Here is a 57671-nt window from a genome sequence, read left to right on the forward strand (position 1 = left end):
CATCCGACATTCCCTGCGCAATGGCTTTACGGCTTATGACGCGCTCTCCCCGGTGAGACGGCCTCTATTGCCACCGTCACCCCTCGGAAGCGTTAGCTTCCTCAGAGCTTGACGCCGTTACGGGCGCCAGGACCACACGCTTTCACCGTACGCTTCAGCCGCGACCGTCAATCGCAACATCAGCGTCCACCGCGACCCGCCCCTCGTCGTGACGATGGCCAACGCCCCTCTGAGTGGGACGGGATGGCTATTGATGTGCAGGTGATTTGGGGTCGAAGGAAAGGAAAATATTTTTGGTTTTCGGAAATTTTGGACTTGACACGATTTCTGTAAATCGGAACTGATTTGCCCGTCGGGCAAATTTTGTTGATTGCGCTCGCCTTTTTTGCGTCATTCCCGATCGGCAATTGCGTATCGTACAAGGCACCTCAATCAGCGTCGGTAATTTTTCCTTTGCCGGTACAGGCCACGCACTTGGCCGGATAGATTCTGCGGGTTGCCAGCACAGGCTGCTTCACCACGGGGAAGCCCGTTCCTTTGCAGGCGGAGCACGTATGCTCCCTGATTTTTTGTGTCATGATTTTCATTCGCTGCCTCCTGGGTGGTGATCCCGCCAATTTGCACGCTGGCCGCCCCAAGACGCTGATCAATATTGCTCATCCTGTGCGAATTTGTACAAGCTGCGGCGGGTCGGGAAAAAGCGCAGCCTGGGTCGATTTGGCGATACAGCTATCATTTCCTTGAAATGAGAGACGCCAATTTCATGTCATTGTGCAAAATGGACTGTTCAGCCCGATTATCCCATTTAAGGGATACGCCCGACCAGTTCCTCTCCGTGACGGTTGCCTGATCGCCTTCATCTGCACCCCAGCGAATGCGACTACCGACCTTGAGATTCCTTGATTCATCGCCGGTCATGGTCGGCTCATGTCCCCGGTGGCCGCGGCCCCTGGAATTGGATGCCGCACTTCTTGATGTTTGCGGCTTGTTCAATGGCAACCATCTGCCCCTTCATTTGGGCAAGCTCGGCTGCGGTCTGCTTGTCGCCGCCGACGAAAAACGCGGCTGGCCAAAAGATGACAACGGCCGCAGCGGTTGCCAGGCCGTCGTTGGTTCGCTTTTGATCCTGAACGCCCGATAGCGAAGCGGCCCGGGTTGAAACGGCCTGTGCTTCCTGAGCCAGTTGCTGACACGTATAACTCTGATACGCGACCGGCGAGACGTAAGCCGGCATGATATCAGATGAACTCGACGCGCAGCCAGCCAGCGCGGTGCAAAGCACCACGATCCCGAGATTTCGCATTTTTGACTTCCCCCTGCCCAGGAGGTGTTGCGCCTACTGTGGCGGGAACACAAGGCACTCGCAGGCAGTTTGGCGCTTCCCGGTATTAGTACTGCCTTCCCGCCAAATGATGCGCGGGATTTCCATGGCCAACAAAAGGTTGCTGCTTAGCGAATCCACGACGCATCGCGCATCCTGTGAATTACCCCCCACCCACCAACGCCAGAAACACCCGCCGCACCTCGGCCTCGGTCTCACGCACCCTCGCCTGCAGCGTCGAGAAATCCGGGGTGTCGCCGGCTCGCGCCATCACGCGCTGCAGGTTTTCGCCCGCGGTTTCCGGGTTGAACTTGCCGTTCACGCAGAGCCGCAAAATCTGCGTCAGGTCGTGATAGAGCCGCGTCGCCGAGCGCAGCACTTCGGCTTCGGCTTGCGGCAGCACGCCTGACCGGGCGGCGTTGTCGAGCACCTGCAGCGTCGAGACGCTGAGGATTTCGGGCTTCTCAGCGGCGTAAGCGAGCTGCAGATATTGCGCGATGAAGTCGATGTCGACGAGGCCGCCGGCGGCGAGTTTCAAATCCCAGATATCGTCCTCGCCCTTTTCCAGCGCGATGGCGCGGCGCATGTCGGCGACATCGGTCGCCGTGCTGGCGGGATCGCGTGGCCGGACCAAGACGCCGCGGATAATGTCCTCGATCTTCTTGCGGAACGCAGGAGATGCCGAGATCACCCTCGCGCGTGTCAGCGCCATGTGCTCCCAGGTCCAGGCTTCGCGTTCCTGATAGTCGGCGAATGAATCGATCCGCGACGCCACCGGGCCGGCGCGGCCCGAGGGGCGCAGCCGCATGTCGACGTCATAGAGCACGCCGTAATTGGTCCGCGTCGTGAAGGCCGAGATCAGGCGTTGGGTCAGACGTGCAAAATACTGCGCGCCGTGCAGCGACCGCTCGCCGTCGGAATCCGGATGCTCCTCGTCAAAATCATAGAGCAGGATCAGATCGAGATCGGAAGACGCCGTCATTTCGCGGCTGCCGAGCCGGCCCATCGCGAGGATCGCGGTCTCCTGCCCTTTGATCCTGCCGTATTGGGTCGCGAACTGGTCGGTGACGAGGCCATGCACGGTGTTCACGATGCCTTCGGCAACATCGGCAAAGGCGACGCTGGCCTGCTGCGCCGATACGGTGCCTGAAAGAATGCGCGTGCCGATCAGGAACAGGCTTTCCTGGCCGAACAACCTGAGACGGTCGAGGAAGTCCTCGTAGGAATCCGCGTCCTTCAATGTCGTCGCGAGGCGCGCGGACAATTCCTTCTGGTCCGGCATCGCGCCGAAGAAACGAGGGTCGATCAAGCCGTCCATGATCTGCGGCTGGCGCGCCAGCATGTCGCCGAGCCGGGGCGCGGCGCCGAGGATCAGCGCCACCAGCGCGACGAGATCGCGGTTCTGGCTCAAGAGCGAGATCAGCCGCCCGCCGCGCTGCAGCGCGCCGAGGAAACGGTCGAACGCCGTCACGGCATCGTCGGGGTCCTCGGCATGCGCGAGGCCGTCGATCAGGCCGGGGATGAATTCGATGAACGCGCTCTTGGTGGCCTCGTTACGCAGCCCGCGATAATCGCCCGCCATCCATTGCTGCAGCGTGCCTGCGACCATGACCGGCTTCTTGAACCCGAGCGCGCCGAGATGGTCGAGCAGCCGCTTGTCTTCCGGACCCGCGCCGTAATCGACGTCGGGCAGTTTCACGGTGCCGGTCGGGTCGCCCTCGAACAGCTTGCTGTAGTGCCCCTGCACTGTCTTGAGGTGCCCGAGCAGGTCTTTCGCGAAGGCGGCGCGGCTTTCATAGCCGAAGAGGTTTGCAAACCGCTCCACGGCATCAGGATCGTCCGGCAGCGCGTGGGTCTGCTCGTCGGATATCATCTGCAGCCGGTGCTCGACGCGGCGCAAATATTCGTAGGCGATGGTGAGTTCTTCCAGCGCCTGAAACGTGATCCAGTTGCTGGTCGCCAGCACCTGCAACGCCTGCAGCGTCGGCCGCACCCTCAGATGCGGATGCCGGCCACCCGCGATCAATTGCTGGGTCTGGGCGAAAAATTCGATCTCGCGGATGCCGCCGCGGCCGACCTTGACGTTGTGGCCCTCGACCGAGATCTCGCTCTGGCCTCGATAGGTCTGCATCTGCCGCTTCATGTCGTGGACGTCGGCGAGCGCGGCGAAATCGAGATGCTTGCGCCAGACGAACGGGGCCAGTTCGGCGATCAGCGCCTCGCCCGCCCTGGGATCGCCGGCGCAGGGCCGCGCCTTGATCATCGCGGCGCGTTCCCAGGTGCGCCCTTCCCGCTCGTAATAATGCAGCGCCGCGTCGGTCGACATCGCGACCTGCGTCGAGGCGGGATCGGGCCGCAGCCGCAGATCGACGCGGAACACATAGCCGTCACCGCTGCGCTGCTGCAGAATCCGTGCGAGCGCCTGCGTGACGCGCACGAAGAACGGCGCCGGCTCGATGTCGGCGACGAGCGAGGTCGCGGCGGGATCGAAAAACACGATCAGGTCGATGTCGCTGGAATAGTTCAGTTCGCCCGCGCCCATCTTGCCCATCGCGAGCACGATCAGGCCGCAGCCTTCCTCGGGCCGGTCGGGGTTGGCTGCATTCATCCGGCCGCGCACGACCTCCTGTCGAAGCAGGAACCGCAGCGCCGCCTGCACTGAAGCGACCGCGAGATCGGTCAGCGCCGCCGTCACCCGCATGACAGGCCAGACCCCGCCGATGTCGCACAGCGCGGTCATCAGCGCGGCTTCCGCCTTCATGCGGCGAAGCAGATGCATCACGTCGGCTTCGCTGGCCGCATTGAATACGTCGTCGGTGGTTTTCTCGATCAGCGAGGAAAGGTGCGACTCCGGGTCGCACGCCAAGAGGCGGATCAGCCGCGCGGCGTCGGCGCGGATCAGATCGAACAGATAGGGCGAGAATTCCGCGATGCCCAGCAGGATGCGCCTGGCGAACGGCTGCGCCAGCACGGCCTCGAGCGCAGCCGACTGCGCCGGCTCCAGTTCGGAGAGCCAGGCTGAAAATATCTGTTCGGCATTGCTGGAAGCGGAGACATGCGGCCCGTCCACGAAGCGCGCGGCGAGGCCCTGTCCTTCCGCGTTGCCCGGCGCGGATGAGTTCATGCCACCTTCTGTGGCACATCCTGCGTTTGAGCCGCAAGCCTGTCACCGGAGGCCGCGCGCGCCGGAATGGCCAATGTTGCGACCAATCCCGGATGCGCATCGCCGAGCCGCAGTTCGCCGCCATGCAGGGTTGCCACCGCCGAGGCCAGGCTGAGGCCGAGGCCGGAACCGGGCAGCGTCCGGCTGGCTTCCAGCCGCACGAACCGTTCCACCGCGTGCTTGCGATCGCCTTCGGGAATGCCGGGGCCGTGATCGGTGACGCTGAGCAGCACGGAATCGCCCTCGCGCCGCGACTCGATCAGAATTTCCTTCGATCGCGCCGCCACGGCGGCGTCCAGCGGCTGCACCGCCGGATCCGGCTTGCCGTATTTGATCGCGTTCTCGACCAGATTGGCCAGCGCCTGGCTGATCAGTTCGCGGTTGCCGTGCAGCGGCGCGGCTGCGGCCCTGACGCGCAATGTCAGCCCGTCGTCTTCGGCCAGCGGCTCATAGAGTTCGTGGATGCCTTTTGCGACGTCGGCGGCGTCGAAATCGTCCATGTTGCCGCGCGCCTGCCCGGACTCGGCGCGCGCGATCATCAGCAGCGCGTTGAAGGTGCGGATCAGGCCGTCGGATTCCTCGATGGTGCGTTCGAGCGCGGCGCGGTATTCGCTCTCGCTGCCGGAACTCGCCAATGCCTCCTCGGCGCGGTTGCGCAGCCGCGTCAGCGGCGTCTTCAGGTCATGGGCGATATTGTCGGAGACTTCCTTGAGCCCCGTCATCAGGGCCTCGATCCGCTCCAGCATGGCGTTGAGGTTTTCCGCGAGCCGGTCGAGTTCGTCGCCGCTGCGCCCGACCGGCAGCCGGCCGGAAAGATCGCCGGCCATGATGCGCCGGGTGGTGCCGGTCATGGCGTCGATCCGGTGCAGCACCCGCCGCGCCACGAAGATGCCACCGCCGAGACCGAGCACGATGACGACCAGCAGCGACCATTGCGCGGCGTTGGCGACGATGCCGAACATACGCCTTCGTTCCTCGAGGTCGCGTCCGACCAGCAGCCGAAAACCGTTGTCGAGTTGGGTGACGCGCACCAGCGCGCGATGGTGGGCGGTGTCCTGCTCGTCGAGCCGGCGGTACGCCGTCTCCGACCAGCCCGAAGAGGCCATTACGCCCGGAGAGAGCGATTCGACATTGCCGCCGAACGCCGTTCCTGCCGGCGTGGTGACGAGATAGAGGTTGGCGCCGGGCCGCAGCGTGCGGCGGCCGAGCGTGAGGGCAAGGCCTTGCAGCCCGCGGCGTGCGTAGATGATCTCGATCTCGGCGATCTCGGCGTTGACGGTCGCGGTGATCTGCTCGTTGATCAGCCGGCGCGTATTCCAGGCGAAATAGCCCAGCAGCGAGGCGGCAAACAGCGCAAACAGAAACAGATAGACCAGCGTCAGGCGAAACGCCGTGGTGCGGATCAGTTTACCGAATGCCGTCACGGATCATGTATCCGGCGCCACGGATCGTGTGCAGCAAGGGCCGCTCAAAACCCTTGTCGATCTTGGAGCGCAACCGCGAGATGTGCACGTCGATGACGTTGGTCTGCGGATCGAAGTGATAATCCCAGACGTTTTCCAGGAGCATGGTGCGCGTCACCACCTGCCCTGCATGCTTCATCAAATATTCGAGCAGGCGAAACTCGCGCGGCTGCAGCGTCAGCTCGTCCTTGCCGCGGGCGACTCGGTGCGACAGCCGGTCGAGTTCGAGATCGCCGACCTTGTAGGTTGTTTCCTCGGCCGGACCGCCATGGCGGCGCGACAGCACTTCGACACGCGCGAGCAGCTCGGCGAATGAATAGGGTTTTGGCAGGTAATCGTCACCGCCGGCGCGCAGGCCCTTGATGCGGTCATCGACCTGGCCGAGCGCGGAGAGGATCAGGACCGGCGTGCGGTTGCCCTTTTCGCGCAAGCTGCCGATCAGCGACAGGCCGTCGCGCTTCGGCAGCATACGGTCGACCACCAGCACGTCGTAATCGCCGCTGTCGGCGAGCGACAGCCCTTCCTCGCCATCGCTGGCGAGATCGGCGACATAACCGACTTCGCGGAACGCCTTCACCAGATAGTCGGCGGACTCGCGGTCGTCTTCGATGATCAACAGGCGCATTTGGGAGGCGGTTGCGGTCTGAGAAGCGGTTGTGCTCACGTTGTGGGCCTTTTCTCACCATGGCGCGTGGCGCATGCCGATGCAAGGCAACGGGGAACCCGCGCAATTATTTGTGTTCCCAGAGATTCGGTTTCCGAAGCTCTGGATTCTTGTTTTGACGCGTTTTCTTCACGCAAACCGGTGCCCACTTTGCTCGAAAACGCTTTCGAGCAGAAAAAGCGGGCGGCGAGGCTGGGGGACCCCGCCGCCCTTTTCCCTTCCGACAGAGGGGGGCGTATTCCATCGAAAGGTAGCTGGAGGGAGCGAGTTTTGCACCCGCTCCCCGGAAGGAGCCGTCGGCGGGGGCGACTGTTGCCGGCGAAACCCTCCATCTCTTATTTAACCCTTCGCTACCGGCACTGCCACGAACCGCGACGAACCGCCGCTCTTCACGCGCATGAGAACGCTGCTCTTGTTGTCGGTGCGCGCCGCGTTGATCGCATCACGCACTTCGCCAGCGGTAGCGACGCTCTTGCCGGCCACTTCCAGGATCACATCGCCTTCCTTGAAGCCGCGCTCGGCCGCCGCACTCTTCGGGTCGACCTCGGTGACCACGACGCCTTCCTTGCCGGCGCCGGCCACGCTGTTGGCGGGAGCAACCGTCATGCCGAGCTTCGGCACGTCGGTTCCCTTGTTCGGCTTGGCCTTGTCGCCGTCGTCGATGCTGGCCTTGGCCTCAACAGTGTTCGGCAACTGGCCGAGCGTGAGGTTGACGACCTTGTCCGTACCCTTGTGCAGCACGTTGAGCTTAACCGCGGCTCCCGGCGCCAATCCGCCGATGGTGCGGGCGAGTTCGCGCGCATCCTTGACCGTCTCGCCATTGACAGCGGTGATGACGTCGCCGGATTCGATGCCGGCCTTGGCCGCCGGACCATTGGCCTGCGGTTCCGCCACCAGCGCGCCTTCCGCCTTTTTCAGGCCGAGGCTGTCGGCGATATCCGAAGTCACCGGCTGGATCTGGACGCCGATCCAGCCGCGGGCGACCGAACCCTTGTCCTTGAGCTGGGCGACCACGCTTTTTACCGTCGAGGCGGGAATCGAGAACGCGATGCCGACGCTGCCGCCGGACGGCGAATAGATCGCGGTGTTGACGCCCATTACCTCGCCGGCGGTATCGAATGCCGGTCCACCCGAGTTGCCCTTGTTCACGGGCGCGTCGATCTGGATGAAATCGTCATACGGACCGTTGCCGATGTCGCGGCCGGAAGCCGAGACGATGCCGGCGGTCACGGTGCCGCCGAGGCCGAACGGATTACCGACCGCGAGCACCCAGTCGCCGATCCGCGGCTTGGAGTCGGACAGTTTTGCGAACGGGAAGTCGGTGCGGCCGGCGACCTTGATCAGCGCGAGGTCGGTGCGCGGATCGGTGCCGATCACCTTGGCGGAGTAGCTCTTGCCGTCGTCCATCGTGACTTCGACCTTGTCGGCGCCGTCGACGACGTGATTGTTGGTCACGGCATAACCGTCAGGCGAGATGAAGAAGCCGGAGCCCTGGCCGGTCACCGGGCCACGGCCGCCACGCGGGTTACCGCGCAGGCCGGGCGGCAAACCATCCGGTCCACCGAAGCGGCGGAAGAAGCGCTCCATCGGCGAGCCCGGCTGGAACGGCGTATCGTCGTCCCGGTTGGCGCTGTCGTCCTTGTCCTTGCTGGCAACCTTCTCGGCGATGTTGATCTTGACCGAAATCACCGACGGCTTCACGCGTTCGACGATGTCGGCAAAGCCGATCGGCCGCTCAACCTTGCGGACTTCGTTGTTGACCTGCGCGTGCGCCGCGCTGGTGAAGACATCGACCGGGCCGGACGAAGGGCTGAAACCATAAACCGCGGCGCCGAGGCCGGCGACGACGGACGCCATCAGCGCGAATTTACGCGCCGAGAACAACTGACGGCGCGGGGCGCCATAGGACGGAAGCGAGGACAGATCGACGGGACGTTCAGTCATTTTGGGAAATCTCCAGATCCAGAATTCGACGGTGCGGGGGGCTGGGCACCTGACAGGACGGAAGATGGGGTCTGGCGCCTTACCGCGCGCTGGCGAGGGAATTAAACTTTTGTAATGGAGGCGGTTATGGCTGCGGCAGTTTAGCGCAGGCAATCCAAGGGCTTAGCGCCGGCCGAAAGTGGCGTTTTGAGGGGCGTTGCGGCCTCCCTCATTTGCTGCGAATGGCGCTGCTAACCGCCGCCCTTGGATTTAATGGATTTACTGGACTTTCTGGACTTGTTCCCGGATTTGCTGCTCGCGCCATTGGCCAGAATATCCGCCATCTTCTCGATTTCGCTGGCGTCATCCCATTTGCGGTCGGGGGCGAACACGCACCGCGTCAGGAAATACCCGACATGCATGCAGTGCACGGCGCGGGCCAGCACCTCGACATCGACATCGCTGCGAAGCCTGCCGTCGTCACGCAGGTTGTCCAGGCTTTCGAGCATCGGTTCCCAGATATGCCGCTGCCACAGCCCGGCCATCGCGCCCCTGATGTCGTCGTTCTGTATCATCTCCGCGGTGACTGTGCGGGCGATTCCCGGGTTCTTGACCACCATCGCCATCTCCTCGCTGGCGGCCGCGATGAACCAGTCCTTCAGGCTCGGGGCCCTCGCCTTGATCTGCTTTTCCCGCGTCTCCCACTGCCGCGTCAGGCCCCGCTGCAGCATGATCGGAAACAGCACGCGCCGGACCAGATCGTTCTTTGAGGGGAAGTAGCGAAACATCGTCTTCTCGGTGACCCCTGCGCGCCGCGCGATCTCGGCTGTGGTCGCGCCATCGACACCGCGCTCGCCGATCAGGGCGACCGCGGCATCGATGATCGCCTTCTCCTTGGCCGTGGCCGGTGTGAGGAATTTTTCGGTCTCGCGTTCGAGATCGGCCAGCGACAGGCGGGATTTTCGGGAAGGCTTTTGATCCATGACCTTGCAAATTCTCGCTTTTCCCGGGGAGTATAGTGATCACTTTCTTTTTGTATAGTACCTACTTTACTCGAAGTATAGTGCGTACTATACTCCTCGCCGTCGTTACGCAAGTGCGCCGAGGCGCCGCCGCCCGCGATACTTGCCCGGAAACGGAGATCACAATGACAGCTTCACGGCAAACGCTGCTTCGCACCAACGCCATCTTCCTGCTTGCCGCTTCGGCCGGCGGATTTTGCAGCGACGTGCTCGGCATCTTTTTCGCAAGCGGGCCCGTCGCCAAAATCGTCGCGGCCGCGCCCTATTCCGGTCTCGGCTTCATCGAGGCGCACGGGCTGGCGTTCCTGATCGGCATCCAGATGTGGCGCGCCGAAGCGTCGCGCGCCTGGCATCTCACCGCCGTGGCGATCCATGTCCTGCTCGGCACCGCCAATCTGGTGTTCTGGCAATTCTTCATCGCCGCGGACATGCTGGTCGTCGGCTATGTGACGACGGCGCTGCACGGGCTGTTCGCGGTGCTGCAACTGATTGCCGCGAGCACGGCCACGCGACCGATCGCCGGTCATGCCCGGGCCTGACCTCTCATTTCCATTGCTGTTTGACAAACTGAAAGGAGCTAGCTGTGACACGCGAACAGAAGACCGTTGCGATCGGAGCCGCGAGCGGTGTTTTGACGATGGTGCTGGCGGTTGCCGGCATCTACCGGCTTTGGCCGGATACCGCAGCCCTCACAGATGTTGCCAGCCGGCTCGCCTTCACCCTGAAGGCCAATGCGTTTGCGGCGATCCCGCTGCTGGTCGGCATCATCACCGTCGGCAACAACCGGTTTCTCAGCGAAGCCATCGATCCGACGCTGCACAAGGAAGACGCCGCGACCGAGATCAACGGCCGGGTGCTCGACAACACGCTTCAGCAATACGTGCTGTTTCTGGCGGGCACGCTCGCCCTCAGCGTCACCCTGACGGCAGCGCAGACCAAGGTCATTGCCGCCGCCGCCATTGTGTTCTTCGTCATGCGGTTTGCGTTCTGGGTGGGGTACCGCATCCATCCGCTCTATCGCGCCTTCGGCATGTCGTCGACGATCTACCTCAACGTCGGCATTCTCGGCACGGCGGTTTGGAAGACCCTGTGGGGATAGACCAGCCCTCAGGTCTTCAACTTCAAGCGTCCCATAAAATCCCGTTTGCCGAGCGGAACGCCGTTGGTGCGCAGGATGTCGTAGGCGGTGGTGGCGTGGAAATAGAAATTCGGCAGCGAGAACGACATCAGGAAGCCTTCGGCCGTGAACGGCAATTTGCGGTCGCCGAGCGCGAAGATGACGTCCTTGCCGCCGAGCGCATTGACCGCCTCCGGCGTCAGCGCCGACAAGGCCTCGCGGGCCTGCGTGACATGTGCTTGCAATCCGGCGAAGTTGAACGGGGTCTTGAGGGACGGCGGATTGAAGAGGCCCTGCTGCACGCCCTCGATGGCGCCGCGGGAATGCTGAACGACGGAAATGATCTGGAAGCGGAACGGCAGCATGTCCGCAGCCAGCCGCTTCTCGACGATCGCTTCCGGATCGATGCTGTTCTCTTCAAAATGGCCCAGCGCGCGGTCGAGGAAGCCGCTGACCGCGCCGAGGGTCTGCAGATAGTTCGCCACGCTGGCGTCGTAGAGCGAAAGAGCCATTGCGAATTCCCCCTTTGGCGATGTTGTTTTTGACGGCCGCAATGTAGCGGCGGAACCGGCCGGCTTGCAATCGGTACAGGCTTCAGGCCGGCTTTTCCGGCGACGTTTCCTTGGCGATCAACTGCTCCATGCGGGCCTCTTCCTCGGCCGTCAGCTTGAGCAAGCCCTGATCTTCCGTGCCCGGGAATTTCGAACGGCGCCGGCTGTAGATCCACAGCGCCAGTCCGCCACCCAGCAGCGCCAGCGGCGGCAACAGCCACAGCACCAGCGTATGCGGGTTGAAGCGCGGCCGCAGCAGCACGAACTCACCGTAGCGCGCCACCAGGAAATCGATCACCTGCGAATTGCTGTCGCCGGCCGCAATCCGCTCGCGCACCAGCAGCCGCAAGTCGCGCGCCAGCGGCGCCTCGGAATCGTCGATCGACTGGTTCTGACACACCATGCAGCGCAGCTCGCGCGATAGATCGCGCGCGCGGGCTTCCTTGCCCGGGTCCGCCATGATCTCGTCGGGCTGCACGGCATAGGCCGCCGGGCATCCGATCAAGAGAAACGCGGCAAATGCCCAGGCCAGGATCGCTTTCAATGGATCACTCCGCGGCCTGCAACGCCCGCGAAGCCTTCGCAGGCTTCGGCGCGCCGACGCGCAGGCGCCGGTCCGACAGCGACAGCATGCCGCCAAACGCCATCAGCACGGGGCCCCACCAGATCAAGAGCACCAGCGGCTTGTGATAGATGCGCACCGCGACCGCGCCTTCGTTCGTGCTCTCGCCGAGCGAGATATAGAGCTGGCTGGCGCCGCGCGTGAGCAGCGCGGCCTCGGTGGTCGACGATCCCCGCGTCGTGAAATTGCGCTTCGACGGCGTCATCACGCTGAGCTTCTCGCCGTCGAGACGAACCGTGAACTGCGCGATCATCTCGCGGTAATTCGGTCCCTGCCGCTGCGTGACGCCGTCGAGCTTCAATTCGTAACCGGCAACCCTGGCAACCTCGTTCGGCTTCAAGGTGCCGATATATTCGCTGTTCCAGGTGGTCTCGCAGACGATCCCGATCAGGGCCACGCCGACGCCGGCATGCGCGAACGCGGTGCCCCAGGTCGCCCGTGGCAAGCCGCGCGCGCGTTGCATCGCGGTCGCAAAGGGGGCGCGGAACAAGGCCGTGCGCTCGGCGAGATCGCACATCGCACCGGCGATGACGAAGATCGCAAGCCCGATCGCAAGCGGTGCAAAGGTGCCGCCGCCATAGGTCCAGGCATACGCCACGGCAATCGCGACCAGCGCCGCGATGCCCGCTGCCGTCAGCCGCTGCGCCGCGCCGAGCAGGTCGCCGCGCTTCCACGCCAGCAGCGGCCCGAACGACATCGCCATCATCAGCGGCACGAACAGCGGCCCGAAGGTCAGATTGAAGAACGGCGCGCCGACCGAAATCTTGTCGCCGGTCAGAACTTCCAGCGCCAGCGGATACAGCGTACCGACGAACACCGTCGCGCAGGCCGTGGTCAGGAACAGGTTGTTGAGCACCAGCGCGCCTTCGCGCGAGATCGGTGCGAACAACCCGCCCTGCTTCAGCGTCGATGCGCGCCAGGCATACAGCGTCAGGCTGCCGCCGATGAAAAAACAAAGGATCAGCAGGATGAAAACGCCGCGCGTCGGATCGGTCGCGAACGCATGCACCGAGGTCAGCACGCCCGAGCGCACCAGGAAGGTGCCGAGCAGCGACAGCGAGAAGGTCAGGATCGAAAGAAGTATGGTCCAGACTTTCAGCGCGTTGCGCTTCTCCATCACAACGGCGGAATGCAGCAGCGCAGTGCCGGCGAGCCACGGCATCAGCGAGGCATTCTCGACCGGATCCCAGAACCACCAGCCGCCCCAGCCGAGTTCGTAATAGGCCCAGTACGAGCCCATCGCGATGCCGAGCGTGAGGAATATCCACGCCACCAGCGTCCACGGCCGCACCCAGCGCGCCCAGGCCGCATCGATCCGCCCTTCGAGAAGGGCTGCGACCGCAAACGAAAACGAAATCGAGAATCCGACATAGCCGAGATAGAGCATCGGCGGATGCACCGCGAGGCCGATGTCCTGCAGCACCGGATTGAGATCGCGGCCCTCGATCGGCGGCGTGGCGATGCGCAGGAACGGATTCGAGGTCATCAGGATGAACAGATAGAACGCGGCCGCGATCCAGCCCTGCACCGCCAGCACATGGGCGCGCAGCGACAGCGGCAGATTGTTGCCGAAGGCCGCGACGAGACCGCCGAACAGCGCAAGGATCGCCACCCACAGCAGCATCGAGCCTTCGTGATTACCCCAGACGCCGGTGATCTTGTAGAGCAGCGGTTTGGTCGAGTGCGAATTCTCGAACACGTTGGCGACGGAGAAATCGGAACCGACATGGAGCATCACCAGCGCCGTGAACGACACCGCCACGAACAGCAATTGCGCCAGCGCCGTGGAGCGCGCGACGTTCATCAAGGCGACATCGCCCCAGCGCGCCCCGGCGATCGGCACCGTCGACTGGATCAGCGACAGCGCCAGCGCCAGCACCAGCGCGTAATGTCCGGCTTCCGCGATCACTTGGGCGCCCCCTGCGTGGGCGCCGCCGAAGCGCTCGGCTTGGCGCCGTAATCGTCTTTCCAATGCCCCTGCTTCTTCAGCGCGTCGGCGACGTCCTTGGGCATGTAGGTCTCGTCATGCTTGGCGAGCACGGTGTCGGCCCTGAACACCCCTGATGCGTCGATCGCGCCCTCGGCGATGACGCCCTGCCCTTCGCGGAACAGATCGGGCAGGATTCCCTTGTAGGCAACCGGCAGCACGGCGCTGCCGTCGGCGACCTTGAAATCGACAACCAGATTGTCGCCGCGCACCAGCGATCCCGGCTGCACCAGGCCGCCGAGGCGGAAGCGCTTGCCGGCCGGAATCTGCTTTTCGGCCGCCATCGAGGGGGTGGAAAAGAACACGATGGAATCGCGCATCGCGTTCAGCACGAGCGCCGCCGCCACCGCGAGCACCGCGAGCGAACCGCCGATCATGGTCAAACGCCGCTGCTTGCGCGTCATGATAATCCTTTGGTTCCCTGCATGATGGGTTCCATCATCCGTCAAGCCCGAGATTCTTCAGGCCCTCATTGAGCTGGCGCAAGCGTTCGGCATCGTTGGCAACCGCCTGGCGTGCATCGCCCAGCGCGCTCACCGCCTTGTCGCGCTCGCCCATCACCATATAGGCCCGCACCAGCCGCAACCATCCCTCAACATCGTCGCCGTTCTCTTTCAGCCGTGTGGCAAGGCGGTCGACCATGCCGCGGATCATCGCGCCGCGGTCGGCCTCGTTCATGTCCTTGGCCGCAGCCATCGCATCATTCGACAGCGCGGGTGCCGCCGGACCGCCGACCCGCACCAATGCGGCCTGAACCAGCGGCCGCCACGGCGCATCGGCCGGCGCCTTGGCCAGCATCGCGCGCCAGATCGCGGCGGCGTCGGTGCGACGGCCGTCCTGCTCGGCGGCAAGCCCGAGGAAATAGCCGGCCTTGGGCTCGTCGGCGTTCAGCGCCGCCGCGCGTTCGAATTCGGCTTTGGCCTGCGAGGTCACGACGCCGCCCGCCGAACCGGTCAGGGCTTCGCCGAGATCGGACCGGCGCTCGGCGCTGTCGCCATTGTAAGTGATCGAATTGCGCAGCGCGCGGATCGCGTCGTCGTAGCGGCCGAGCCGCGCCAATGCCGGGGCCAGCACGCTCCAGCCGCGGCCGTCGGTCGGATTCTTTTCCAGATGCGCCTCGACCTGCGCGATCAGATTGTCGATCGGCTGGTTGACGTCGGGGGCGCGGCTGCGGCTGGCGAGCGGGAAATCACCGAGCTGCGGCGATCCCAACGAAAGGTAGAAAGCAACCGCCGCAACCGGCAGCCCAACCAGCGCCAGGACGGTCGAGGCCCGGCGTAGCCCGAGGTTCGCCTGTGCCGGCAGGTCATCCCTGCCATCCGCGGCCGCCAGCAAGCGACGGCTGATCTCGACGCGCGCGGCTTCCGCTTCCGAGGGCCCAATGAGGCCGGCGGCGACATCGCGATCGATCTCGGTGAGCTGGTCCCTGTAAACGGCAGCCTCGCTGCCACCGGCTTGCACCGCCGAACCGCGACTCAACGGCCAGAGCACGGCAAAGATCGCCGCGACCGTCATCAGCGCGAACACAAACCACAGCGTCATCAAGCGGTTCCCGGGCGGAACGGCGCCTACGAAGCAGGCACCGATAGCGCCGCTTTACACCACCGGCGGCAAGCCCGGCAATTGACAATTGCGGCAGAAAAACCGGGGAAACCGGAGTGGTCGCAGACTCACCCGTGTGGGCGCCGCAGAGTCAGCCGGCGCGACGCGCGAACCCACGAGAAACTTCGCGCAGATCCTGCAATCCCCGGAGAGTGACGCGTGAGTCACGCCACCCAGCCCGAGCGCCGCACTTACTCAATCTTAAATTGATTATAAATATTTATACATCCGAAGACATGCAGGTGCCTACCTTTTGGTCTTAGCGACGGAAATCTGGCGTGTGCGATCAAACATTCCCGACGCGGCCGCTGGAGGATGCAGCACCAGCTATAGCATTTGCACCAAGACGTAGGCGATGCTACACAATGGGGTGAATACGTTAATTCCCAGCCCCTTAGAGGCAAAACCGATGCGATCCTGGAAAGCTCTTCGACGCGACGCCCTTCCCTTTGGCCTTGTTGGAATTTTGGATGGCCCGAAGGTTCGCCGCGGCGCCGCGTTACTTGCACTCCCGTTCTTGTTCCCATCGCTTGCGGCGTCGGCACAGGATGGAGTGGACAAAACCGCGATCGCGGCCGCGCTGCTGCCCCGCGATCTCAGCCCCTGGGGCATGTTCATGCAGGCCGACATCGTCGTCAAAGCCGTGATGATCGGCCTGGTTTTTGCGACCGTGGTGACCTGGACGGTATGGCTGTCAAAGACGATCGAACTGATCAAGGCGCGCCGCAATGCGAAGAACGCTTTGCGCGAACTTGCCAACGCAAGAAACGTGGAAGACGCCGTGCGGCAGGTGCCCGAGGGGGCGGTTGCCCAATTGCTCGAAGGCGCGATGGCGGAACTGAAATTAAGCACCGACCGAATGGACAAGGAAGGGATCAAGAACAGGGTTGCGTCCCGGCTTCAGCAGATCGAGGCGGCGGCAAGCAGGCGCATCGGGTTCGGCACCGGCGTGCTGGCAACCATCGGATCGACCGGCCCCTTTGTCGGACTGTTCGGAACGGTGTGGGGAATCATGAACAGCTTTATCGGGATCTCGAAGTCGCAAACCACCAATCTCGCGGTGGTCGCGCCCGGGATCGCCGAAGCGCTGCTGGCGACAGCGCTCGGGCTGGTCGCGGCTATACCCGCCGTCATGATCTACAATCTGTTCGCGCGCCAGATCAGCTCCTATCGCGCGCTGCTCGGCGACGGATCATCGGAGATCACCCGGCTGGTCGGTCGTGACCTCGACGGCGGCGCCATACTCGTCCGGCGGCATCTCGCAGCGGCGGAGTAGCGGCGATGGCTGTCAGCGTGAACCAGAGCAATGGCGATCTTGCAGAAGTCCATGAGATCAATGTGACACCGTTCATCGATGTCATTCTTGTCCTGCTCATCATCTTTATGGTCGCCGCACCGCTCGCAACCGTCGATATCGCGGTCGATCTTCCGGCGTCGAATGCGGAGCCGCAGCCGCGGCCCGACAAGCCGGTCTATCTGACGGTCAAGCCGGACCTTTCGCTGTCGGTCGGAAACGAGACCGTCGGCCGCGCCGCGCTGCCCGGCGTGCTCGATGCGAGCACCAACGGCCACAAGGACAGCCGAATTTTCCTGCGCGCCGACAAGCTCGTCCCGTATGGCGAGGTGATGCAGGTAATGAACATGCTGCGCGCCGCCGGCTATCTGAAAGTCGCCCTGGTCGGCCTGGAGCAAGCCTCGTCACCATGATGCAGCTTGCGGCCGAAGATCGTTCCGACCTGCAGCGCTGGATGTTGAGCGGCCTTGCGGTGCTGTGCGTCTATGCCGGCGTGACGGCCACGCTCGCGACCTGGCGCTATCCGGACGACACCGCGGCTAGCGAACCATCAGGCGCGATCGTGGTCGACCTCGCACCGCTGCCGGCAGCGCCTACGACGACCCCATCCGACGTCGCGCCCGGCCCGGAACAGGTGATGTCGGAAGCGCAGCCCGTGGCGAAGCCCGAGGTGACGCCGCCAGATGAAACGCCTGAGCTGCCCCCCGCGCCCAATCCGGACGCGGCCGTGGCGCTGCAGAGCAAACTACAGCCTGACGTGACGCCGCAGCAGCAGGCGGCGGCCGCCACCACGTCGGCACCCGCGGCGGTCCCGGAGCGCATCGCGCCGGTGGCCGTGGCGCCGACCCAGGGCGTTCCGAATCCGATGGACTCGGAAGCCGCGGTGACGTGGCGAACCAAAGTCCTCGCCTTGATCGAAAAGAACAAGCGCTATCCGGAAGCCACACGGGCGCGGCGCGAGCAAGGGACTGCACTGGTGTCGTTTGCGCTAGATCGCAAGGGACTGGTGACCAACGCGCGCGTCATTCAAAGCTCTGGCTCAAGCGCCCTCGACCACGAAGCTGTCGCGCTGCTCAAGCGCGCGGAGCCATTTCCCGCGCCGCCCGCAAATTTTCCGAGCGATTCCGTTGTCGTGAGGCAGTCGATCCGCTTCAACATAAAATAGCGCGGTCGGCGGACGGCGCGAAACCAAGCGGCCTCGTCTCGCGTCCGGCTTTCATGCGCGCATCATTTTCTGGCGACTAAACAGCGGCGTCAGGAACCAGGCCGCGGTGAAGCTGAGTGGGCCGCCTGCCTTGCTCTAAAATTCAGGCGGCCCCGCCGACCATATCAATTGTCCTGCCCCTCGGCAGAGGCCATAGCCAGCTGAACAGAGTATGAGCAGACGTATTTGAAAGTCTTGTGACAGAGGCCGCCAACCATGCTGCCTCTTTCAATCGCCATTTCCCGCGCCGCTTTGCGCTACAACACCGGATCAATCCGCAATGATCGCCCCGCCGGCGCCGAACTTGTAGTTCACGCCGACCCTGACGCCGTCGCTGGTCACCCTGGTGTTGGAGTCGAACGCGACCGCTGTGTTGGCGGCGGTGGCCGGCGTGGAACGCACCGAACCGAAATCCATGTGAAGGTATTCGAGCCTGCCGGTCCAGTTGCCCGTCAGGCGGGTCTCCAGACCGCCGCCGACGGCCCAGCCAAACCGGTAGGTGTCGGTATCCAAAGCTGCCGTCGTCGCGGCACCCGCATTGTCGAAACCTGTGACAGACGTCGACGTCGTTATCTTGCCGAACGGAACGCCTGCCGTGACATAGGCAAGCAGGCCGGGTGAAACGAGCGCTCCGACGCGCCCGCGAACGGAGGCAACCCATCCCAGATGGTAATCCAGGCTTGCCGTCACGGGCGCGTCGAGCGGAGCCAGCGCCGCGTTGCAGACATTGCCGGCACATGTGGTGGTGCTGCGTCCGCGCTGATTGCGGTATTCGAAATCGCCTTCAATGCCGGCTACCAATCGGCCGGAGATCCAGTTGTAACCGGCCTGCCCGCCAAAACTGGCGGTGCCGCGCGTGGAGAACAGGCGGCCGCCGTCAAGCGGCAACCCGGTTGCATCCTCGTTGAACACCGCGCTGGTAACGGCCCTGCCGCCGACATACCCGACATTGCCGCCGGCATAGATGCCCGCCCAGTTCCAGGCCGCTTCGAGCATTGGCGCTGACTTGTAATACATGTTGCCGCCCGGCCCCCGCGCCATCGCGAAGGATGAACCCGGCGTCCCGCTCGGCCGGTCGACGCCGTATTTGACGTTGAGGAAGAGTTTGACGCCACGCCCGGGCTGCAGGATCTCGTCCTTGTGGAATTGAACGGCATTGCGGATGTTGGCGTTGAGCAGATTGTCGCCGACCAGTCCGGTCACAACCTCGACCGCGCCCCACGGCGAATCCTTCCAGAACTGCCGGTTCTCCAGCTGCACCTTGAGCAGATCGTATCCGCCGGTCGTCGTATCGAATTGCGAAACATCGTTCTGCGCGAAGGCGTGCAGCAGGCCGACACGGGCAAACCAGCTGTCGTTCCGCCAATAGGCGCCGCCGCCGAGCCGCATCGGAGGGATGCGCGGCACATTGCTGCCGTCGGTGAACGTCGCGCGTACGACATCGAATTGTCCATCCACACCGAACGTACCGTTGGCGAGCGGTGCGACGTCCCATTGCCAGGCCAGCTCGCCGCCGCGAAACGTCGCGTCGCGCTGATCGTAATTGACCTGGATGTAATCGGTGCCGGCGCCGCATGTTGCAAACGTCTCCTGGCACAGGATGCCGGTGGCGCGCGAGAAGATGAACTTGTCGTACGACGTGTAATAGGCGTTCGCGGCGAACCTGAAATCGCCGGCCGTGCGCTTCAGGCCGATTTCCGCCGTCTGCGCGGTCTCGATTCCCAGGTTCGAATTGCCGATCTTGAAGGTCTTCTCCGAACCATCAGGACCTTGCGCGAACAATTCAAGCGCGCGCGGCGCGCGTTCAATCCGTTGCAGCGTCAGGCTCGCGACCAGGTAGGACGGAAGGTCCTTGATGATTCCGAAACTGACGCTCTTCGGCATGAAGTCGAGCTTGGCAGCGGCCCTGCCGGGTTCATTGGGCGGCGGCAGAAAATTCGACGGGAAGGTGAACGCCGTTCCTGCGATATCGACGCCCTCGATGCGTCCCGCCAATTGCGTACGCAGCGTGTCCGTGTGCCGTACTTCATTGAGGAAATACGCCGCTGCGGTTCTGGTCTGGGCGGGAAGCAGGATGGCCTGGCCTGCCGTATCCAGTTGCTGGTAGGCGCCCTGCGCACCGACAATGCTGGTCAGCGCCCCGATCGGCGTGGCGAACGCCGCCGATTCGAGCTCGATCTTGCCCTCGGTCTGCGTGTTCTTGAAGGTGGCCGTGATCCCCTCGTAACCGGGACCGGCGAGCACCGTCTCGTCATGCCGGTACTCCGAATATCCGGTCCAGTACCTGACGGCGGCAAGCGCGGCCGTATCCGGTCGATACTCGCCCTTGCTGGTAATCTTGGTCTGCTCGAGATCGTTGTGCTGGCGTGCATCCGCGGTCGCGATACCCGGAACAAAATAGTCGCTGGTGAAGCGAGAGACCGCGATGCCGGCATAGCCGCCGTCGAACAGATAAGAGCCGCCGACCGCCGCCCCCGCGCTCTGCGAGGCCGAGTTCGGTTGCCTGCCGTTGCCGGCGGGCGCGGGGTTTGGCGGAACGAGATAGGGATAACTCGGGATGCTGTAATCGCTGGAGGATCGCCCATAGACGTCGGCGTGAACGGCGGCGTTGCGACCGCCGGCATCCAGCAACAGACCGCTTTCCCATCCTTTGTTGACGCTCGTCACACCCGATCTCAGTTCCGCGGCCACCCCACCCACTGGAGCGGCGGTCGGAATCCGGTTGTTGGTGACGTCGACGACGCCGCCGACGGCCTGCGAGCCGAACCGCAGCGCTCCCGGTCCCCGAACGACGTCGACCTTCTGGATCGCAAGAGGATCGATCGGTACCGCGTGGTCCTGCGCGATATCCGACACGTCGACCGCACCGACGCCGTTTTCCTGAATGCGGACCTTGGCATCCGACAAGCCACGCAGAATGGGGCGGGACGACTCCGTGGCCAGCCCCGCGGAAGTCGCGCCGGGCATGGTGGAGAACAGGCTGCCGAACCCGCCATTGCTGCTGCCGGTCTGGATTTGATTGCTGCCGATCGTCGACAATGGCGCAAACGGCGGATTGAAGGGCGAGGCAGGCGCGGCCGCCGGGGCGGGACCAGGCAGCGGCGCAGCGATGGCGCGTGAAGGCCGGCCGGGCTCGGAACGCCCTGCCCGCCGCGCCGGCTTGGGCTGACGACCCTCCACCGTCACTTGCGGCATGTCGATTTCCGCCGGGGCGGGCTTTTCCTGCGGTCCGGCGGCGGTAGCCGGTTGCGGCGGTGCCGTCTGCGATTGAGCGGGAGCCGCCGGGGCTTGTCCCGTTGCCGTTGCTGCCGGCGCGGCAGGCGCCTGAGGCGCGGCCGGAGACGGCGATGGCGCAGGCGTGGCCGTCTGCGAGAGGGCCGCAGCCTGGCTCAAACAGACCATTGCAAATGCAGACGTGCCCAGAAGGGCCATTCGTGTCGCGCGCATCTCGTCCCCAACCTTCATCGCGCTACAGGAACGGGTCCGGATAAGCTGCGACCTTAAAACGTAGGTAAGGCTACATGTTAATGTTGCCCCGTTAACTGTCAAGATGCCGCGGCCGGTCGTCGCAAGCGCGCGCCGGCCTGTTGCGGATTCGCGACACGTCGCCAACTTGCAATGTGGTCGGCAGCACGCCATGGTCTGCCTCCTCTCGATGGATTCGCCTGGAAAGGTGCCGTGTTGCGCAAGCCCTCGACAGACCGGGCCAAATCGATGCAGCCGCTCCCCACGGAGCAAACGCAGGCGCGCCGCTTTGGAAAAGCGCGGTCGGCGCGCTCGACCGCGGTTCTGGAAGATTATGTCGAACTGATCTCCGATCTGTTAGGCACGACCGGCGAGGCGCGCCCGACCGATATCGCGCGCCGGCTCGGCGTGTCGCACCCGACGGCCATTGACACCATCGCGCGGTTGAAGCGGGAAGATCTCGTGACCGCGCGGCCCTATCGCGGGGTGTTCCTGACCGAGAAGGGCGAGACCCTCGCCAAGCGTGTCCGCGCGCGCCACCGGCTTGTGGTGGATGTCCTGCTGGCGCTGGGCGTCCCGCAGGAAGCGGCAGAGGGCGATGCCGAGGGCATCGAACATCACGTGTCGGATGTGACGCTGAAGGCGTTCGCCGAATTCCTGCGCGCCAACAAGGATCGCCGCAAGGTGTGAGGGTGCGACGGCCCTGCCGTCCTATCCGTTGCGGGTGGACTTGCGCTCGGCGGATTTGCGCTCGCCCGTGACGGCGTTTTCGGCCGCCCTGTTCATCAGCGACGCATAATCATGGCCGAACAGGACTTCGCAGAAGCGGATCGCCGCCTTGGCCTGCATTTGCCGGTAGGCGCGCGCCTTGGTGTCGCCGCCGCGCAGCGCCTGCACCAGCGCCTCGGTCGAGTGCTCGACATAATGCTGCAGGTCGGAATAGGTCCGCAACGTGACCTCGTTGATCGCAAGTTCGCTGGCATAGGTGCGGCAAACCGCGACGAAATCGATCAGGGCCGCGGTCTCCTCGACGTCCGTTGCGTCGATTTTGGGAGCCGACGAAATGTCCTTGTCGGCGCGCTGGCGCAGGATGCGCCGGACCCGGCCGGGCACGCTGTCGATTTCCGACTGCAGCGAATTGGAAATGTCGGCGCGGATCGAGGTCAGCTGCTTGCCCCACGTGGAATCGTTGCGCAGGTCGAGTTCGGTGCGCAGGCCGCGCACGCCGTCATGCAGCGTCTTCAGCTGTTCGCTGACATTGTCGAACTGGCCACGCCTGATGTCGGTGCGCAGACAGGCCGCGAGAAAGGACAGATCGTGCAGCGCGAGCGTGACGGCGATGCCGTACGGCGTCGCGGCGACACGAATTTCATCGTCGGAAGCCGCCATCTTGATCGCGAGGCGGATGATCTGCCACGGCGCCGCCAGCCGCTGCATGATCAGCGACAGCGCGAACGGCAGCAGTTGCGGCGTCTGCAGCGAGGGAACATTGAGCGCCGAGGTCACCGACACGATCTGGGATTCCGACAACGCCCGCAACTGGCTGGGAAGCCGGCTGCCCAGCGTGTCCATCGCCTCGCGGGCCCGCAAAACCGACCCGATCGACAGGAAGTCCTCGACGACGTTGGGCGGGCCGATACGGGCGAGCGAACGCTGCCGATCGTCGCCCTGCACCGGCGCCGCGATCTTGGCGATCGCCTCCGCGGCGGCGAGCTGGAATTTGCGCGTCTCCGACTCCAGTCCCGTGGTCGAACCGCTCAGCCTGATCTCGGCCAGCGCGGCTTCGAAGGCCCGCGCCTGCTCCGGCGCGCCATCCCGGGCCAGCCATTGCCAGACCGGCAGCAGCGAGGTGCGGCGGATCTGGCCCTGCCGCATCGGGAAATTGCTTTCGACCAGAAACGGCTCGATGGGGCGAAACAGCAGGCGCGCCGGATCGTCGGTCCGCGGCCGTATTTCTTCGTCTTCCTCGGTTCCGCGCACCACCTTGCGCAATTGCTCGAGCACGAGGGTGGCGACCGCGACTTCCTCGCCGCGCTCGATCGCGCGCTCGAACGAGCGCATCAGCAGCGCCTGCGCCTGAGGCGGGAGCTGGGCGAGATAGTCCCTCAGCCGCTCGGTCGATGTCTGGCTCATGCGCCCGGTGTGGATATGCGTGTGTCGTCCGGACGGCAAAGCGCGTCCAACCGCCATCATAAAAGTGCGCGCGTTAAGAAGTCGTTTAGGAATGATGAAATCAAGGGCGGCATGGCCGGTCCCCCGGACCGGATTCAATCGCTTTTCGCGCTCAAACCCCCGGCAGCACCAGCTCGGCCCGCAACCCGCCGATCGGGGCATCACCGAGCGCAAGGCTGCCGCCATAGAGGGCGGCGAGATCGACCACGATCGAGAGCCCGAGGCCAGAGCCCGGCTTGGATTCGTCCAGCCGCTGTCCGCGCCGCGAGACCTGCGCGCGCTCGTCGGCCGACAGCCCGCGGCCGTCATCATCGACGATGATCCGCAGTCGCGGCCCGGCGCTAGGCTCCGCCGCCGACTCGACCAGCACCTCGATCAGGACCTGCGCGGCGGCCCATTTGCAGGCGTTGTCGACCAGGTTGCCGGCCATCTCCTCGAGGTCCTGGCGTTCGCCGCGAAACTTCGCGTTGGAATCGGCTTTCAGATTGATCGCGATGGCGCGATCCCGGTGGATCTTTTCCATGGTCCGCCGCAACGCCTCGATCGCGGGCGCGACCTCGGTGACGGTGCCGACCACCGTGACGCGCGCGGCGATGCGCGCGCGCTCCAGATGATGCGCCACCTGATCACGCATCACGTCGGCCTGCTCCAGCACCTTGCTGGCAAAGGCATCGACGGGGTGCGCGGCGGCCTCGTTGACGATGACCGATAACGGCGTCTTGATGGCGTGGGCGAGGTTGCCGACATGGGTGCGGGCGCGCTCGACGATTTCCCGGTTGGCGTCGATCAGCGCGTTGGTCTCGCGCGCCAGCGGCGCGATCTCGACGGGAAACTCGCCCTCCAGCCGTTCGGCACGGCCGGAACGGATATCGGCGATCGATTCGGAAATGCGCTTGAGCGGCGCAAGCCCGAAGCGGACCTGGAAGATCGTGGTCAGCAGCAGCACGATGCCGAGCGCCGCGAAGGTGCCGCCGAGGTAATAGTCGAAGCTGCGCGTCTCGTCGAATATCTCGCCGGCATCGCCGGCGACGCCGATCAGGAATTTGCCGTCCGCGCCGAGGTCGACCGGCCGCTCCACCATCCGCAAAGTCTGCCCCTCGGGACCGTCGACATAGCCGAGACGGATGCCGGCCGCGGTCAGTTCGGCGCCGTGCTCCTCGAGTTTCGGCAGCTTCTTGTCCCACAGCGAACGCGACACCCGCGCTTCGGGCTTGTCGCCGTCGGTGCGCACGACCTGCCAGTACCAGCCCGACAGCGGCAGCTCGAACAACGGCTCGCCGAGCGACTGGAACGGGTGGTCGGGCGGCTCGTCCGGGGTTGCGACCTCGGCGATCAGGGTGCGCAGATAGAGATTGAGGCGGCGGTCGAAAGCGCGTTCGGTGGCATCGCGGTAGACCGACGACAGCACGAACCCGGTGATGACGAGGATCACCACCACCCACGCGGTCGCCGACAGGAACAACCGTGTGGCGAGCGAGGAGCCGCGCATCAGGGCACGATCCGGAAAAGTGGCGGCCGGCTTTCAGACAAAAACATGCTCAAACAAAGAAGTAAGCGTGTTGCTTCGTCAACGCCTTTAATCAGAGGCCGGCAGTCACGTGCCCGGGGCCGGCGGCGTCAGGAGATAGCCGAGCCCGCGCACGGTCTGGATGATATCGACATCGAGCTTCTTGCGGATCCGGCCAACGAACACTTCGATGGTGTTGGAATCGCGGTCAAAATCCTGATCGTAGAGATGCTCGACCAGTTCGGTGCGCGACACCACGCGCCCGGTATGATGCATGAGATAGGCGAGCAAACGGTATTCGTGCGACGTCATCTTGATCGGATTGCCCGACACGCTGACCCGGCCGGTGCGGGTGTCCAGCGAAACCGGGCCGCAGATCAGTTCCGACTGGGCGTGACCGGTCGAACGGCGGAGCAGCGCGCGGATCCGCGCCAGGACTTCTTCGAGGTGAAAGGGTTTTGCCACATAGTCGTCGGCGCCGGCGTCGAAGCCCTGCACCTTGTCGCTCCAGCGGTCGCGGGCGGTGAGGATCAACACCGGCATCGCCCGTCCGTTGCGGCGCCACGACTCCAGCACCGAGATGCCGTCCATCTTCGGCAGGCCGATGTCGAGAACGACGGCGTCATAGGGTTCACTGTCACCGAGGTAGTGCCCCTCCTCGCCGTCGAACGCGCGATCGACCACATAACCGGCATCCGTCAGCGCCGTCGTAAGCTGACGGTTGAGATCGGGGTCATCCTCGACGACAAGCAGGCGCACGCTGGCCTCCAATGGTGAACTTCACGAAACCTGCCACAAGATGAGGCTCACCGGCGTGAACGGCCAATGAACGGTTACTCCGCGCCAGGTTACTTTTTCTTCATGCCGGCCCGCAACGGCGCGGCCGTCAGTCGCAGGTAACGCCTGGCATGCCGAATCGGCCGCCCAAAGCGCCCAAAAGCGCGGCTAACGACCGTCTGCCCCACGGACCACGATCAAATCGACAGGACCGCCCGGCCGGCCATCGTCGAACACCCCAACCGTCAGCCGTCCGGTTTTCCAGGCGGCGGTGTCGAGATTGGTGCGGCCTTTGAGCAGGAGCGGCCCTTGGGGATCATTGTCGTGGCCGTGCACGACGTGGAGCTCGCCGAACCCGCTCGAATCGTCCTTCGGGTAGCGTTTCCACAACAGGGTTTTTTCGCCCTGCTTCTCCAGCGGCGTCCCTGTCTCGACACCCGCGTGCACATAGAGTCGGTGCGCATCGACATACAGCAGCCGCAATTGATCGAGCCACGCGATATGGGCGTGCGGCACCGCGGCGGGATCGTCGCCATAGGACGCCAGCGCCTTGTCGCCGCCCCGCTCCAGCCAAAAGGCCCGCTTCGCCGGATCGCGCAGCCCTTCGACCATCATCGCGTCGTGATTGCCCTTCAGCGCAACAAACCGCCAGCCGCCGCCAATGCCTGGCAGCAGCCGCTCGATCACCTGCCTGCTCTGCGGGCCCTTGTTGACGTAGTCGCCGATGGTGACGATGACGCCGATTTTGCCGGACGCATGTGCGTCGATCTCCAGGAGCGCGCGGCTCAGCAGATCATCACGGCCGTGAATATCCGGAATGACGTAGGTGAAGCTCATCCGCGTGCGCATTTCCGGCCAGGGGACACCACGGTGCTATTCCGACCGCACGCCACCGGCAACCGGCGTGCATCGTCCGGCCGGACTGCCGGCGGCCGTCATTTGCACCGTCCCTTACGTCCGGAAGAACACGAACCAGACCACGCCCAGGATCAGGATCGCCAGTCCAGTCGAGACGGTCAGGAGCGCCAGCACCGAGGGACCGGGTTCGGCCTGACGCGCCTCGGTCGGGGTTTCGATAATCTGGTCATGCCGACGCGTTGCCATGGGGGACCTCAATTGCGTAAGTGCCTGTAATGCCAGCTATTGCTTCGACACCACCTGTCAAAAGCAACGCATGATGGCAGATGATGTTCCGGGGGCCTTGCACCCGGCATTTTTGCGGTCAGATCGTCCAAAAGGTCGCAGCCGAACGGCGGAACATGCCGCTCGGTCTCGGTTAACGGCGTTGGCAGATTCCCTTCCCCGCCGTGTTTGAAACCGGGTCTGCCGATGGTATTCTTCACGGTCGTCTGTTGCGTCCTCGGAGTTTTCCCATGGCCCCCCGCGCCAATTGGAAAGGCTTTTTGCGCCTTTCGCTCGTGACCTGCCCGGTCGCCCTGTATCCGGCGACCTCGGATACCGAGAAGGTCTCGTTCAACCAGATCAACCGCAAGACCGGCCATCGCATCAAATATGCCAAGGTCGATGCAGACACCGGCGAGGAAGTCGCCAACGAAGACATCATGAAGGGCTACAAGATCGACACCGACACCTATATCGAGGTGTCGAAGGACGAGCTTGACGATCTTGCGCTCGAATCGACCCGCACCATCGAGATTGATGAGTTCGTACCGAGAGCGGATATCGACAGCCGTTACGTGATCCGTCCCTATTACCTCGTGCCGGACGGCAAGGTCGGCCACGACGCGTTTGCGGTGATCCGCGAAACCATCCGCAGCATGGACAAGGTCGCGATCGGCCGCGTGGTGCTGACCAACCGTGAACACATCATCGCACTGGAGCCGCTCGACAACGGCCTGATGGGGACCCTGCTGCGCTACCCCTATGAGGTCCGCAGCGAGAAGGAATATTTCGACGACATCCAGGACGTGAAGATCACCAAGGATATGCTGGATCTGGCCAAGCATATCGTCGAGCAGAAATCCGGATCGTTTGAACCCGAACAGTTCGAGGATCGCTACGAGCAGGCGCTGATCGACCTGATCAACCAGAAGCGCAACGGCCAGAAGACATCGGCGAAGGCGGCACCGAAGACCGGTGGCAACGTCATCAATCTGATGGACGCGCTGAAACGCAGCCTCGCCAACGAGAAACAGGCCGCCCCCGCCGCGGCCAAGGAAAGCGGCAGGGAAAACGGCAAAGCCAAAGGCAAGAAGCCGCGCAAGGCAGCCGCCGGCCAGCGCGAAATGCTGCTGCCGATCAGCGGCAGCGGCAAGCGCGCCGCCAAGGAAACTGTCAAGGAAGCGCCCAAGAAGGCCGAGAAGCCGGTTCGTACGTCCGCCCGCACCAGGAAGGCCAGTTGATCGCGCAGGCGTTCGGCCGGTAGCGCACGATGCCGTGGTCGACGCCGTTCGATGAGCTGATCGCGCTGCGGGGCGGCCGCACGCTCACGACGCTGCAGCAGGCCGCCGACTACGTCATGAAACTGCCAAAAGCCGACCAGCAGGAAGCGCGCTGGCAAACCGCGGTCGAGCACTTGATCAGGGCTGCGGAGACCGGCGGCGGGTGGCTGGTGTTCGCGCGGATCGCAATGATGCAGGCGCTATATGCGGATGAAAACAACCGGTAACGCGGTCATGTGGCGCTAGTCCCCGCCGCCGCCGTCACCATCTCCTCCGCCAAAATCAAATCCGTCGATGCCGTCGCCGGTTGGTCGATTGCGGAACATCAGATCCGTGAGCAGGGCCACAATCAGTATGGCGGCGAATACGCGCCATGGATGTTGCAGGCTGTAGGCGATGACCTGCCGGCCGAAGCTGGCGATTGGTGGACCCCAGGTCCCGAACAGCAGCTCATGCATGGTGCGCGCTGCCGGTCCGTCCTATTTGAGCGATGTGCTGACAGTCTCGAATTTGGTGCTGAGCGCAGTGCCGACGCCGTTGACGGCACCAACGATCACGATGCCGATGCCCATCGCAATGAGGCAATACTCGATCGCGGTCGCGCCGGACTGATCCTGGAAAAAACTCTTCAACAATCGACGCATGAAAAAAAGCTCCTGTCGACGCCGCCGGAATCTTCCCGCGTCGTGCCCCAAATGGAACCCTAGATTGGAATGATTGACGGCGTTTTGACGAACAGGATGAACGACTGATTAAGCCGAAGCCCCGACTGCACCGGTATTCCTACGGTACCAAAAATTTACTCTGAATTGTCCAACGCCCCGCCATGGTCGGCGGATCGGCGTCTTCCGGAGCGAGCGCACACATGTCCACGCAGAAGCGTGAACCAGGAAAAAACTACATCGGCCTCTTGAACGATGAGTTGGAAGAGCAACGCACCGCCGAGGTGAGATCCGGCAACGATCGCCGTCTGACGGCGTATGTCCTCGGCCTGATGGCGGCGATGTTCAACCATCGCCGCAACGAGGCGAGATAGTTGCCCTCCTCTCGCCCGTAGAGCGCGGCCGGCTTCGAGACCGCCGCGGCGAACACCGCCCGACACGTTCTGATCGAATGGGAACCGCTGGACTTCGGACTCATCGGTTTGACGCCGGTATTGGTCTGCAGCAACCGCTCCGGCGGCAAACGCATATCAGCACTTCCCGGAGCAGGCGCGGCCCGCGCTTTACGGTGAGGAAAATTCCTGTTCCAACTGTGAGAAATCGGCAGAACGAACCGGCCTGCACACAAGGGGGAAACCGTCATGAAGCTCGGCGCCGCGATTGCAGAAATCATGAAGCGCGAGGGGATCGAGATCCTCTGCGGCTATCCCGTCAATCATCTCATCGAGTATGCCGCCAATGCCGATATCCGCCCCGTGATGGTGCGCCAGGAACGCATCGGCGTCCACATGGCGGATGCGATCTCCCGCGTCACCTCGGGCCATTCGATCGGCGCGTTTTGCATGCAGCACGGCCCGGGCGCCGAAAACGCCATGGGCGGCGTGGCGCAGTGCTACGGCGAATCCGTCCCGGTGCTGGTGCTGCCGATGGGTTATGCGCGGCGGCTCGCCAATATCGACCCGAACTTCAACTCCAGCCAGGCGATGCGGGCGTTTTCGAAATCCTCCGAGCCGATCATTCTTGCGGCCGAAGTCTGCAATATTTTCCGGCGGGCGTTTACAAAACTGAAGAACGGCCGCGGCGGGCCGGTGATCGTCGAAATCCCGGCCGATATGTGGAACGAGGAAGTGCCGGAGCCGCTGAACTACACGCCGGTGCTGCGCACCCGCTACGGCGCCGATCCCGTCCACATCAAGGAAGCGGCCGCGCTATTGGTCGGCGCCAAGCGGCCGGTGATCTACGCCGGCCAGGGCGTGCACTACGCCAGGGCCTGGCCGCAACTGAAGCGGCTGGCCGAGCGTCTCGCCGTCCCCGTCACCACGAGCCTTGGCGGAAAATCGTCGTTTCCGGAGACGCATCCGTTGTCGCTGGGTTCGGGCGGCCTTGCCGTGCCCCGCGCGGTGCCAAAATTCCTCGGCGAGGCCGATGTGATCTTCGGCCTGGGCTGCTCGTTCACCGAGACCTCGTTCGGCATCGCGATGCCGAAGGGCAAGACCATCATTCATTCGACGCTGGACCCCAACCATCTCAACAAGGATGTCGAGGCCAGGATCGGTCTGGTCGGCGATGCCGGCCTGGTGCTCGATGCGTTGCTGGAAGAGATCGGCAAGAGTGTCACCAGCGATCGTGACGCCACTGCCGTCGCCGCCGAGATCGCCGCCTCGCACAAGGAGTGGCTGGCGAAGTGGATGCCGAAACTCACCCACAACGACGCCCCGCTCAATCCCTATCGCGTATTGTGGGACCTGCAGCACACCGTCGACATCAAGAACACCATCATCACCCATGATGCCGGCAGCCCGCGCGACCAGCTCTCGCCGTTCTGGAAATCGGTCGAGCCGTTGTCCTATATCGGCTGGGGCAAGACCACCCAGCTCGGCTACGGGCTTGGGCTCGCCATGGGCGCCAAACTCGCAAAGCCCGACAAGCTCTGCATCAATGTCTGGGGCGATGCCGCGATCGGCTTCACCGGCATGGATTTCGAGACCGCCGTGCGCGAGCGGATTCCGATCATGTCGATCCTGTTGAACAATTTTTCCATGGCGATCGAGCTGAAGGTGATGCCGATCTCGACCGAGAAATACCGCTCGACCGACATTTCCGGCGACTATGCCGCGATGGCGCGCGCCTTCGGCGGCTATGGCGAGCGGGTGACCAAGCCGGAAGACATCATTCCGGCGATCCAGCGCGGCATCGCCAAGACCAAGGAAGGCATTCCGGTGCTGCTGGAGTTCATCACCAGCAAGGAGACCGAGGTCTCCCGGCCCGGAACCTGATGCCGACCCGGCCGATAACCGCTTAGCCTGCTTCACATTTTGACGCTCCGGCCTTAAGAAAAGGCCGGGATGGCGCTGGCCTGGCCGCGCCTGGAATGAAATTATCTGCCACATTGGTGCGAGCGCTGATGGCTTGACGCCGTCGGCCTGCAAGGCTTGCTGTGAAATGGCTTGCCGTGAAATGGATTGAGTGAATGACCGCGCTCCCCCCGGACGCCGTGGCCGATCTTTACAAGCTCGTTGCCGAGCTCGAGCAGAGACTCGAATCAAGCTTCGCCGCCCACGACGCGGCGATCGCCCGTCAGGCGGCGCTGGACGCGGAAAACGGCCGGCTCATTCATGAACTGAGCATCGCCCGCGAGCGCCAGAACGCCAGCGCCGATATCCTGCGAACCATTGCCAGCGTATCCGGCGATGCCGAACGCGCGCTGTACCAGATCGCCGAGACGACCGCGCGACTGTTCGATGCGGCGAGCGTCACGATCCGGATCGCTGACGGCGACAGATGGGGTCTCTCGATCCGTTTCGGCGAGGGCTCCGAGCGTATCGGCAAAGAAGTACCTGCGGCGCAGCTTGAGATCGGCGCCCGCAACCTCCCAAGCGCGGTATTTGCCCTCAACCAGCAGATCCATGTGCCTGATCTGGCCAACCTCGGTCCCGAGATGTCCGAATGGCCTGGTCTCGTGACCTCGCGCGCCGCGGGTCTTCTCACGGTCGCCGGCACACCGTTGCGGCGCGAGGGCAAGCCGATCGGTATTCTCGTCGTCTACCGAGACCGCCTCGCGCCCTTCACCGACGACGAACTCGCGCTGCAGCAGAGCTTTGCGGATCAAGCCGCAATCGCGATCGAGAATTCGCGGCTGTTCAACGAACGGCGCCAACGCACCAACGATCTGAGCGAATCCCTCCGTCAGCAGACCGCGACCGCCGACGTGCTCAGGGTGATCGCGTCCTCGCCGGCCGATGTCGAACCGGCGCTCAAGGCAATTGTCGAAAGCGCCTGCGCACTTTGTAACGCCTATGATGCCAACGTCCTGCTCAGGATTGGCGACCATCTGCATTTCAGCGCCCATCACGGACCGATACCGACAGGTCAACACAGTCGTCCGATCAGCAGGGAGTGGGTCACAGGTCGCTCGGTTGTCGACAAGGTACCTGTGCAGGTGTCTGACTTTTGGGCGCCCGAGGCTGCCGATTTTCCCGAGGGGCAACGGCAATCGCGCGAACAGGGGCACCGGTGCAGCCTCAGCATACCTCTCCTGCGGGAGGGAGAGGCCATTGGTGCGATCGTACTTCGTCGCCTGGAACCGGTGGCCTTCACAGCCAGACAGACAGCCCTGCTGCAGACCTTTGCGGACCAGGCTGTGATCGCCATCGAAAACGTGCGGCTGTTTCGCGAGACAAGGGAAGCGCTGGAACGACAGACAGCCACCGCCGAAATCCTGAAGGTCATTGCCGCCTCTCCCTCCGACGCGCAGCCGGTGTTCGAAGCCATCGCTGCCAGCGCCAAGCGACTGCTCGGCGGGTTCTCCGCCACGGTGCTGCGCTTTCTCGGCGACGAACTGCATCTGGTGGCGTACACGCCGACCAGCCCCGCCGCCGATGAAGGCCTGAAGGCCTCGTTTCCGAGATCGATCTCGGAATTCCCGACATTCGCGCTGGTGCGCAATGGCGAGACCGTTCAGTTTCCCGACAGCGAAGCCGAGCACGTCCCGAAGTTGAACCGGGATCTGGCGCGGCTGCGCGGCTTCCGCAGTGTATTGTTCACGCCGCTGATGAACCAGGGCGTGCCGGTCGGCATGATCAGCGTCACCCGTGCGGAGCCGGGCGCCTTTGCCGCCGACCACGTGCAATTGCTGCAGACATTCGCCGACCAGGCGGTGATCGCGATCGAGAACGCACGCCTGTTCAACGAAACCAGGCAGGCGCTCGAGCGACAGACCGCGACGGCTGATGTCCTCAAGGTGATCGCCGGCTCGCCGTCGGATGTGCAGCCGGTGTTCGAGGCCATCGTGGCCAGCGCGAACCGGCTGATCGGCGGATTTTCCACCGCGATATTTCGCTACGTCGACGACCAGATCCATCTGTCCGCGTTCACTCCGACGGACCCCGCGGGCGATGCGGTGCTGCAATCCTCGTTCCCGATGCCGCTTGGCCGGTTCCCGCCCTACCAGCTGGTCCGCAACGGCGCGCCGGCGGAACTCGTCGATACCGAACTCGAGCCGGCCGCACGCGACATCGCGCGTGCACGGGGATATCGCAGCATGCTGTTTGCGCCGCTCATGAACGAGGGCAAGGCCGTCGGCATCATCACGGTCACGCGCCGGGCACCCGGCTCGTTCGACGAGCCGCACGTCCGGCTGCTGCAAATGTTCGCCGCGCAGTCGGTGATCGCGATGGAAAATGTGCGGCTGTTCAACGAGACGCGGGAGGCGCTGGAACAGCAAAAGGCGTCGGCGGACATCCTCCGGGTCGTCAGCAGCTCTGTCGCCGATGCCCAGCCCGTATTCGATGCGATCTTGCGCAGCATCGAGCATCTATTTGGCGGCGATGACCGGTTCATCTACCTCGCAGGCGATGATGGACTGCTCCATATCGGCGCGGCGCACGGCGCCAACGCCGAGCGCGTGCGCGCGCTGTATCCGGTGCCGCTGGAGGGAACCGCGAGCGAGGTGGCCTTCCGCGAGCGCCGCTTGATCCATTACGCCGACGTATTCAACGATCCGGACGTGCCTTCGCCGCTGCGCGAGATCGCCCGCCGTATCGGCAAAAACTATTCGATGGCACTCGCGCCCATGCTGTGGGAGGACCGTGCCATTGGCTCGATCTTCGTGGGCCGCACTTCGATGAAGCCGTTCAGCGAAAAAGAGTGCAGCCTGCTGCGCAGCTTCGCCGACCAGGCTGTCATCGCGATCCAGAACGCGCGGCTGTTCAACGAGACGCGGGAAGCGCTGGAGCGGCAGACCGCGACGGCCGATATTTTGAAGGTCATCGCCAGTTCGCCTTCGGACGTGCAGCCGGTGTTCGACGCGATCGTAAAGAGCGCTGCGCGGCTTTTCGAGCCATGCTCGGCCACCATCACAACGCTGAAGGATGGCAAATTGCATTGGAACGCAATCGCGGAGATCGCGTCGAGTTTCGATCACGAAGCTGCGAGGGCCAGGTATCCGATCGCATTCGACCCGGATCGCTCACCCTCGGCGCGTGCGATGCTGGAGCGCCGAATCATCGAGATTCCCGATGCCAGCGCGCCGGACACACCAGAGTTCACTCGAAAAATCGCAGCCGCTGGTGGCTTCCGGAACATCATATTCGTGCCGCTGATCCATGAAAACAAGGGCATCGGCACCATCATTCTGACGCACCCGCAGGTCGGGTTCAAGCTTTCGGACAAACAACTCGCGCTTGTCCAGACCTTTGCCGATCAGGCCGTGATCGCGATCCAGAATGCTCGCCTGTTCAGTGAAACCAAGGAAGCGCTGGAGCGGCAGACCGCGACGGCGGATATCCTCAATGTCATTGCCGGTTCCCCGACCGACGTACAGCCGGTGTTCGACGCCATCGCCGAAAGTGCCAAGCGGCTGCTCGACGGCCAGACCGCGCTCGTCACCCGCGTCGCCGGCGACCAGCTTGACCTGGCGGCCCACACCGCCGGAAGCGATGCCGGCGACGAGGCGATCCAGAGTTCGTTCCCGACCCCCCTCTCCTCCTCCGGAATGCACAGCCGGGCGGCGCTGACCGGGACGATCGCGTTCCGGACCGATATCGAAACCGAAACCGACGTCCCCGAAACCGTCAAGGAAACGGCGCGCGCCCGGGGTTACCGGAGCATCATCTCCGTTCCGATGCTGCGCGAAGGCGTTGCGATCGGCACCATTGGCGTTTCGCGTGCTGAGCCGGGACGGTTCGCCGACAACCAGATCGACCTTCTCAAGACGTTTGCCGATCAGGCGGTCATTGCCATCGAGAACGTTCGGCTGTTCAACGAAGTCCAGGAACGCACCGACGACTTGAGCGAGTCCTTGCAGCAGCAGACTGCGGTTGGCGACGTTCTCAAGACCATCAGTCGGTCGACCTTCGACCTGCAACCGGTACTCGACACGCTGGTGAACACCGCTGCCCTGCTCTGCGACGCCGAGATGGCCTTCATCATGCGGCGCGAAGGCGATGAGTATCGGGCCGGCGCCGCCGTCGGCTACAGCCGCGAATACATCGAATTCCTCGAGACCCACCCCCTCAAGGCCGACAGAGGTTCGATCACCGGGCGCGCCGTACTCGAACGGCGCACGGTTCAAATTCTCGATGTCGCCACCGATCCCGAATACACGTTGCGCGAAGCTACCACGATCGGCCGTCAACACACCAGTTTATGCGTGCCGTTGCTGCGCGAGAATGAGCCGATCGGAACCATCGTGCTGGCGCGACAACGGGTGGAAGCGTTCACGCAGAAGCAGATCGACCTCGTTACCACTTTTGCCGACCAGGCTGTGATTGCGATCGAGAATGTCCGCCTGTTCGATGAGGTTCGCCAGCGCACGGAAGATTTGAGCGAATCCCTGCAGCAGCAGACTGCGACCGCCGACGTGCTCAAGGTGATCAGCCGCTCGGCGTTCGATCTGCAGAAGGTCCTCGACACGCTTTCGGAGTCGGCAGCTAGCCTGTGCGAGGCGGATTTTGTCGTCATCCATCGCAGGGTCGGCGAGGGATTTCGAGGCGCGGCGAGTTTTGGCTTGCGCGAAGAGCATCACCGCACGGTCATGGAGATCGACCACAAGCCTGGACGCGGTTCGCTTGGCGCGCGCGTCCTGCTCGAAAATGCACCTGTTCTCATCGAGGACGCAGAAAACGACCCGGAATATGACTTCGCTTTGCAGCAACGGGTCGGCATACGAAGCATGATGGGCGTTCCGTTGCTGCGCGAGGGCGTCGCGATCGGCCTGCTGCTGTTGTTCCGCAAGAAGGTGCATCCTTTCACCGAGCGACATGTCGATCTTGCCATGACCTTCGCCGACCAAGCCGTGATCGCGATCGAGAACGTGCGGCTGTTCGACGAGGTGCAGCAACGCACCCGCGAGCTTTCGGAATCGCTGGAGCAGCAGACCGCGACGTCGGAAGTGCTGAGCGTGATCAGCCGGTCGGCCGGCGATCTGGAACCGGTGTTCCAGAGCATGCTCGAAAACGCCACGCGCATTTGCGGCGCGCAGTTCGGCCTCATGAACCTGTACGACGGCGACAGCTTTCATACCGTCGGCTTTCACAACGTGCCTCCGGCATTCGAGGCCGCCAGGCAACAGAGTTTTCGGGCGCATCCCGACGGCGACCTCGGACAGATGGTCCTGACAAAAAAGGTTGCACACATTCATGACCTCCGCACACGGCCGCTTTATATCCAGGGCGATCCGGCGACCGTACAGCTTGCCGAACTGGCGGGCGCGCGCACGATCCTCATCGTGCCTATGGTCAAGGAGGACGAGTTCGTCGGCACCATTGGAATTTACCGTCTCGAAGTTTCGCCGTTCAACGAAAAGCAGATTGCGCTGTTGAGCAGCTTTGCCAGCCAGGCCGTTATTGCGATCGAGAACACACGACTGCTCAAGGAGCTTCGGGAGCGAACCCACGATCTCACCAAGTCGCTCGACGATCTGCGCACCGCGCAGGACCGGCTGGTGCAGACCGAGAAGCTCGCTTCGCTCGGCCAGCTCACCGCAGGCATCGCGCATGAGATCAAGAACCCGCTCAACTTCGTCAATAATTTCGCCGCCCTTTCGGCGGAACTGACCGACGAACTGAACGACGTGCTCAAGCCTGCCGAGATCAGCGACAAGATCCGCGAAGAGGTCGACGAACTGACCGGCCTGCTCAAGGACAATTTGCAAAGGGTGGTCCAGCACGGCAAGCGCGCCGATTCCATCGTCAAGAACATGCTCTTGCATTCGCGCGAGGGAGGCGGCGATCACCGGCCCGCCGACATCAACGCGCTGATCGACGAGAGCCTCAACCTCGCCTATCACGGCGCCCGCGCCGAACGAGCCGACTTCAACGTCACACTGCAGCGCGACTTCGACGCCAATGCCGGCATGGTCGAGGTGTTTCCGCAGGAAATCACCCGCGTGTTCCTGAACCTGATCTCGAACGGCTTTTATGCCGTGAACCGGCGCAGGATCGAGGCCGGCCAGCCCGGATTCGATCCCGTGCTGATCGCCACCACCCGCAACCTCGGCGACGCCGTCGAAATACGTATCCGCGACAACGGTACGGGCATTCCATCCGAAGTGAAGGACAAGATGTTCAACCCGTTCTTCACCACAAAACCTGCGGGCGAAGGCACCGGCCTCGGCCTGTCGATGAGCCATGACATTATCGTGAAACAACATGGTGGCACGATCGACGTCGATACCGAGCCCGGTCAATTTACCGAGTTTCGCATTGTTCTGCCGAGGACCAGCAGTCCTCTCAACAAGTCTCGGGGTTCGACGTGAGTGTTCTGGTGCTTGTGGTCGATGACGAGCCCGACGTCGAGGCGCTGTTTCGCCAGCAGTTCCGCAAGGATTTGCGCGCGCAGCGCTTTGTGATGGATTTCGCCGGCTCTGCTGCCGATGCGCTCGCCCGCATCGGCTGCACCATCGAGCATTCGCTGATCCTGATCCTGTCTGACATCAACATGCCCGGGATGACCGGGATCGAGATGCTGCCCAGGGTCAAGGAGATCCGGCCAGACGTTCCCGTCATCATGATCACCGCCTATGGCGATGCGGAGACCAGGCGCAAGGCGATCGCCGGCGGCGCGATAGGTCTGTTGACCAAGCCGATCGACTTCGCCCTGCTCCGGGACGAAATCGATACGCGGCTGGCACAGGCGAGCTAAAGCGTTTTCGAGCGAAGTGGGTACCGGTTCGCGTGAAGAAAACGCGTCAAAATAGGAATCTGGAGCTTCGGTTCTGATGCTATCAGAGCCGAAGCTCTAGCGCCCTATTCCGCCATCTCGACGGGCGGCGGCGTCCCCGGCCCGGCCAGCGGCCGTTCTTCCATCAGGATCATGCAGAGCGTGGCGCCTGCCATCAGCGCGGCCGCAGCGCCGAATACGTAGCGGAACGCCGTGATCATGTCGGCGACGGGGATCGAATTCAGGGGACCGTGGTGTTCGCCGACCAGCGAAATGTCCGCCCCCAGCACCATCAGCAGGATCGCGGTGAAGGCTGCGACCGTGAACGACGACATCAGCGCGCGAAAGAAATTCATTGCACCGGTGACGGTGCCGATCTGCGGCCGCGCCACCGAATTCTGCAGCGAGACCACGCTGACCGGGAACGTCGTTCCGAGCCCGAGCGCGAAGATCGACAGCAGCACCAGCAATCCCCACAGCGGCAGCGTCGTGAGCGCCAGCGCGCATCCCGAGACCGCTGCCAGCGAAGTGCCGACGATCGCGACGCGCTTGTAATGTTTGGCGCGCGCCATGGTGCGTCCGGCGATCGCGGCGCCACAGGTCGAGATCGCGGCGAGCGGAATCAGCGCGAGGCCCGCCTCGCTGGCGCTGAGGTGATAGACCACCTCGTAATAGAGCGGCAGATTTACCGTCAGTCCGGTGATGGCGCCGAGCGCACAGCCGCCTGCGGCCATCGCGTAGGGCACCACAGTTCCGCCCATCAGCGGCAGCGGCAGGAACGGCTCGTCGGCCTTGCGCGCGTGCCAGACGAAGCTGAACGCCAGCGCGACTGAGGCGCCGATCATCGCGATGATGGTCGGCGACAGCCACAGATAACGATTGCCGCCCCAGGTCAGCACCAGCATGAACACGACCGCGGCCGCCATCAGCAAGACGCCGCCGAGCCAGTCGACCTTGCGCCGACGGTGGAACACCGGGATCTTGCCCATCTTCGGCAGCAGCAGCGCCAGCGCGCCGAGCGCGAGCGGCACGTTGATCCAGAAGATCATCGACCAGTGCAGATGTTCGGCGAACACCCCGCCGACGACCGGCCCGCCGATCCCGGCGGCGACCCACACGCCGCTGAAATAGGCCTGGTATTGGCCGCGTTCGCGTGGGCTCACCACGTCGGAGATCACGGTCTGCACGACAGGCATGATGCCGCCGCCGCCGAGGCCCTGCAGACCGCGCGCGAGGATCAGGATCGGCATGTTCGGCGCCAATGCGCACAGGATCGAGCCCGCGATGAACAGGCTGAGGGCGACAATGATCATGACGCGGCGGCCGTAGATGTCGCTCAGCGTGCCGAACACCGGCGCCACCGCGGTCGATGCCAAAAGGTACGCCGTGATCACCCAGGAGAGATTGGAAACGTCGCCGAACTGACGGCCAATGGTCGGCAGCGCGGTCGCGACAATGGTCTGGTCGAGCGCGGCCAGAAACATCGTCAGCATCAGGCTGATCAGGATGGTGCGGACCTCGTCCTGAGTCAGCGGCGCGCGCGGCGCAATCGGCGGCGCATCGCTGACATCGATGACCTCGGTCGTGATGTGCGAGAGTTCAGCCGAAATTTCGTCGGTTAACGTATCATGGTCGGCAGGTTGACCACGCTGCCGTTCGAACTTGTTCATTTGAGACGTAATATTTTTCTTCGCAGCTCAAAGCCGCCGAGATGGAATCGCTATATCGGCTGCACTTTAGAGCGCAAACTGCTCCGGCGGCAGGCACTTGCGCGCATGGGAGCATCCCGCGAGCGCAGCTTCGCAATCACGTGATCGATGGCTTGCGCAAAACGCTACGATTTCGGCCGCCTTTTGAACCCGCCCGCCTCATGAGCGCAGCTTCGCAATGGGCGCTGGAGCATGGGGTTGTTTTCGCGATTTGCTCTGGGCCGCGCTGCAAGTTCACACCGGCCGCTTCTTCAGCCGCGCCCGCTTCGGCAAGAGCGCCGGCCATTGCACGATGTGATCCTCGAGATCCTCGTCTGCAATCTCGTTCTCCGTTCCCTGCACCCGCCCGCGCACGGAAACGCCGGCCTCATGTACGGTATTGGGATCACCTGATAGCAGCGGGTGCCACCAGTAGAGGTCACGGCCCTCGGCGACCAGCTTGTAACCGCAGCTCGGCGGCAGCCAGTTCAGGGTGCGGACGTTTTCCGGGGTCAGCCGGACGCAGTCGGGAACCTTGGCGGAGCGGTTCGGGTAGTCCTTGCAGGCACAGGAGCCCGAATCGAGCAGCTTGCAGGAGACGTGGGTGAAATAGATCTTGCCGGTATCCTCGTCTTCGAGCTTTTCCAGGCAGCAGCGCGCGCAGCCGTCGCACAGGCTTTCCCATTCGGCGCTGGACATCTCTTCCAACGTCTTGGTTTTCCAGAAGAATCCCTCCTGGCCGGAAACGGGCTTGGGCGGTGCGGTCATAAATTCAGGGTTTTCCGGATCGGGGCGGTCTTGCGCCCTTCTAGGAGGTGCGGTGGCAGCCTTGCAAGCGAGACCGCTCCGGCCGGTATAAAAAGCCGGGGGCGGCGTTAGTCCTGACATCAAAATGGTGAGCCAGACCATTGGTTTATGGCCCCCGCTCGGATAGAACAACCGCGAGTCCCCAACGTGCTTGAAGGTCGCCTGGCGAGCCGTAAAAGCGCCTTGGGTTTGCCGCAACATCGAAGCAAGACGTCTCGATAGCGCCAAGCGTGCGCAGAGCGCCTACGAACCGACCAAGGGCCCCGGTGCGCCAGTTCATTCCAGCGCGATGGAAGACAAAGATCCAGCACGTCATGCTGGACCTCGACGCGCGCATCGACTCGACGCTGTTCTCATCCGGCAAGGGCGCGCGCGAACTCTATGAGCGCTTTTCGACCTTCATGGACCGCTTCTATGTCGGCGGCTGGAAGCGCTGGGTGTTCATCGAGCCGGCTTCGGAAGCCGCCACCATCGGTCTCGGCGGCCTGATCCTGATGCTGGCGCTCGCGGTGCCCGCGTTTCGCGAAACCGCCGACGATGACTGGCTGAAAAAATCCGACCTCGCGGTGTCGTTCCTCGACCGCTACGGCAATCCGATCGGCAACCGCGGCATCAAGCACAACGACTCGATCCCGCTCGAAGACTTTCCGGACAATCTGATCAAGGCGACGCTCGCCACCGAAGACCGCCGCTTCTACGACCATTTCGGCATCGACATCGCCGGCACCGCGCGCGCCCTCGTCACCAACGCGCAGGCCGGCGGCGTGCGCCAGGGCGGTTCGTCGATCTCCCAGCAGCTGGCGAAGAACCTGTTCCTGAACAACGAGCGCACCATCGAACGCAAGGTGAAGGAAGCCTTCCTTGCGATATGGCTGGAGACGCGGCTCACCAAAAACGAGATCCTGAAACTCTATCTCGACCGCGCCTATATGGGCGGCGGCACCTTCGGCGTTGACGGTGCGGCGCATTTCTATTTCAACAAGTCGGCGCGCGACGTCACGCTTGCCGAATCCGCGATGCTGGCCGGCCTGTTCAAGGCGCCGACCAAATACGCGCCGCACATCAACCTGCCCGCCGCCCGCGCCCGCGCCAACGTGGTGCTGGACAACCTCGTCGATGCCGGCTTCATGACCGAAGGCCAGGTGTTCGGTGCGCGGCGTAATCCGGCCGTCGCCGTCGACCGCCGCGACGAGAATTCGCCGAACTATTACCTCGACTGGGCGTTCGACGAGATGCGCAAGCTGGTCGACACGTTCCCGAAATCCTACACCGAGCGCGTCTTCGTGGTCCGCACCGCGATCGACATGACCGTGCAGCGCGCCGCGGAAGCAACCGTCGAGAACCAGCTCCGGCAGTTCGGCCGCGATTACCATGCGACCCAGGCAGCCCTCGCCGTCGCCGACCTCGATGGCGGTGTGCGCGCGATGGTCGGCGGACGCGACTATGGCGCCAGCCAGTTCAACCGCGCGACCGACGCGATGCGCCAACCCGGTTCGTCGTTCAAGCCCTATGTCTACGCCACCGCGCTGATGAACGGCTACAAGCCGTCCTCGATCGTGGTCGACGGCCCGGTCTGCATCGGCAACTGGTGTCCGCAGAACTACAGCCACTCCTATTCGGGACCGATGACGCTGACGCAGGCGATCACGCGTTCGATCAACGTCATTCCGGTAAAACTCTCGATTGCGCTCGGCGGCAAGTCGCCGAACCCGGCCAAGGCCGGCCGCGTCAAGATCACCGAAGTGGCGCGCAGGTTCGGCATCAAGGCGCCGCTGCCCGATACGCCGTCGATGCCGATCGGCTCCGATGAAGTCAACGTGCTCGAGCATGCGGTGGCCTATGCGACCTTCCCGAACAAGGGCAAGGCGCCGATCCCGCATGCGGTGCTGGAAGTGCGCACCGGCGCCGGCGATCTGGTCTGGCGCTTCGATCGCGACGGCAAGAAGCAGATCCAGGCCATTCCCGTCAACGTCGCCGCCGAGATGTCGGAAATGATGAGCCACGTCGTGAGCGAAGGCACGGCACGGCGCGCGATCATCGACGGTATTCCGACCGCCGGCAAGACCGGCACCACCAACGCCTATCGCGACGCCTGGTTTGTCGGCTTCACCGGAAACTTCACCTGCGCGGTCTGGTACGGCAACGACGACTATTCCCCGACCAACCGCATGACCGGCGGCTCGCTGCCGGCGCAGACCTGGCGCGAGGTCATGGTGGTCGCTCACCAGGGCGTCGAGATCAAGGAAGTGCCGGGCATCGGCATGGGCACGAAACTGCCGCAGGCCGCCCAGGCCGCCAACGTCGCCGCCAATGGCGCGCCGAAGATCCTCGACACCAAGCCGGGCCCGCCGCCGGTGCTGACCAAGCGCGGCGCCGACATTCTGGTGCGCGTCGAGAAGCTGCTCGACGAGGCCGGCAAGACCGCAGGCAAGACGTCGGCCAGCGAACCGGCCAAGCCGGGCAAGTCGACATCGTCGAGCGCGCTGGCCTTCCCCGACAATTACGTCGCAGCCGCCGGCGACCCGGCTCCGCCGGCGCAGCGGAAGAACTAGTGCGGTGATTTTGCGGAGCACTGGCCTGTGCGGCTGATCTTCATCACGTTGCTCGCGTTGGCGCTCGCCACCGTCGTCGGTCTGGGCTCGACCTATATGACGGCGACGCGCGGCACTGATCTTGGCACGCTCACGATCGGTTCGTGGACGGCGCGGCCCAAGAGCGGCACCGCCGAAGTCGATCCCTATTCACGCGCCTCGATCGCACGCAGCGGTGAACTGCCGATCGGCACCGGCGACGGCATCGCCTTCTCGGCTACGTCAGACGACAAGAAGAAGCCGCTCGACGGACGCTGCGACGTGGTGGTCAGCGGCGTGACGCCCGCGGCGCGGTTCTGGACGCTGACGCTGTTCGACCGCAAGGGACATCTGGTGGCGAATTCATTGCAGCGCTATGGCTTCACCAGCCAGGAAATCATCCGCGGCTCCGACGGGGCGTTCGAGATCCGCATCGCCTCGCGCTCGCGCGCCGGAAACTGGCTGCCGACCGGCGGGATCGAGCGTTACGCGCTGATGCTTCGGTTGTACGATACGCCGGTCGGGGTCGCGACGCGGACGCAGCGCGACGCGCCGATGCCCTCCATCACCACGGTGGGCTGCCCATGATCCGGCTCTTGTTCACGATCATCGCAGGCGTGCTGCTCGGCGGCGTGGTCCATCTCGTCAGCGTGCTGGCGCTGCCGCGCATCGCAACCCAGGACGCCTATTCGCGGCTGACGCCGATGACCAGGACCAACGCCGTGACACCGCTCGCGCTCGCCGACCCCAACAACGCGCCGATGCCGTTCATGGATCCCGCGTTCGCGGTCGCGATCTGCCGCTACGATTTGTCAGGCGGCCCGCTCAAGCTCACGGTGCCGGTCAGCCAAGCCTATACGTCGGTGTCGTTCTACACCCGCAACGAGGTTGCTTACTACGCCATCAACGACCGCTCCGCCGGGCGCAAAGTCATCGAACTCGACCTGATGACCGAGGAGCAACACGGCCAGTTGCCAGAGGATGAGGAAGTCACCGCCGCCGACCGGCTGATCATCGACTCCCCGACCATCACCGGGTTGATCGTGCTGAAGGCGTTGGCGCCGGAGCCCGGCCTGATGCCGCAGGCCCAGGCTTCGCTGGCGGCCTCGCGCTGCACGCTGCAGACCGAAATCCCGCCGCCCAAGCAGCCGGAACCGCCGCCACCCGCACCCGCCCCGGCGCCCGCGCCGAAGGGCAAGCGATAGCAGCCGCGCACCACGCGAGCGGTTAGTGCTGCCCGCAGCGGCAGTGCTCGTAATCAACGGGATCATGGCTGTTGAAGATCGTCACGGCATGGCCGTGGCTTGCCTTCAGCGACCGCAATCGCTCCTGATTTTCGATGCGTAGCGCGCGGTCCATGTCGGCGCGGCGCTGAAACAGGCCGAGCACCAGCGGCATTTTCGGCTTTGCCTGGATCTGGCCGTGGAAGAAATAGGCGTCGCCGGCGTGCAGCAGCCATTTGTCTTTGGTGCGCACGGCGATGCCGCAATGGCCGAGCGTATGGCCGGGCAGCGGGATCATCAGGATGTCGGGTTCGCGATCGCCGAGCGCGCGCACGCCCTTGAAGCCGAACCAGTCCTCGCCGCCCTCGCCATACAGCACCCATTCCGGACCATGCTTCCATTGATCTCTGACGTAGCGGCCCTTCGGCGCGGGGACGCGACGGAGCACCGCCATGTCGAGTTCGCGGCGATGGACATGCACCTTGGCATTCGGGAAATCCGGGATGCCTCCGGCGTGATCGCGATCGAGATGCGTCAGCAGCAGGTGCCGTACATCATCCGGCGAATAGCCGAGCGCCTTGACCTGCCGAACGGCGGTTTCGGCAGGATCGAGCCGCGGTGTCGTCTGCCGCACCCACTTGCGCCCCAGCCGCGGCGGGTTGGCAATGTCATCGAGCCCGATGCCGGTATCGACCAGCGCAAGCCCGTCATGGGTCTCGACCAACAGGCAGTGACAGACCATTCGCGCCCGCCGGAACATGCTGCCGGTGCCATTCACGAACCGCTGGCCGATCGGGCACATGGTGCCGGTGTTGATGTGGTGGACGCGCATCGCAAGCTCCTTCGCTGAAAGTCAGGCGCCCTCGTTGCCATTTCTCCGTTCATAGGTAAAATATTGATATCTGATAGTATCAATAGGATACAGCTATGGATATCCGCGAGCTGCGCTACTTCACGGCCGTGTTCAGCGAACGTAACCTGACGGCGGCGGCGAAGCGTTGCTTCATCTCGCAACCCTCGATCTCCGCGGCGATCACCAACCTCGAAGCCGAGCTCGGCACCACGCTGTTCATCCGGCACAAGAAGGGCGTCGCACCGACCGCGTCGGCCGAACAATTCCACGCCGTCGCCCGCCGCATCATCGACGACGCGGACGCCGCGAAGAACCTGTTCCGCAAGCCGTCGACGCGGCGGCAACTGACACTCGGCCTGATGCGCACGCTCGACATGCCGCGAACGATCGCCTTGCTGAAGCCGCTGACCGGGACCGCCGATGTCGCGCTTCGCCTCGTCGGCATCAAGGACGCCGCGGACGCGCGGATCATTTCGAAAAACATCATCAATGCCGACGAGCATTTCATTCCGCTGTGGGTCGAACGCTACGTTGCCGCCCTGCCGCCGTCGCACCCGCTCACGCTGAAGGAGCGGCTTCGCACGTCGGACCTTGCCGGCGTCGCAATGATCGATCGCTGCCATTGCGAGCAGAGCGAATTTTTCGGCCGAGCCGCCTCACCGTCGCGCCAGCCCGCGGCGATTGCCGAATCCGAGGACTGGACGATGGCGCTGGTCGCGGCCGGCGTCGGCATCGCCATCGTTCCGGAGGGCGTCGCGCGCGCCAATCCCGATGTCGCCGTGCGCGAGATCGATGTCGACGTGAAGCGCCAGGTTGGCCTTGCCTATAGCGCCGCGCGGCCGCCGTCAGAGGTGCTGCAGAATTTTATCGCGAGGTTGCAGAGCGGGCGCCCGAAAGCCGGCCGCGCCAAATCGGCCGGCAAGGCGCGCTGATGGATCAGCCCTTCACCGTGACCGCACGCCCGATCACGGGGTTGGCGGCGACCGGCGGATTGGCGGTTTGGGCGGCGAGTTCGCCGATCAGGCGGTCGGCATCGGCCGCGATGGTGTCGGGCGCCTGGATCACCAGCCGCTCCAGCGCCCAGCGATAGGACGCGATCCTCCGCTCCAGGCACTGCTGCACCCATTGCACGATCAGCGTGTTCTCTTCCATGCGGGCGACCGCGTCGGCCTGTTCGCGCGGTGACAGCTCCGAGACCATCCTCAGGCTGGCACTGCGCTTGCGGTCGAGTTCGATCACGCGGATGGCGGAGGCAAAGAACGGCTCAAACCGCGTGATGTCGTTGCGCACGTCCTCGATCAATTGCTGATAGCGCGAGGTATGCGCGCGGTGCGGCTCGTCGATCAAGGCGCGCCCATAGGTGGTGCGATCGAACACGACCTTCTGCCGCCAGGGCGAGGGCAGCGGCTGGTAATCGCCGAACACGCTCTTCCAGGCTGGCCGCGAAAGCGGCGGCTCGATCAGGGGATAGGCGAGATCGCGAAGCTGGCGCTCGTTTTCGGTGAGCTGGAATTGCGACGGCTTGAGCCCGACGCTGCCGGTCGCTTCCGCGCCCAGCCAGCGATGCATATCGTCGTTGCGGAAATCGGCGCGGGTGCGGCCGAAATCGCCGCCGCTGCAGCCGCCGAGGGCCGAGCCAATCAGGATGAGTATAAGAGCCGGGAGTGACCGAACCCCGGCGGTCCGGATCGGGTGGCGCAGCTCCGGCATTTCAAATGTCCGTTGTCAGGGGCGCCGACGGCGACGGCGGCTGGGAGCGGTACCTTCTTCCGGTCCGCGTCCGCCGCTCTCGTCGGTTGGACGCTCGATCCGGATAACCGGAAGGATCAGTACGGTCCCCATGCCCTCGCGTGAAGCGCCATCCAGGGCGGGCCGCCGCGAAGCTGCATCCGCCGGAAATTCAATGATGGTGCCCATGTTCCGTTCTCTCTCATTGCCGCACAGACATGATTTGGCCGGCGACATGCGATCATTCAGAACAGAACGTGGTTAACGGCATCTTAATCGCCGCTTGGGGGCCAGCCACCGGATCGGCCGCTGTGGTTTATGTAACACCCGCAAAATCCCGGCATTCTTTCAGGGGTTGTTTTCCTTAACCAACTCTTAAAGTGCCCCGCGTAGGCTCAGCCAAGGGATTTCCAAGTCGCGTATACCTCACATGACCGCAGCACCATTATTTCCGGGCTTCGACGGGCTGATGTCGCTCTCGCGCCGCGAGGGCGTCGATATCCGCCCTACCTTGCTGCGCGTGCTGACCGACCTTTATGTCCAGGCCAGCGCGCATTCCGCCGACGAGGAACGGCAGTTCGTCGAGTTAACTTCACGGCTGATCGACCAGGTCGACGACGCCACCCGCGCGGCCGTGCGGGCCCGGCTTGCCATCTATCCGGCGACCCCCCTCGAGATCATGAACAAGCTCGGATTGCGGCGCGCCCATCCCGGCCAGACGGTGCCGCTCGCGCCTTCGATTGCCAAAGCCCCGCCCGAAGCGCCCCCCCGGGTTCCGACCGAAGCGGAACTGCGAATGGCTTCCAGCCTGGCGATGCGGCCCAACGATGCCGCCGAAATCAGCGACATGTTCTTTGCGGCCAATGCCAGCGAACGCGCGCAGATCCTGCACAATCTCAACGAGACGCCGCTGAAGGCCTCGGCGCGGATTCCGGCGGCGCGCGCCAAGCGTGCGATCGAGACGCTGGAGATGGCCGCGTTTGCCGAGGACGCCGACAGTTTCGCGCTGGAGATCGGCGAGGCGCTGATCCTGCCGGCGCGGATCGCCACCCAGGTGGTGAATGACCCCGGCGGCGAGCCGCTGGCCTGTGCGGCCCGTGCGCTCGACATGCCGAGCGCGGCGTTCCAGCGGATATTGATGTTCCTCAATCCCGAATCCGGCGTCTCCGTGCACCATGTCTACCGGCTGTCGCGGCTCTACGACCGGCTGACCGAACGCTCCGCGCTGGTGATGCTGGCGGCGTGGCGCGGTTCGACCATGGCGGTCACGCGCGCCAAATACCGCGCCGCGCTCTACGACGACGAGCGCAACCGCGCCCGCTCCGCCGCATCCCAGACACGGCCTGCCGTACAGCCCGGAAGCGCACCAATCGTGCGCACCGGCACCGACGGATCGGGGCGGTAGACGACGGCATAGCGATCCGGTGGGCCCGGACACAAAATCTCGAAAACAAACCCATGCAAGGTAGAAGGGGCCGGTTTCAGGCCTTCGCCAGATCGAGAAAATGCCGCCCTGCCCGATCTTCGGTCTCGACGATCCAGGTGTCGGGATCGAACTTGATTTCCTTGGCAAGGCGTTCTTCCACCGATTGCTCAGGCACCGGCTGCGGCGACGCCGGCACGAACAGGCGCTCGGTCGGCCGGCTCTCGTCATAGACGGTCTGCGGCGCCGGCCCGTACAGCATGGCGTTGCCGTCGAGGTGGGCCACCTTGACGAAAACAGCACCGGCTTCCTCCGCGCCGCGCCGGCGCACGGCGCCGAATACGCCTTCGGTTTGGCAACGGCGCAGATAGGCCGCCACCCAAATACTCGATTTCAATCGCATGGGTTCGACGATAGGCCAGCGTCCAGGCCGGCGCCAGAGGCCATGGCCAGGCGCGTTCCCTTGCGCACGCAGTCGGCAGCGTTTGTCAAAGCCGGAACGGTTTCCACGTCGCGGTTCCCGACCAGTCATGGATCCACGGTAACTCCGGCCCATGCCGCACGTGAGCGCGCACAAGATCGTGAGCAGCCACGCAAGAATCTTGACTCGGTCGGTCGACCGAATTATGGTGACCCGCGATCGCACCAGGGAGATTTCATCGTGGCGCGCGCAGCGGCCAAGAAAATCGAGAAAAAGGCAGAGACCAGCACCACGCTGCTCGAAGCCGCCAAGAAAGTGTTGCGCCAGAACGGCTACGCGGGCTTGTCGACCCGCGACGTCGCGGCGGCTGCCGGCGTTCCGTTGAGCCAGATCCATTATCATTTCGGATCCAAGCAAGGGATGGTGCTGGCGCTGTTCGAGTACTTGAACGCGCAGCTTTTGGATCGCCAGAACGCCATGTTCGGCGACACCCGTCTCAAACTGTCGGAGCAATGGGACCGGGCCTGCGATTATCTCGATGACGACATCGCCTCCGGCTATGTGCGCGTGCTGCAGGAACTGATTGCTGCGAGCTGGTCCGACCCGGCGGTCGCGCAGGTCGTTCGCACCGCGATCATGGGATGGGTCGATCTCATCGTCGGCGCGGCACGCAAGGCTGAACGCGAATTCGGCGGCCTCGGCCCGCTGACGCCCGAGGAGGTCGGAGCTTTTGCTGCCAACGCGTTCATCGGCGCAGAAAGCCTCTATCTGCTTGGTTTCGAGAAGAAAGGCTCGCCGATACGCCAGTCCTTGCGACGGGTCGGTGATCTCGTTCGCAGCGTCGAAGGTGCAGCCAATCGATGAGGTGACGCGATGCGTGCGAAATTGCCCGACGAAAGTGGTTCTATCGATCGCGACGGCGTCAGGATCTACTACGAGATCTACGGCAATGGCCCGGAAACCATGCTGTTCGTGCCGCCCTGGTGCATCGTCCATTCGCGGATCTACAAGGCGCAATTGCCGTATTTCAGCGAACGCTTCCGCTGCATCACCTATGACGGCCGCGGCAACGGCAAGTCGGACCGCCCTGAGGACGTGACGAGCTATTCGCTGGACAATTACGTGGCCGATCTGCTTGCCGTCATGGACGCCACCGGCGCGGGCAAGGCAATTCTCGTTGGCCTGTCGTTTGGCGGCATGCTCGCCAGCGTGCTGGCCGCGCATCACCCTGATCGTGTGAAGGCCGCGATCCTGGTCGGGACGGTAGCGAGCATCGGACCCGCCAACTATCCCCATTTGGCGAACAAGCATTTCGATGCCAAACAGGAGCGGTTCGACGGCTGGAATAAATTCAACCGCGCGCACTGGCTGGCGGATTACCCCGACTTCGCCGAACACTTTATCCGAAACATCCATTCCGAACCGCACTCGACCAAGCAGATCGAGGACGGCATCGGCTGGGCGGGCGAGACCAGCGGTCCCGTGTTGATCAACACCGTCGACGCACGGATGATCCCGCCACGCTTCGATGTCAGCGAAGCGATGTATCGCAAGATCCGCTGTCCTGTGCTGCTCATTCACGGCGACAACGACCAGATCCAGCGCCATGCACGCGCGAGATCGCTGGCCGAGGTGATGAATGCGGAGCTGGTGACCATTCCGGGCGGCGGTCACAACCCGCTCGGCCGCATTCCCGCAAAGACCAACACCCTGATTGTCGATTTCCTCGCTCGCAGGCTCGCCATCGCCGCCCCCGCAACGCGAGCGAACCGGACGACGCGGAAAGCCAAGCGCGCACTCTATCTCTCCTCGCCGATCGGCCTCGGGCATGGACGGCGCGATATCGCCATCGCGCGCGAGCTACGCAAGCTGCATCCGGATCTGGAGGTCGATTGGCTGGCGCAGGATCCGGTGACGCGCCTGCTGGAGGCCAACGGCGAACGGGTCCATCCGCTGAGTGCGCGGCTGGCCAGCGAGTCCAGGCATATCGAGATGGAGTCGGGCGAGCACGACCTGCATTGTTTCCAGGCCCTCCGCAACATGGACGAGGTGCTGATCGCGAACTTCATGACTTTCCAGGATGCCGTCGACGAGGGAGGCTACGATCTCGTCATCGCCGACGAGGCCTGGGACATCGATCATTACTGGCACGAGCACCCGGAGCTGAAGAAAGCGGGGCTCGCCTGGTTCACCGACTTCGTCGGCTATGTGCCGATGCCGTCGGGCGGCGAGCATGAGGCGTTTCTGACCACCGACTACAACGCCGAAATGATCGAACACATCGAGCGGCATCCCGGCGTGCGCGACCGCGCCATTTTCGTCGGAAGCCTAGAGGACATCGTCCCGTTGTCGTTCGGCAAGGACCTGCCGGCGATGCGCGACTGGGTGCCGCGGCATTTCGATTTCGCCGGCTACATCATCGGTGAACACCCGCATATTTTCGGCAGCCGCGCGGAGCTGCGCGAGCGCCTCGGCTACCGGCCGGACGAGCGCGTCTGCATCGTCACGGTCGGCGGATCCGCCGTCGGCACCCACCTGATCAAACGCATCCTGCAGAGCTATCCGATAGCGCGGGCCAGGCTGCCCGAGTTGCGTATGATCGTGGTGGCGGGCCCGCGGATCGATCCGGCCTCGCTCGGCGCGCCAGAGGGTGTCGAGGTGCGCGCCTTCGTACCCGACCTCGACCGTCATCTCGCCGCATGCGATCTCGCGCTCGTGCAGGGCGGCCTAACCACCTGCATGGAGTTGACCGCCGCCGGAACGCCGTTCCTCTACTTTCCGCTCCAGAACCACTTCGAGCAGAATTTCCACGTCGCGCATCGTCTCGATCGCTATGGCGCCGGCACGCGCATGGCATTCGCGACGTCGACGCCGGACATGATCGCTGAAGCGATGGTTGGTGCATTGCGCGCGCCGGCCAAATTCAAATCCGTCGAAGCTGACGGTGCGGTCCGTGCCGCCCGCATGCTGGCGGATCTGTTCTAACCGAGATCAATTGTCAGTGGAGGTAGCTATGTCGAGCGTTAATCAAGCGACCCGGATTGATGAAGGCAAACTCAACGCATTCGTCGGCCAGATGCTGGGCGACCTCGGGGGCGCGTCCAGCGTCGCCATGGTACGGATGGGCGATGCGCTAGGATTGTACAAGGCGCTACACACCAATGGGCCGATGACCTCAGCCGAACTCGCCAGCACCGCGAAGGTCGATCCGCGATACCTTCGCGAGTGGCTGTCCAATCAGGCGAGTTCCAACTACCTGTCCTACGACCCTGCCTCGGCGAAATTCGCGCTGCCGCCCGAGCAGGCGATGGTGTTCGCTATTCCCGACAGCCCTGTTTATCTGATGGGCGGCTTCGATCTGATGGCGGCGATGCTCGATAACCAGCCGAAAGTTCAGGCCGCGTTCAAGTCCGGTGGCGGTGTCGCCTGGGGCGATCAGGCCGGCTGCATGTTCTGCGCGGTGGCCCGCTTCTTCCGGCCCGGCTATCACAACAACATCGTATCGACGTGGCTTCCTGCTCTCGGAGGTGACGTGATGAAGAAGTTGGAAGCCGGCGCTGAGGTCGCGGACGTCGGCTGCGGCCACGGTTGGTCGACGGTCCTGATGGCCAAGGCTTTTCCCAAGTCCCGGTTCGTCGGCTACGACTTCCATCCCGGTTCGATTGCGGATGCAAAGGCGCATGCCGAAACCCACGGCGTTTCCGCCAACACGCGCTTCGAGGTCGGCCTCGCCAAGGACTATCCCGGCAAGGACTACGATCTCGTGACCTGTTTCGACTGCTTGCACGACATGGGCGACCCGGCGGGAGCCGCCGCCCACATCCGCCAATCCCTGAAGGACGATGGAACATGGATGATCTGCGAGCCGATAGCCGGCGATCGTCTCGAGCAGAACCTCAACCCGGTCGGGCGCTTGTACTATGCCGCATCGACAATGATCTGCGTGCCGACCTCGCTCTCGCAGGAAGTCGGCACGGCGCTGGGCGCGCAGGCCGGCGAAGCACGGCTCCGCGAAATCATTCTGAAGGGTGGTTTTAAGAGCGTGCGTCGTGCCACCGAGACGCCGTTCAACATGATCCTCGAGGCAAGGCCTTAGTATCCAGCATGGCGGCTGCAAGCCTGGCAAAGTTCACCGGCCGCAAGAATCCTTGCGGCCGACATACGGCGGGTTGACCGTCGCGCGGACCAACCATATTCTGAAGCCTGCGGTGCAAGCCGCGCCCGGGTCCGCGGGAAGGGTCGAACCCACTTGCAGCTTCCAAGCAGCACCTAGAGCCTTTGTGCAGCAGCCGGTATTGCGGACCATCGGCGATCCATGCACGGAGGTTTCCAATGGAACGATCGCCTGATCGACTAAATCTCGACCATCTCAAGAAGCAAGCCAAGGATCTCATCCGTCTCTACCGGCAGCGTGATGGCGACGCTTTTGCCCGGTTTCGCCGTGCCCTTCCGGCAGCCGCGGGGCAGAGCGACGATCAGATCGCTTCCTTGAATCTCCGGCTCCATGACGCTCAATCATGCGTGGCGCGCGACTACGGCTTCGCTTCCTGGCAGGACCTGAGACGTTATCTGGAAGCGCAATCGGCCATCGGCAGCGAGCGCGAGGAACGTGTCCTGCGCTGGCTCCAACTGGTTTATGCCGGCGACATCAATGGCACGGCAAATCGCGCCAATCCGCGCATTGCCATCAGGATGCTGGCCGAAAACCCCGATCTCGTCTCGGGCAACCCCTATCTGGCATGTGCGATCGGCGCGGAAGATGCGTTGCGACAGGCGACGCAGCAAGACCCGGCTTGGGTCAACCGTCCGGGTGGACCGCTACGCTTGCCACCGCTTGTCGCCATCACGCATTCCAGCCTGTTGTCCGTTCCGGAATTCCGCGCGCGTCTGCATCGCTGTGCCCGTTTGCTGCTGGGCGCAGGCGCCGATCCCAATCAGCGCATCGGCAACCGTTGGCCGCCGGCATCGGTCAGCGAACCTGACGACGGCAATCCCTTGTCGGCGCTGTATGGCGCCGCCGGGACGAACCATGACCCCGAGCTCACGAAACTGTTGCTCGACGCCGGCGCTGATCCCAATGACGGCGAGTCCCTCTATCACTCGCTGGAGACGTTTGCATGTACCCGCCTGCTGCTCGAGCGTGGCGCGCATGTCGCGGGCAGCAACGCGATCTACCATGCACTCGACTTCGACAATGTCGCCGCACTTGAACTGCTGCTTCAGCACGGCGGCGATCCAAATGAGCCCGCGCGCAATTCACCCTTGACCGACTGGGGTTCGCCACTGCTGTGGGCGATCCGCCGGCGGCGATCCCGCCGGTGTATCGAGACGTTGCTGGACGCAGGCGCAAACCCGTTGGCAGCGACGCCTGATGGCGTCAGCGCCTACAGGCTCGCCTTGCAGTTTGGCCTTCGCGAAGTCGCCGATCTCTTGCGCGCGAGCGCTGCGCACGAGCCCATTCCGGATGAGGAAGCGTTCATTGCGGCCTGCGCCTGCGGCGATGAGGCCGAGGCCCGGCGCATCCTCGCCAGGCGGCCCGACCTTCCCGAAACGCTGCCAGCCTCGCAGTTGCGGTTGCTGCCCGATCTTGCCGCCGAGGGCAACGATGTGGGGGTAAGGCTGATGGTCAGGCTCGGCTGGCCGATCGCGGTGCGCGGCGGCGACTGGAATGCGTCAGCACTCAATCTGGCGGTGTTTCGTGGCGACGCCGAATTGACCCGGTTCCTGCTCGAACATGGGGCAGACTGGACCGAGCAACATGGCTTCGGCGACAATGCCTGTGGTTCGCTTTCCTGGGCCTCTTGCAACGAGCCGGTCGAAGGCGGTGACTGGTCGGGCTGCGCGCGCGCCCTGCTCGACCATGGCATGCCGCGCGCGAAGCCGGATCATGACGGCTCGGAATGGATTTTGATCGACGGGCGGAGAAAACGATTCTCCGACGAGGTCACCGAGATCCTGCTGGATGGGTCGTAAGGCCCAGCTTACTCGATCGGACGGCCGGTCATTGCGGTGAGCTCTTTCACCAGTCGGTCGGACATCTGTCCGGTCACCGGCAGCTTGCGGTCGCGCTCGAATTTCGTGATCGCCGCCTGCGTGTCGGCACCGACGGCGCCGGTCGGCTTCAACTGGCCGTAGCCGTATTCGGTTAGCGCGCGCTGCACTGACGCCACGCGACGCGCGCCCGCGGATTGCGCGGGGGCCGGAATCGGCGCCGGCGGCCTCACGACATGGGCTGTCGTTGCCGGAGCGGACCCGGCCGGCTTGGCCGCCGGAAGGGCAATGCTGGAAGCTGCAGCGGGAGCCGAACCGGTCGATCTGACCACCAGATTGGTCATGGGGTCAGTGCTTTTGGGGTCAGCGGATTTGGGATCCACGTTCCTGCTCTCGGCGGGCTTGGCCTCGACGGGTTTCGGTTCCGGAGGCTCGGCGGAACGCACCGCGAGTTCAACCGGGCGCGGACGGGGCAGCGGATTCGCAACCGCGGGCACCGGCAACGTCACGACCGAACCGAACATCGGCGACGGATGACGACCGGCCTGCAGAAACAAGGCGTTGGTGAGGATGGCGCCGATGGCGGCAATGGCCAGCGCGCCGGCCAGCATGTCCTTCGGACTGTGCAGGAGCATGCGCATCACAAATCCACGCTCTTCTTCCGCGTCGACTGCAACCGCTTTCGCGCCACGGCGGCGGCGCGGCATCTCGTCGTCCTCGATCGTTCGCTTAGGCACTTTTCTTCACCTGATGGGCTTGGTCTTGTAATCCTGATCGCAGCGCCGGCTTCAGCGTCGCGACATTGCTCGAAGGTGCTTGGCTCGAAGGTACCGGGCTCGAAGGCGAATTCAATTCCACCGCCGACGGCGCGAAGGCAAGCGGCAAGACCACGGTTACCGTGGTTCCCTCATCGACCTTGCTCTGCACATTCACCTCGCCATGGTGCAATCCGACCAGGCCCTTCACGATCGACAGCCCGAGGCCGGTGCCTTCGTGCTTGCGCTGATAGGTCTTGCCGGCCTGGAAGAACGGATCGCCGATCCGCTTGAGATCGTCGGGTGCGATGCCGACCCCGGTGTCGGTAACGCGAAGCATCAGGCGCGAGCCTTCGACCGCAGCCGCGACCGTGACATTGCCGCCGCGCTCGGTGAACTTGACGGCGTTGGCGACCAGATTCAGCACGATCTGTTTGAAGGCGCGTGGATCGCCCGTCATCATGGGCAGATCTTCCGGCGCACGGCTGACGAGATCGACGCCGTTTTCGCGCGCTTTCAGGGCCAGCAGGTTGCAGCAATGCAGCAACGCGGCGCGCGGCGCGAATGGCTCGGGCGAAATCTCGAAATTGCCGGACTCCATCTTCGACATGTCGAGAATGCCGTTGACGACCGATAACAGATGCTGCCCGGAATCGTTGATCAGCTGCGCATATTCCTTGCGGCGCGCCGCGTCGATCATCAGCACATCTTCCTGAACGATCATCTCGGAGAACCCGATGATGGCGTTGAGCGGCGTGCGCAGTTCATGGCTCATGGTGGCGAGGAATCGCGTCTTGGACGCATCCGCCCGTTCGGCGGCGGTACGCGCCAACTCCAGCGCCTGCTCCTGCACCTTGCGGTCGGTGACGTCGCGCATCACGGCGACGACTTCGGCCTCGGGCGAGGCGTGCTCGAGCGGCCGGCAGCGCATCTCCACCCAGATGAAATCGGAGTTGCTCTGGCCGCGGGCGACATCGCGCCGCAGCCGGAACTCGACGCTGCGCGCCTCGCCGCCACGCGCGGCGTCCGACAATGCGGTCAGATAGGCCGGGCGATCGGCCACATGGACGCGGTCGAACAGGCCGTGGCCTGCAAGCCGCGTGACTGAAGCGCCCAACATGGTTTCCGCGGCGGGCGAAATGAACTGCACCGCGCCGTTGCGGCTGTGGCGCGAAATCACGTCGCTCATGTTGAGCGCCAGCAGGCGGTAGCGGTCTTCCTCGACACTGAGCAGCGCGACGCTGGTACGCGCCAGCGATTCCGAGCCAAAGGCGAGACCGACGGCATAGAGCGTCGCCGCTGCTATTCCAACCGCCATCAGGACGCTACGCAACGCCGCGTTCGGCTCCACCACCGGCAACAGGTCGAAATGCCCGAGGGCAATCAATAGCGCGGCGCAGGACAACGCCAGCGCCGAGGCAAACGCGACGACGCGGCGCGAGGCCGAGAGCGCGGCCTCAAGCGGAACCACGACCAGCCCGACCGCGGCAAAGGACTCAATGCCTCCGGTCGTCGCGGCGACCATCATGACGAGACCGGCCAGCGCCAGCGACGACAGAATATGCGCGCCGTCGTAACGACCGGTGCGCGACAGGAACCATGACAGCAGGATGGGTGCGATCAGCCAGGCAAAAGCCGCAACCTCGATGGCCGTGGGCGCACCGCGCATCGCCAGGTAGACCGGGAATGCCGCAAAGGCGGCGAGGCTGCCGAGCAGCCGCGGCGCCATAAAGGCGCGATGCCGCGCGCGCGTCAGCGCATCATATCGTGCGGACGGATGCAGCAGCGCATCGAGACAATCGCGGATGATACTCAAAACACTCACGGCTTTTGCGCTTCGGCTTGTTCGTCTGGCAGGTTGGCTTTGCAGACGCGCCGGAACGCCCCCTTTATCTTTGGCCCACCGTGTCAGAGCGAACTTAAGCGAACGCTAAGGCACGGCGGCCGGGCGGCAAACACCGTGCATTCGCGGAGCTTTAACCCGTTACGGAACGCTCATTCGACGCGGATGGTGAACGACAGGTTTCCGGCGCAATCAATCTATGGTTTCGAAATGGTGGACGGCCCGGCACGCCCACTTTTTTGTGTTCGCGAATATCAATCGAAAATTTACGTCGAATCAAATCATTGGAATT

General features: G+C 63.9%; 50 protein-coding genes. 21 read left to right on the forward strand and 29 right to left on the reverse strand.

The window, feature by feature from the left end; translation table 11 throughout:
- Positions 1-428 precede the first annotated feature (428 nt).
- The 8 genes from JQ629_RS10035 to JQ629_RS10070 form a co-directional block, all read right to left on the reverse strand.
- The gene (locus JQ629_RS10035; protein WP_212265827.1) at positions 429-587 is read right to left on the reverse strand and encodes a hypothetical protein; all 159 of its coding nucleotides are present in this window, start codon (positions 585-587) and stop codon (positions 429-431) included.
- A 145-nt stretch (positions 588-732) separates the two neighbouring features.
- Entirely contained in the window at positions 733-918 is a 186-nt protein-coding gene (locus JQ629_RS10040; protein WP_212265828.1) for a hypothetical protein, read from the reverse strand.
- A 7-nt stretch (positions 919-925) separates the two neighbouring features.
- The gene (locus JQ629_RS10045; RefSeq protein WP_212037547.1) at positions 926-1303 is read right to left on the reverse strand and encodes a hypothetical protein; all 378 of its coding nucleotides are present in this window, start codon (positions 1301-1303) and stop codon (positions 926-928) included.
- 181 nt (positions 1304-1484) lie between these two features.
- Positions 1485-4445 (reverse strand): bifunctional [glutamine synthetase] adenylyltransferase/[glutamine synthetase]-adenylyl-L-tyrosine phosphorylase, encoded by a 2961-nt coding sequence (locus JQ629_RS10050; RefSeq protein WP_212412516.1) that lies wholly within the window; start codon positions 4443-4445, stop codon positions 1485-1487.
- Positions 4442-5908, reverse strand: coding sequence for a sensor histidine kinase (locus tag JQ629_RS10055; protein WP_212412517.1), 1467 nt, complete (start codon positions 5906-5908; stop codon positions 4442-4444). The genes JQ629_RS10050 and JQ629_RS10055 overlap by 4 nt, the downstream gene beginning before the upstream one ends.
- Positions 5892-6572, reverse strand: a complete 681-nt coding sequence (locus tag JQ629_RS10060) for a response regulator transcription factor (RefSeq protein WP_074280906.1) — start codon at positions 6570-6572, stop codon at positions 5892-5894. Before JQ629_RS10060 ends, JQ629_RS10055 begins: the two co-directional genes overlap by 17 nt.
- A 378-nt stretch (positions 6573-6950) precedes the next feature.
- Positions 6951-8555: a Do family serine endopeptidase gene (locus JQ629_RS10065; protein ID WP_212412518.1), complete on the reverse strand. Its 1605-nt coding sequence runs from the start codon at positions 8553-8555 to the stop codon at positions 6951-6953.
- 230 nt (positions 8556-8785) lie between these two features.
- Positions 8786-9517 carry a TetR/AcrR family transcriptional regulator gene (locus JQ629_RS10070; protein ID WP_212412519.1) on the reverse strand — a complete coding sequence of 244 codons (732 nt, stop codon included), beginning with the start codon at positions 9515-9517 and terminating at the stop codon, positions 8786-8788.
- A 164-nt stretch (positions 9518-9681) separates the two neighbouring features.
- On the opposite strand from JQ629_RS10070, the gene JQ629_RS10075 reads away from it, so the two are divergent.
- Together JQ629_RS10075 and JQ629_RS10080 are read left to right on the forward strand one after the other, a co-directional pair.
- The gene (locus tag JQ629_RS10075; RefSeq protein ID WP_212412520.1) at positions 9682-10095 is read left to right on the forward strand and encodes a hypothetical protein; all 414 of its coding nucleotides are present in this window, start codon (positions 9682-9684) and stop codon (positions 10093-10095) included.
- 44 nt (positions 10096-10139) lie between these two features.
- Positions 10140-10655 (forward strand): MAPEG family protein, encoded by a 516-nt coding sequence (locus JQ629_RS10080; protein WP_212412521.1) that lies wholly within the window; start codon positions 10140-10142, stop codon positions 10653-10655.
- Positions 10656-10663: 8 nt separating this feature from the next.
- Here JQ629_RS10080 and JQ629_RS10085 read toward each other — a convergent pair whose 3' ends face one another.
- The 5 genes from JQ629_RS10085 to ccmI all read right to left on the reverse strand — a co-directional run bounded on the left by JQ629_RS10085 (position 10664) and on the right by ccmI (position 15375).
- Entirely contained in the window at positions 10664-11185 is a 522-nt protein-coding gene (locus tag JQ629_RS10085; RefSeq protein ID WP_212412522.1) for a DUF1993 domain-containing protein, read from the reverse strand.
- 82 nt (positions 11186-11267) lie between these two features.
- On the reverse strand, positions 11268-11768 hold the full coding sequence (locus JQ629_RS10090) for a cytochrome c-type biogenesis protein (protein WP_212412523.1): 501 nt from the start codon (positions 11766-11768) through the stop codon (positions 11268-11270).
- A gap of 4 nt (positions 11769-11772) precedes the next feature.
- Positions 11773-13755 carry a heme lyase CcmF/NrfE family subunit gene (locus JQ629_RS10095; RefSeq protein ID WP_212412524.1) on the reverse strand — a complete coding sequence of 661 codons (1983 nt, stop codon included), beginning with the start codon at positions 13753-13755 and terminating at the stop codon, positions 11773-11775.
- A complete protein-coding gene (gene ccmE / locus JQ629_RS10100; RefSeq protein WP_212412525.1) occupies positions 13752-14237 on the reverse strand; it encodes a cytochrome c maturation protein CcmE in 486 nt (161 codons plus the stop codon). Before ccmE ends, JQ629_RS10095 begins: the two co-directional genes overlap by 4 nt.
- A 34-nt stretch (positions 14238-14271) precedes the next feature.
- A complete protein-coding gene (gene ccmI, locus JQ629_RS10105) occupies positions 14272-15375 on the reverse strand; it encodes a c-type cytochrome biogenesis protein CcmI (protein ID WP_212412526.1) in 1104 nt (367 codons plus the stop codon).
- A gap of 613 nt (positions 15376-15988) precedes the next feature.
- Here ccmI and exbB point away from each other — a divergent pair.
- The 3 genes from exbB to JQ629_RS10120 are packed head-to-tail and all read left to right on the forward strand — an operon-like array spanning position 15989 to position 17894.
- Positions 15989-16711: a tonB-system energizer ExbB gene (gene exbB / locus JQ629_RS10110; RefSeq protein ID WP_349631244.1), complete on the forward strand. Its 723-nt coding sequence runs from the start codon at positions 15989-15991 to the stop codon at positions 16709-16711.
- Between the two features lie 5 nt (positions 16712-16716).
- Positions 16717-17142, forward strand: coding sequence for a TonB system transport protein ExbD (gene exbD / locus JQ629_RS10115; RefSeq protein WP_212265377.1), 426 nt, complete (start codon positions 16717-16719; stop codon positions 17140-17142).
- Positions 17139-17894 (forward strand): energy transducer TonB, encoded by a 756-nt coding sequence (locus tag JQ629_RS10120; protein ID WP_212412528.1) that lies wholly within the window; start codon positions 17139-17141, stop codon positions 17892-17894. The genes exbD and JQ629_RS10120 overlap by 4 nt, the downstream gene beginning before the upstream one ends.
- Positions 17895-18203: 309 nt before the next feature.
- On the opposite strand, the gene JQ629_RS10125 is transcribed toward JQ629_RS10120, so the two are convergent.
- Positions 18204-21128 carry a TonB-dependent receptor domain-containing protein gene (locus JQ629_RS10125; RefSeq protein ID WP_212412529.1) on the reverse strand — a complete coding sequence of 975 codons (2925 nt, stop codon included), beginning with the start codon at positions 21126-21128 and terminating at the stop codon, positions 18204-18206.
- A gap of 483 nt (positions 21129-21611) precedes the next feature.
- Here JQ629_RS10125 and mntR point away from each other — a divergent pair, with 483 nt between their 5' ends.
- Entirely contained in the window at positions 21612-22088 is a 477-nt protein-coding gene (mntR, locus tag JQ629_RS10130) for a manganese-binding transcriptional regulator MntR (protein ID WP_312010846.1), read from the forward strand.
- A gap of 21 nt (positions 22089-22109) precedes the next feature.
- Here the strand turns inward: mntR and JQ629_RS10135 are convergent, their stop codons facing one another.
- The 5 genes from JQ629_RS10135 to JQ629_RS10155 form a co-directional block, all read right to left on the reverse strand.
- Positions 22110-23531, reverse strand: a complete 1422-nt coding sequence (locus tag JQ629_RS10135) for a hypothetical protein (protein WP_212412530.1) — start codon at positions 23529-23531, stop codon at positions 22110-22112.
- Positions 23532-23682: 151 nt separating this feature from the next.
- Entirely contained in the window at positions 23683-25059 is a 1377-nt protein-coding gene (locus JQ629_RS10140; RefSeq protein ID WP_212412531.1) for an ATP-binding protein, read from the reverse strand.
- Positions 25060-25164: 105 nt separating this feature from the next.
- Positions 25165-25836 carry a response regulator transcription factor gene (locus JQ629_RS10145; protein WP_212412532.1) on the reverse strand — a complete coding sequence of 224 codons (672 nt, stop codon included), beginning with the start codon at positions 25834-25836 and terminating at the stop codon, positions 25165-25167.
- A gap of 186 nt (positions 25837-26022) precedes the next feature.
- A complete protein-coding gene (locus JQ629_RS10150) occupies positions 26023-26691 on the reverse strand; it encodes a metallophosphoesterase (RefSeq protein ID WP_212412533.1) in 669 nt (222 codons plus the stop codon).
- A 114-nt stretch (positions 26692-26805) separates the two neighbouring features.
- Positions 26806-26958 carry a hypothetical protein gene (locus JQ629_RS10155; RefSeq protein ID WP_212412534.1) on the reverse strand — a complete coding sequence of 51 codons (153 nt, stop codon included), beginning with the start codon at positions 26956-26958 and terminating at the stop codon, positions 26806-26808.
- A gap of 269 nt (positions 26959-27227) precedes the next feature.
- Between JQ629_RS10155 and ku the strand changes: the two genes are divergently transcribed.
- On the forward strand, positions 27228-28217 hold the full coding sequence (gene ku, locus JQ629_RS10160; protein WP_212412535.1) for a non-homologous end joining protein Ku: 990 nt from the start codon (positions 27228-27230) through the stop codon (positions 28215-28217).
- Positions 28218-28246: 29 nt separating this feature from the next.
- The gene (locus tag JQ629_RS10165) at positions 28247-28483 is read left to right on the forward strand and encodes a hypothetical protein (RefSeq protein ID WP_212412536.1); all 237 of its coding nucleotides are present in this window, start codon (positions 28247-28249) and stop codon (positions 28481-28483) included.
- A 15-nt stretch (positions 28484-28498) separates the two neighbouring features.
- Here the strand turns inward: JQ629_RS10165 and JQ629_RS10170 are convergent, their stop codons facing one another.
- Both JQ629_RS10170 and JQ629_RS10175 read right to left on the reverse strand, forming a co-directional pair.
- On the reverse strand, positions 28499-28714 hold the full coding sequence (locus JQ629_RS10170; protein WP_212412537.1) for a hypothetical protein: 216 nt from the start codon (positions 28712-28714) through the stop codon (positions 28499-28501).
- A 21-nt stretch (positions 28715-28735) separates the two neighbouring features.
- Positions 28736-28900 (reverse strand): Flp family type IVb pilin, encoded by a 165-nt coding sequence (locus JQ629_RS10175; RefSeq protein WP_212412538.1) that lies wholly within the window; start codon positions 28898-28900, stop codon positions 28736-28738.
- A gap of 221 nt (positions 28901-29121) precedes the next feature.
- Here JQ629_RS10175 and JQ629_RS10180 point away from each other — a divergent pair, with 221 nt between their 5' ends.
- From JQ629_RS10180 to JQ629_RS10205, 4 genes are all read left to right on the forward strand, one after another.
- A complete protein-coding gene (locus JQ629_RS10180) occupies positions 29122-29292 on the forward strand; it encodes a hypothetical protein (protein ID WP_211995622.1) in 171 nt (56 codons plus the stop codon).
- 267 nt (positions 29293-29559) lie between these two features.
- Positions 29560-31194 (forward strand): thiamine pyrophosphate-requiring protein, encoded by a 1635-nt coding sequence (locus tag JQ629_RS10185; RefSeq protein ID WP_212412539.1) that lies wholly within the window; start codon positions 29560-29562, stop codon positions 31192-31194.
- 194 nt (positions 31195-31388) lie between these two features.
- Positions 31389-37673 carry a GAF domain-containing protein gene (locus JQ629_RS37040; RefSeq protein WP_249134945.1) on the forward strand — a complete coding sequence of 2095 codons (6285 nt, stop codon included), beginning with the start codon at positions 31389-31391 and terminating at the stop codon, positions 37671-37673.
- Positions 37670-38059, forward strand: a complete 390-nt coding sequence (locus JQ629_RS10205) for a response regulator (RefSeq protein ID WP_212412540.1) — start codon at positions 37670-37672, stop codon at positions 38057-38059. The genes JQ629_RS37040 and JQ629_RS10205 overlap by 4 nt, the downstream gene beginning before the upstream one ends.
- 104 nt (positions 38060-38163) lie before the next feature.
- On the opposite strand, the gene JQ629_RS10210 is transcribed toward JQ629_RS10205, so the two are convergent.
- Both JQ629_RS10210 and JQ629_RS10215 read right to left on the reverse strand, forming a co-directional pair.
- On the reverse strand, positions 38164-39747 hold the full coding sequence (locus JQ629_RS10210) for an MDR family MFS transporter (protein WP_212412541.1): 1584 nt from the start codon (positions 39745-39747) through the stop codon (positions 38164-38166).
- 273 nt (positions 39748-40020) lie between these two features.
- Positions 40021-40533 (reverse strand): YcgN family cysteine cluster protein, encoded by a 513-nt coding sequence (locus JQ629_RS10215; RefSeq protein WP_212412542.1) that lies wholly within the window; start codon positions 40531-40533, stop codon positions 40021-40023.
- Between the two features lie 305 nt (positions 40534-40838).
- Here JQ629_RS10215 and JQ629_RS10220 point away from each other — a divergent pair, with 305 nt between their 5' ends.
- Genes JQ629_RS10220 through JQ629_RS10230 form a run of 3 tightly spaced genes read left to right on the forward strand, consistent with a single transcriptional unit; the run spans position 40839 to position 44347 of the window.
- On the forward strand, positions 40839-43124 hold the full coding sequence (locus tag JQ629_RS10220) for a transglycosylase domain-containing protein (protein ID WP_212412543.1): 2286 nt from the start codon (positions 40839-40841) through the stop codon (positions 43122-43124).
- A gap of 27 nt (positions 43125-43151) precedes the next feature.
- Positions 43152-43730 (forward strand): DUF1214 domain-containing protein, encoded by a 579-nt coding sequence (locus JQ629_RS10225; RefSeq protein WP_212265392.1) that lies wholly within the window; start codon positions 43152-43154, stop codon positions 43728-43730.
- Positions 43727-44347 carry a DUF1254 domain-containing protein gene (locus tag JQ629_RS10230; RefSeq protein ID WP_212412544.1) on the forward strand — a complete coding sequence of 207 codons (621 nt, stop codon included), beginning with the start codon at positions 43727-43729 and terminating at the stop codon, positions 44345-44347. The genes JQ629_RS10225 and JQ629_RS10230 overlap by 4 nt, the downstream gene beginning before the upstream one ends.
- A gap of 22 nt (positions 44348-44369) precedes the next feature.
- Here the strand turns inward: JQ629_RS10230 and JQ629_RS10235 are convergent, their stop codons facing one another.
- Positions 44370-45197: an MBL fold metallo-hydrolase gene (locus JQ629_RS10235; RefSeq protein WP_212412545.1), complete on the reverse strand. Its 828-nt coding sequence runs from the start codon at positions 45195-45197 to the stop codon at positions 44370-44372.
- A 95-nt stretch (positions 45198-45292) separates the two neighbouring features.
- Here JQ629_RS10235 and JQ629_RS10240 point away from each other — a divergent pair, with 95 nt between their 5' ends.
- Positions 45293-46150 carry a LysR family transcriptional regulator gene (locus JQ629_RS10240; protein WP_212412546.1) on the forward strand — a complete coding sequence of 286 codons (858 nt, stop codon included), beginning with the start codon at positions 45293-45295 and terminating at the stop codon, positions 46148-46150.
- A gap of 4 nt (positions 46151-46154) precedes the next feature.
- Here JQ629_RS10240 and JQ629_RS10245 read toward each other — a convergent pair whose 3' ends face one another.
- The gene (locus JQ629_RS10245) at positions 46155-46928 is read right to left on the reverse strand and encodes a hypothetical protein (RefSeq protein ID WP_212412547.1); all 774 of its coding nucleotides are present in this window, start codon (positions 46926-46928) and stop codon (positions 46155-46157) included.
- Between the two features lie 15 nt (positions 46929-46943).
- A complete protein-coding gene (locus tag JQ629_RS37045) occupies positions 46944-47135 on the reverse strand; it encodes a hypothetical protein (protein WP_249134947.1) in 192 nt (63 codons plus the stop codon).
- Positions 47136-47376: 241 nt separating this feature from the next.
- Here JQ629_RS37045 and JQ629_RS10250 point away from each other — a divergent pair, with 241 nt between their 5' ends.
- A complete protein-coding gene (locus JQ629_RS10250; protein WP_212265397.1) occupies positions 47377-48351 on the forward strand; it encodes a DUF2336 domain-containing protein in 975 nt (324 codons plus the stop codon).
- A 76-nt stretch (positions 48352-48427) separates the two neighbouring features.
- Here the strand turns inward: JQ629_RS10250 and JQ629_RS10255 are convergent, their stop codons facing one another.
- On the reverse strand, positions 48428-48772 hold the full coding sequence (locus JQ629_RS10255) for a DUF1491 family protein (RefSeq protein WP_212033272.1): 345 nt from the start codon (positions 48770-48772) through the stop codon (positions 48428-48430).
- Positions 48773-49030: 258 nt separating this feature from the next.
- On the opposite strand from JQ629_RS10255, the gene JQ629_RS10260 reads away from it, so the two are divergent.
- From JQ629_RS10260 to JQ629_RS10275, 4 genes are all read left to right on the forward strand, one after another.
- A complete protein-coding gene (locus JQ629_RS10260) occupies positions 49031-49654 on the forward strand; it encodes a TetR/AcrR family transcriptional regulator (RefSeq protein ID WP_212265399.1) in 624 nt (207 codons plus the stop codon).
- Between the two features lie 9 nt (positions 49655-49663).
- Positions 49664-51775 (forward strand): alpha/beta hydrolase, encoded by a 2112-nt coding sequence (locus tag JQ629_RS10265; RefSeq protein ID WP_212412548.1) that lies wholly within the window; start codon positions 49664-49666, stop codon positions 51773-51775.
- A 28-nt stretch (positions 51776-51803) separates the two neighbouring features.
- Positions 51804-52886, forward strand: coding sequence for a class I SAM-dependent methyltransferase (locus JQ629_RS10270; RefSeq protein ID WP_212412549.1), 1083 nt, complete (start codon positions 51804-51806; stop codon positions 52884-52886).
- 236 nt (positions 52887-53122) lie between these two features.
- The gene (locus JQ629_RS10275) at positions 53123-54763 is read left to right on the forward strand and encodes an ankyrin repeat domain-containing protein (RefSeq protein ID WP_212412550.1); all 1641 of its coding nucleotides are present in this window, start codon (positions 53123-53125) and stop codon (positions 54761-54763) included.
- A gap of 8 nt (positions 54764-54771) precedes the next feature.
- Here the strand turns inward: JQ629_RS10275 and JQ629_RS10280 are convergent, their stop codons facing one another.
- Together JQ629_RS10280 and JQ629_RS10285 are read right to left on the reverse strand one after the other, a co-directional pair.
- Positions 54772-55518 (reverse strand): peptidoglycan-binding domain-containing protein, encoded by a 747-nt coding sequence (locus JQ629_RS10280; protein ID WP_212412551.1) that lies wholly within the window; start codon positions 55516-55518, stop codon positions 54772-54774.
- The gene (locus tag JQ629_RS10285) at positions 55511-57361 is read right to left on the reverse strand and encodes a PAS domain-containing sensor histidine kinase (RefSeq protein WP_212412552.1); all 1851 of its coding nucleotides are present in this window, start codon (positions 57359-57361) and stop codon (positions 55511-55513) included. The genes JQ629_RS10280 and JQ629_RS10285 overlap by 8 nt, the downstream gene beginning before the upstream one ends.
- Positions 57362-57671: the final 310 nt, after the last annotated feature.

It is taken from the genome of Bradyrhizobium sp. AUGA SZCCT0222, assembly GCF_018130205.1.
GTDB lineage: Bacteria > Pseudomonadota > Alphaproteobacteria > Rhizobiales > Xanthobacteraceae > Bradyrhizobium.

Excerpts from the sequence above, each read along its gene's own strand:
- JQ629_RS10045 (WP_212037547.1), bottom strand. The coding sequence starts at position 1,303 with ATGCGAAATCTCGGGATCGTGGTGCTTTGCACCGCGCTGGCTGGCTGC.
- JQ629_RS10270 (WP_212412549.1), top strand. The coding sequence starts at position 51,804 with ATGTCGAGCGTTAATCAAGCGACCCGGATTGATGAAGGCAAACTCAAC.
- JQ629_RS37040 (WP_249134945.1), top strand. The coding sequence starts at position 31,389 with ATGACCGCGCTCCCCCCGGACGCCGTGGCCGATCTTTACAAGCTCGTT.
- JQ629_RS10125 (WP_212412529.1), bottom strand. The coding sequence starts at position 21,128 with ATGCCGCAAGTGACGGTGGAGGGTCGTCAGCCCAAGCCGGCGCGGCGG.
- JQ629_RS10230 (WP_212412544.1), top strand. The coding sequence starts at position 43,727 with ATGATCCGGCTCTTGTTCACGATCATCGCAGGCGTGCTGCTCGGCGGC.
- JQ629_RS10185 (WP_212412539.1), top strand. The coding sequence starts at position 29,560 with ATGAAGCTCGGCGCCGCGATTGCAGAAATCATGAAGCGCGAGGGGATC.
- JQ629_RS10265 (WP_212412548.1), top strand. The coding sequence starts at position 49,664 with ATGCGTGCGAAATTGCCCGACGAAAGTGGTTCTATCGATCGCGACGGC.
- JQ629_RS10155 (WP_212412534.1), bottom strand. The coding sequence starts at position 26,958 with ATGGCAACGCGTCGGCATGACCAGATTATCGAAACCCCGACCGAGGCG.
- JQ629_RS10170 (WP_212412537.1), bottom strand. The coding sequence starts at position 28,714 with ATGCATGAGCTGCTGTTCGGGACCTGGGGTCCACCAATCGCCAGCTTC.
- JQ629_RS10255 (WP_212033272.1), bottom strand. The coding sequence starts at position 48,772 with ATGCGATTGAAATCGAGTATTTGGGTGGCGGCCTATCTGCGCCGTTGC.
- JQ629_RS10035 (WP_212265827.1), bottom strand. The coding sequence starts at position 587 with ATGAAAATCATGACACAAAAAATCAGGGAGCATACGTGCTCCGCCTGC.
- JQ629_RS10070 (WP_212412519.1), bottom strand. The coding sequence starts at position 9,517 with ATGGATCAAAAGCCTTCCCGAAAATCCCGCCTGTCGCTGGCCGATCTC.
- JQ629_RS10140 (WP_212412531.1), bottom strand. The coding sequence starts at position 25,059 with ATGCGCGGCTCCTCGCTCGCCACACGGTTGTTCCTGTCGGCGACCGCG.
- JQ629_RS10275 (WP_212412550.1), top strand. The coding sequence starts at position 53,123 with ATGGAACGATCGCCTGATCGACTAAATCTCGACCATCTCAAGAAGCAA.
- JQ629_RS10135 (WP_212412530.1), bottom strand. The coding sequence starts at position 23,531 with ATGAGCCAGACATCGACCGAGCGGCTGAGGGACTATCTCGCCCAGCTC.
- exbD (WP_212265377.1), top strand. The coding sequence starts at position 16,717 with ATGGCTGTCAGCGTGAACCAGAGCAATGGCGATCTTGCAGAAGTCCAT.
- JQ629_RS10085 (WP_212412522.1), bottom strand. The coding sequence starts at position 11,185 with ATGGCTCTTTCGCTCTACGACGCCAGCGTGGCGAACTATCTGCAGACC.
- JQ629_RS10175 (WP_212412538.1), bottom strand. The coding sequence starts at position 28,900 with ATGCGTCGATTGTTGAAGAGTTTTTTCCAGGATCAGTCCGGCGCGACC.
- JQ629_RS10235 (WP_212412545.1), bottom strand. The coding sequence starts at position 45,197 with ATGCGCGTCCACCACATCAACACCGGCACCATGTGCCCGATCGGCCAG.
- JQ629_RS10245 (WP_212412547.1), bottom strand. The coding sequence starts at position 46,928 with ATGCCGGAGCTGCGCCACCCGATCCGGACCGCCGGGGTTCGGTCACTC.
- JQ629_RS10240 (WP_212412546.1), top strand. The coding sequence starts at position 45,293 with ATGGATATCCGCGAGCTGCGCTACTTCACGGCCGTGTTCAGCGAACGT.
- JQ629_RS10150 (WP_212412533.1), bottom strand. The coding sequence starts at position 26,691 with ATGAGCTTCACCTACGTCATTCCGGATATTCACGGCCGTGATGATCTG.
- ccmE (WP_212412525.1), bottom strand. The coding sequence starts at position 14,237 with ATGACGCGCAAGCAGCGGCGTTTGACCATGATCGGCGGTTCGCTCGCG.
- ku (WP_212412535.1), top strand. The coding sequence starts at position 27,228 with ATGGCCCCCCGCGCCAATTGGAAAGGCTTTTTGCGCCTTTCGCTCGTG.
- JQ629_RS10180 (WP_211995622.1), top strand. The coding sequence starts at position 29,122 with ATGTCCACGCAGAAGCGTGAACCAGGAAAAAACTACATCGGCCTCTTG.
- JQ629_RS10075 (WP_212412520.1), top strand. The coding sequence starts at position 9,682 with ATGACAGCTTCACGGCAAACGCTGCTTCGCACCAACGCCATCTTCCTG.
- JQ629_RS10065 (WP_212412518.1), bottom strand. The coding sequence starts at position 8,555 with ATGACTGAACGTCCCGTCGATCTGTCCTCGCTTCCGTCCTATGGCGCC.
- JQ629_RS10040 (WP_212265828.1), bottom strand. The coding sequence starts at position 918 with ATGACCGGCGATGAATCAAGGAATCTCAAGGTCGGTAGTCGCATTCGC.
- JQ629_RS10120 (WP_212412528.1), top strand. The coding sequence starts at position 17,139 with ATGATGCAGCTTGCGGCCGAAGATCGTTCCGACCTGCAGCGCTGGATG.
- JQ629_RS10210 (WP_212412541.1), bottom strand. The coding sequence starts at position 39,747 with ATGAACAAGTTCGAACGGCAGCGTGGTCAACCTGCCGACCATGATACG.
- JQ629_RS10050 (WP_212412516.1), bottom strand. The coding sequence starts at position 4,445 with ATGAACTCATCCGCGCCGGGCAACGCGGAAGGACAGGGCCTCGCCGCG.
- ccmI (WP_212412526.1), bottom strand. The coding sequence starts at position 15,375 with ATGACGCTGTGGTTTGTGTTCGCGCTGATGACGGTCGCGGCGATCTTT.
- JQ629_RS37045 (WP_249134947.1), bottom strand. The coding sequence starts at position 47,135 with ATGGGCACCATCATTGAATTTCCGGCGGATGCAGCTTCGCGGCGGCCC.
- JQ629_RS10165 (WP_212412536.1), top strand. The coding sequence starts at position 28,247 with ATGCCGTGGTCGACGCCGTTCGATGAGCTGATCGCGCTGCGGGGCGGC.
- JQ629_RS10215 (WP_212412542.1), bottom strand. The coding sequence starts at position 40,533 with ATGACCGCACCGCCCAAGCCCGTTTCCGGCCAGGAGGGATTCTTCTGG.
- JQ629_RS10060 (WP_074280906.1), bottom strand. The coding sequence starts at position 6,572 with ATGCGCCTGTTGATCATCGAAGACGACCGCGAGTCCGCCGACTATCTG.
- JQ629_RS10250 (WP_212265397.1), top strand. The coding sequence starts at position 47,377 with ATGACCGCAGCACCATTATTTCCGGGCTTCGACGGGCTGATGTCGCTC.